The sequence below is a fragment of the Streptococcus sp. HMSC078H12 genome, from assembly GCF_001814615.1.
Taxonomy (GTDB): domain Bacteria; phylum Bacillota; class Bacilli; order Lactobacillales; family Streptococcaceae; genus Streptococcus; species Streptococcus salivarius_F.
The window spans coordinates 1-48,371 of record NZ_KV817339.1 but is presented as its reverse complement, the minus strand read 5'-3'; the positions used below and the strand labels follow the sequence as shown (position 1 = coordinate 48,371).

The window sequence follows — 48,371 nt, the reverse complement described above, 5'->3', positions numbered from 1 at the left end:
TTCCTTTCAGACAAATGTGGTGTTTATCTGAGACTAGCCTAGATGGCTTTTTCTGTCTAGCTTAATTTTACAAATTTGGTTATAATAAGATTAATTAAAAAGGGAAAGGAGTCATGCTATCAAAAACGAAGCTAAAATTGAACGTCTTTATGATAAGAGTCGTCGTGGCTTTCTTCGTGGAATCTTTAGTCGTGCTACGATTATCTTCTTAATCATCTTACTGCAGCTTGTTGTTGTGGCCCTGTCTTACCTCTGGTTGCATCAATATAGGATACACCTGCAAGTTACAGAAGTAGTCCTTCGTATTCTGGCCATTATTTATCTCTTTCAAAGTGATATGGAATCAACAGCCGTCAATACTTGGCTCCTGATTGTATTGCCTTTTCCAATTATCGGAACCTTGCTCTTGGCTTATACGAAACTTGATATAGGTTACACAGGGATGAAGCGTGCTATTCAGAGCAATATTGACCGCAGTTCTGGTATTTTAAAACAGGATGAGGAGGCTCTTGAAGAGCTTAAACAACGTCACACCAGCAACTATAACTTGGTCCAATATCTTGAAAATGTGAACGGTTCTTTTCCAGTTTATCGTCACACGAAGACGACCTATTTCCCAAGTGGTGAAGCCAAGTTTGAGGAAATGAAGAAACAGCTCCTTAAAGCAGAGAAGTACATTTTCTTGGAATATTTCATCATTGGTGAAGGTGAAATGTGGGGTGAAATCCTAGCAATCTTGAAACAAAAGGTTCAAGAAGGGGTGGAAGTTCGAGTCCTGTATGACGGTATGAATGAATTTTCAACCTTAAGTTTCGACTATAAGAAACGCTTGCAAAATATAGGCATTCAGTCTCGAGTTTTTGCCTCGGTAACACCCTTCTTGTCAACCTATTACAATTACCGTGACCATAGAAAAATCTTGCTGATTGATGGTAAGGTTGCTTTCACAGGTGGCGTTAATCTCGCTGACGAGTATATCAACAAGATTGAGCGTTTCGGTCATTGGAAAGACACTGCACTCATGGTGGAGGGGCCAGCGGTTGATACGTTTTTAGTCCTCTTTCTTCAGATGTGGACCTATTCTAACGAAACCTTAGATGTTACGCCGTACATGGTCGAGCATGAGGCCTTTGATACTCCTGGTTTTGTTGTCCCTTACGGGGATATTCCACTTGATAAGGATAAGGTTGGTGAGAATGTTTATATTGATATCCTAAACCATGCGCGTGATTTTGTTCATATCATGACACCTTATCTTATTTTAGATGGTGAGTTACTGCATGCTTTGAAGTTTGCGGCTGAGCGTGGGGTAGACGTCAGTATCATCATGCCAGGCATTCCTGATAAAAAGTCAGCTTACTACCTAGCTAAGACTTACTACCCAACACTTTTGGCATCCGGAGTTAAAATCTACGAGTACACACCTGGATTTGTTCATGCTAAGGTCTTTGTGAGTGACAATAGTAGGGCAGTTGTTGGAACGATTAATTTAGATTACCGTAGTCTTTATCACCACTTTGAGTGTGCGACCTATCTTTACAGGACGTCATCAGTGGTAGGTATTGAAGAAGATTTCCAAGCGACAATGGCCAAGTGTCATCGAGTCAGCATGGCTGATGTTAAAAATCGACCATTCCACCAGAAGTGCTTAGGCTTATTGACCAGATTAGTTGCGCCATTGATGTAGTGACAATTTCTTTTCGAAGAGGGTTGAGCCCTCTTTTTTTATAGTTTAAAATAAAGATAATGAAGTCGAAGGAGAAAATGATGTTAACCATTCGTCCAGCCAGCTTGTCAGATGCACAAGCTATTCAGGCCATCTACGCACCCTATGTCGAGAAGACAGCTATTACCTTTGAATATGAGGTTCCCAGTGTTCAAGAGTTTGAAAAACGCATTTGTAAGACGCTTGAAAAATACCCCTATTTAGTAGCGGAAGAGAATGGCCAAGTGCTAGGCTATGCTTATGCCTCAACCTATTATGCTCGTACAGCCTATGATTGGACCACTGAATTGTCTATTTATGTAGCCAAAGAGGCGCGTGGACAAGGGATTGGATCGGCCCTTTATACGGCCTTAGAAGAGGAGTTGCAAGCACGAGGCTACTTACGCTTTCTGGCTTGTATCGCTGTTCCGAACGAAGCGAGCATTTCCATGCATGAAAAGCGGGGTTATGTCCAAGTTGCTCATTTTCCAAAAGTTGGCTACAAGTTTGAGCAATGGCACGATATCGTCTGGATGCAAAAAATCTTGGATGGGCCTGTTAGAAAGATACAGTAGATGCCCCACCAATCTTAGATCGCAATGGCTAATTATCCCTGCCTTTTGCATATGCTAAAATGATACTAATAAAATCACTGGGAGAGACCGAAAAGTTTGTGGTGGTCTCCCATACATGAAAGGAACCTATATGGCTCAAGTAACCAGTGCTAGACTGTTACCCCCAAAGCCCTCCAGATGGGCTAAAAGTCTTCTTAATCGCAAGGTACCTATTTTCCTGTTCTTCTTACTGGAATTGGCTTTTCTCGTTTTCTCATATCTCAGTCTACAAGAGCATTTCCCATCCATTATCTTATGGGAACACTTGTTGAGTGTCTTTACCTTCTTTTACTTGCTCAATCGTTCCATGGATTCTCGTTCCAAACTGTCCTGGGTGATTATCATTGCCCTCTTTCCAATTTTTGGGACGGCTCTGCTTTACTTTTCACTGGCTGATTTGGGTGTGAGACGCTTGAAGAAACGGCTTGAGGATGCTACAGTGCAGGCATCCGACCATTTAAGCACCAATCCAGAAGTTGCTGATTATTTATCCCAAAGTGATCGCCAATTACAAAAGTTAGCCTATTTTTTGGAGCATAGTCCAGCACAGTTTCCTATCTACAGAGACACTGAGGTTACCTATTTCCCACTTGGAGATGACATGCTTCCAGCCTTGCTGGAGGATTTGAAAAAGGCAGAGCGTTATATCTTCATGGAATATTTCATTATTGACGAAGGGATCATGTGGGGTGAGATTTTAGCCATTTTAGAGGAGAAGGCCAAGGCAGGTCTGGACGTTCGTGTTATGTTTGATGGGATGAATGAGATGACTACCTTGTCCTACGATTATATTGAGCGACTACACAAGGTTGGCATTAAAGCTCAGGCCTTCTCACCAGTCAAGCCTATTCTATCAACCTATTACAATTACCGAGACCATCGAAAGATTACAGTGATTGATGGTCAAGTTGCTTATACTGGTGGCGTTAATATCGCTGATGAGTATGTCAATAAACGAGAACGCTTTGGTCATTGGAAGGACACGGCCCTTCGATTAGATGGTCCAGCAGTTCAAACACTGAAAGCTCTCTTTTTGACCATGTGGACAGTGACTGGAATAGAAGATAAAACGGATATGGAGCACTATCTACAAGAAAAACCTCAACAAAGGAAGAGTTCGGGCTTTGTACTCCCTTATGGCAATTCACCGCTGACCTACCACAAGGTTGCCGAAAATGTTTATTTACATCTTCTGAATACATCAACTAATTATGTCTATATCATGACGCCTTATCTGATTTTGGATGATGAATTGGTCAGAGCCATGACCTTTGCGGCCAGACGAGGTGTAGATGTTCGGATCATTATGCCAGGGATTCCAGATAAACAGTATGCCTTTGATATTGCGACGACATATTTTAAAGTGCTCTTGGATGCTGGCGTCCGTATTTTCCGCTATACTCCAGGTTTTGTCCATGCAAAAGTTTATGTTTCTGATGGCCAACAAGCTGTGGTAGGTACCATTAACACAGACTATCGAAGTCTCTATCAAAATTTTGAAGACGGGGTTTATCTCTACAAAAATCTGGAAGTGATTAAGATTGAACAAGATTTTGAGAAAACCCAGGCTCTCTCAGAGGAAGTCACTCTGGAAAGTTTGTCGAAAATGCCTATGGCTCATCGTCTATGTGGCTATCTCTTTTCTTTGATTGGACCTTTGATGTAATTTTCTTTATAATTTTCCCCGTTTTTTGTTCTATGGTATAATAAGACCATTAGATGAATAAGGGGATTTTTTAATGAAAAAAGCAATGGCTCTCTTAGGGGTGACCTTGGTGTCAGGACTAATTTTATCAACGGCACAAGAAATTAAAGCTCAAGAAACTTCTGAAAACATCATCGCTCTACGAAGTAGACGTGGTGGTTCGCGTTCTTCAAGTAGAGGTAGCAGAAGTGGATCAAAATCTGGTTTTGGCTCTAGCAAGGGGCATCATTCTGATGGTAATTCAGGAAAAGGGTATAAGTCTGATAGTGGGTCTAGTAAGAGTTACAAGTCAAGTAGTGATCATGACAGTTACGATGGATCTAGTAAAACTTATGGTTCGAGTAGCTCGCATAGTTCGGGTTCAGACGTTGATTCTAGCTCCAAATCAAGTAGCAGTCAGAGCCATTCAGACAGTCAGTCTTCTTCAAGTAACAGTTCCAGCAAGTCAAAATCAGATACAAATTCAGGATACACAAAGCCTCAGATGTCAGCTCCTGAGCTAAATGACTCTGAACGTTCGAACTTTCAATCGGGTGCAAAAGTTAGTGATGATGAGACACTCAAAAAGTATTCCAAACAAAATGATGATTTTTCAGATGACCAGGCTAAAAGTATTTTTGACAATAATGACGACTATCAAACCCGTGACCGTTATTACCGACAAGATGTCATCCGTAATCCCTGGTTCTGGATGTATATGAGTCGACGTTCTTATCATCGCTATGGGAATTCATACCATTCAAAAGTAAATAATAAGGCTTATACCAAGGGCTACCAGGATGGCTTTGCGGATGCCGAAAAAGGCATTGATAATTACGATTCATACTCAAAGGAATCAACTCTTTTTGGCAAATTTACAACAACTTCAGAAAAAACAGAATACCTACGTGGTTATAAAGATGGTCATGATGATGGAAAGTAAGCCAAATGGCTAAGATATTTCTATGGTATTCATGACTTGACTCTGTGGTCTATTATGCTAGAATAGGAGTATGCGATGAGTCGATTGGCTCTTTTGAGCCTTTTGCGCTGAGGAGGTCTACATTAGATTGTAACGCAGGAGCGGACCTTGAGTAGTTGTGTGAACCTGCTACTCTCATCGAAAGATGCCTCTTATCCCTTGCCGTTTGGTAGGGGATTTTTCTTTATTCTTGGCTTTTTTACCCTTTTCAACTGGACTTAAACGTAGTATAATAGATTCACTAAACTAAATTGATAGAAAATTCCGAAAGAGGTTTAACTATGGGATACACAGTTGCTGTTGTCGGTGCTACAGGTGCCGTCGGTGCTCAAATGATCAAAATGTTGGAAGAATCAACACTTCCAATCGATAAAATTCGCTACCTTGCGTCTGCACGTTCTGCAGGGAAAGTCTTGCAGTTTAAAGGTCAAGACGTGACCATCGAAGAAACGACTGAAGACGCATTTGAAGGTGTAGACATTGCACTTTTCTCAGCTGGTGGATCTACCTCTGCTAAATATGCACCATACGCTGTTAAAGCCGGTGCAGTAGTCGTTGATAACACATCTTACTTCCGTCAAAATCCAGATGTGCCATTGGTTGTACCTGAGGTCAATGCACATGCACTCGATGCTCACAACGGTATTATCGCTTGTCCTAACTGTTCAACTATCCAAATGATGGTTGCCCTTGAGCCGGTTCGTCAAAAATGGGGCTTGGACCGTATCATCGTGTCAACTTACCAAGCTGTATCAGGTGCTGGTATGGGAGCAATCCTTGAAACACAACGTGAGTTGAAAGAAGTTTTGAATGACGGCGTTAACCCACGTGATGTTAAAGCTGAAATCTTGCCATGTGGTGGTGATAAGAAACACTTCCCAATCGCCTTCAACGCCTTGGCTCAAATCGACGTCTTCACTGAAAATGACTATACTTACGAAGAAATGAAGATGACAAACGAAACTAAGAAAATCATGGAAGACGACAGCATTGCTGTATCAGCAACATGTGTACGTATTCCAGTTTTGTCAGCTCACTCAGAGTCAGTCTATATTGAAACAAAAGAAGTGGCACCAATTGACGAAGTGAAAGCTGCTATTGCAGAATTCCCTGGTGCAGTTCTTGAAGACGACGTTGCTAACCAAGTCTACCCACAAGCTGTTAACGCTGTAGGTTCACGTGATACATTCGTTGGACGTATCCGTAAAGATTTGGATGCTGAAAAAGGTATCCACATGTGGGTTGTTTCAGATAACCTCCTTAAAGGTGCCGCTTGGAACTCAGTCCAAATCGCAGAAACACTTCACGAACGTGGTTTGGTTCGCCCAACTTCAGAATTGAAATTTGAATTGAAATAGGGAGCGAAACAGAAATCAGTAAGGATTTAGTGTTGTATTTGAATACTAAAATCATACTGAATCCTATAAAGCAGAGAGACTTCTCTCTGTTTTTTTTGTTTATTGGCCATCAAATTGAAACAGTCAGTCCTCACGTTTTCAGAAAATTGTCAACTTATCTGTCTGTCTGGTCAAAATTATGGTAAAATGGAAAGGATTAGAAAACGGTTGAAGGAGAATATTATGTCAATTGATCAATTAAGAGATGTCAAACTGATCACAGCCCTTATTACACCTTTCCACGAAGATGGCTCAATCAATTATGATGCCCTTCCAGAATTGATTGAGCATCTTTTGGCTCACCATACAGAAGCTCTTCTTTTGGCGGGAACAACGGCTGAAAGTCCAACACTTACTCACGATGAGGAGTTGGAACTCTTTGCGGCTGTTCAGAAAATTGTTAATGGACGTGTGCCATTGATTGCTGGTGTCGGTACCAACGATACACGCGACTCTATCGAGTTTGCTAAGGAAGTTGCCAAATTTGGTGGTTTCGCAGCAGGTCTTGCTATCGTGCCTTACTACAACAAGCCATCACAAGAAGGTATGTACCAACACTTCAAAGCCATTGCGGATGCTTCTGATTTGCCAATTATCATCTACAATATTCCTGGTCGTGTGGTTGTTGAAATGGCTCCTGATACCATGCTTCGTTTGGCTGAACATCCAAATATCATTGGTGTTAAAGAATGTACCAGCCTTGCAAATATGGCCTACCTTATCGAACATAAACCTGAAGATTTCTTGGTTTATACAGGTGAAGATGGGGATGCCTTCCACGCTATGAATCTTGGAGCTAACGGTGTTATCTCAGTAGCCTCTCATACAAACGGTGATGAGATGCATGCCATGCTTGAAGCTATTGAAAATAGTGACCTCAAGACAGCAGCAGCTATCCAACGTAAATTCATTCCTAAAGTTAACGCTCTCTTCTCAGTACCAAGCCCTGCACCTGTCAAGGCTGTTCTTAACCATCTTGGTTTCGAAGTTGGACCACTTCGTTTGCCATTGGTTGCATGTACTTCAGAAGAAGCCAAACGTATCATCAAGGTTGTCCTTGAAGAAGATGTCGAAGCAACACGTGAGACAGTTACAGGTGTCGTTCGTCCAGATTATTAAGAAAATGAAGTTGAGCAGCTTGCTCAGCTTTTTTTAGTTGAATAGATTAAATCTCACAAAATAAGCTGATATAGGGTCTAAAAGCAGTTTTCTATCATGAAAATTGGCTTTTTTTGATATAATTATAGTTAGTGTGCTTAAAAAGAAAGGAAGTTTCATGAATCAACTTGAACAAAAACTTGAGCAGGATTTTGGTATTGTTTTTAGCCAAAAAGACCTCTTAGAAACAGCATTTACCCATACCTCATATGCCAATGAGCACCGCCTCCTAAACATTTCACATAATGAACGTTTGGAATTTTTAGGAGACGCGGCTCTGCAATTAGTCATTTCTGTTTATCTATACAAACGCTACCCTAATAAGCCAGAGGGGGAAATGTCTAAGATGCGCAGTACTATCGTTCGTGAAGAGAGTTTGGCAGGTTTTACAAAGGCTTGCGGTTTCGAACAATATATTCGTCTTGGTAAAGGGGAAGAAAAATCTGGTGGACGTGAACGTGCCACTATCCTTGGTGACCTCTGGGAGGCCTTCCTCGGTGCTCTTTATCTAGATCAAGGTTTGCCTGCTGTTGAGAAATTCTTGAATCAGGTCATGATTCCTCAGGTTGAAAAGGGGAACTTTGACCGCGTAACAGACTATAAGACAGCCTTGCAAGAGCGTCTTCAGGTCAATGGTACGGTTGATATTACTTATACCGTTATCGACGAGTCTGGACCAGCTCATGCCAAAGAATTTACTATGCAGGTAGCTGTTGATGGTAAGGAGCTCAGCACAGGTCTTGGAAAATCTAAGAAATTAGCTGAACAGGCAGCGGCTAAGGCTGCCCTTGAACAACTAGGAAATTAAGCATGTATTTGAAATCAATTGAAATGCAGGGCTTTAAATCCTTTGCGGACAAGACGCAAGTCGTCTTTGACAAGGGAGTAACAGCCGTTGTAGGTCCAAATGGATCGGGAAAATCAAATATTACAGAGAGTCTACGCTGGGCATTGGGTGAATCATCTGCCAAGAGTTTGCGTGGAGGCAAGATGCCTGACGTTATTTTTGCAGGAACAGAGGTTCGTAAGGCTCTCAACTATGCGGAAGTGGCAGTCACTCTTGATAACAGTGATGGTTTTATCGCGGGTGCTGGCGAAACCATTCGTGTGGAGCGTCACATTTATCGAAACGGTGACAATGATTACTTGATTGATGGTCGCAAAGTTCGTCTGCGTGATATTCATGACCTCTTCATGGATACCGGTCTGGGGCGTGATTCTTTTTCTATTATTTCCCAAGGTCGTGTTGAGGCTATTTTTAATGCCAAACCTGAAGAACGCCGCGCTATTTTCGAAGAAGCCGCAGGGGTTCTTAAATATAAGACACGTAAGAAAGAAACGGAAAGTAAGCTTAATCAAACCCAAGATAACCTTGATCGTTTGGAAGATATCATTTACGAGCTGGACGGTCAGGTTAAACCGCTTGAAAAGCAAGCAGCGACTGCTAAACGTTACTTGGAATTAGATGAGGAACGTAGACAGACTCAGCTTAATCTTTTGGTCCACGATATTGAAATTGGTAAGTCTGACTTGAGCCAGACCCAAGAGGATTTGTCAGAGGTCAAGGAAAAATTAACCAGCTATTATGAGGAACGCCATCGCCTAGAGACTGAGAACCAAGAACTCAAACAAAAACGACATCAAATTTCAGAACAAATTTCTTCTGACCAACAAACCTTGGTGGATGTCACACGACTTATTAGTGACTTTGAGCGTCAAATTGATCTTTATACCATGGAGAGTCAGCAGCGTTCAGAGAAAAAAGAAGAAACTGAAGCTCGTCTCAGTGAGTTAGAGCATTTGAAAGAAGAAGCTCAGGCATCACTTGATAAGGTTAATCAAGGCCAAGTTGAATTGAATGCTGAGTTGGATAGCCTTGCCCAAGAGCTAATCGCTATTCAAAAAGAACTGGAGCAATTTTCTGATGACCCAGATACGCTTATTGAACGTTTACGTGAGGACTATGTTGGTCTGATGCAGGAGGAAGCCAAGGTTTCCAACAGTTTGACTCAGGTCACTCACGACATGGACAGTCAGACACAAGCGCTTGAGGCACAAGCTGAAGAATTTAAACAAGCTCAGGCAGACTTACTTTCCGCTCAGGAAGTGGCTAGCGAAACCCAAAAAGCTTATCAAGCAGCCAAAGAGAGTCTTCAAAGCCTCTTAGCTAGCTACAAAGAAAAGGCCCAGGCTTATCAGGCTCTTGATAAGGACTATCAAGAGGCTCAAAAGCAGATGTTTGACCTCATGGATCACCTTAAGAGTAAAGATGCTCGTCGTCAAAGTTTAGAGTCTATCCAAAAAAATCATAGTAATTTCTATGCAGGGGTTAAGGCTGTCCTTCAAAATGCCCAATCCATTCAAGGAATTATTGGTGCAGTTAGTGAACACTTGACCTTTGATACACGTTATCAGACGGCTCTTGAAATCGCTATGGGGGCTAGCGGGCAAAATATTATTGTGGAGGATGAAGCGGCTGCTAAGCGTTCGATTGACTACTTGAAGCGCAATCGTCAGGGTCGTGCGACCTTCTTGCCGTTGACCACTATTAAACCGCGTCAACTTAATGGACAATTTGGTCAAAGTCTTGCCAATGCACCAGGCTTTATTGGTATGGCTTCCGATTTGGTTACCTATGAGGACCGCTTATCTAATATTTTCCAAAACCTCCTAGGGGTAACGGCAATCTTTGATACCATTGACAATGCTAATAAAGCAGCTCGAGCTGTTCGTTTCCAAGTACGTATGGTTACTCTTGACGGGTCTGAGATCCGTCCCGGTGGTGCCTTTGCTGGTGGTACCAACAAACAAAATAATAATCTCTTTATCAAGCCTGAACTGGATGCATTGACTTCTGAAATTAACCAGATTAAGGCTCAATTAAGTGATAGTGAAGCTAAAGTTGAAGCCCTCAAGATCAAACGTAAGGCTTTACAGAAAGAACTAGAAGACCTTAAGGTAGATGGTGAAAATGCTCGTCTGCAAGAGCAAAAACTAGACCTAGAACACCAACAAGCCTTGTCAGAGGTGGAGAAAAATCAAACCCTAGTGGATAGTTTCAAACAGGATTCTCAGGGAACTGATGGGGCAAATCTTCAAGATAAGGCTGAACAACTTAAAGCAGAGTTAGCACAAATTGCATCCAAGCGTGAGGCCATTAACGACCGTATTGAGGCTATTAAGGAAGACAAAGACGCTCTTGGACAACAAAAACAGGTTCTCTTAGACAAGCAATCTGAACTTCAGTTGAAGGAACGTGATTTGCAAGCAGAATTGCGTTTTGCTAAGACAGAGAGCAATCGTCTTCAAGCCGACTTGTCTGAGTTAATGAAGGAATCGGATAGTCTTAAAGCGCTCCTTAATAACCAGGTCCATGAAGACCAAACTGACCGCCTTCCGCATTTGCAAGCACAGCATAAAGAAGCTGTTCAACGTAAGGACGATTTGGAACAAGCTCTTGTCCGTGCCAAGATTCAGGTGCAAGATTACGAAGGTCAGTTGGAAGACTTGGAGGAGCGTTTGGCTAAAGCTGGCAATCGTAATGAGGACTTGATTCGTCAGCAGACTCGCTTGGAAGAACGTGAAAGTCAGATTAGTCAATCGCTTCGTAAGTTTGCGACTCAGTTGGCTGAAGATTACCAGATGACACTTGAAGTCGCCAAAGGTCAGGCTAGCCCTCTTGACAATGTCGAACAAACACGCCAGAACCTGCAAGGTCTTGAGCGTTCAATCAAAGCTTTAGGTCCGGTCAATGTAGATGCTATTGCCCAATTTGAAGAGGTTAAGCAACGTCTTGATTTCTTGAACGGACAAAAGGATGATTTGCTCGAAGCGAAGAGCCTCCTTCTGAATACCATAAATGACATGGATGATGAAGTGAAATCACGCTTTAAAGCAACCTTTGAGGCTATCCGAGAAAGCTTTAAACAGACCTTTACCCAGATGTTTGGTGGAGGTTCAGCAGACTTGATTTTGACCTCAGACAATCTCCTAGAGGCTGGGGTAGAAATTTCTGTGCAGCCACCAGGTAAGAAAATTCAATCGCTTAACCTTATGTCTGGTGGTGAGAAGGCCTTGTCAGCTTTGGCCCTTCTCTTTGCCATCATTCGTGTTAAGACCATTCCATTTGTTATCCTAGACGAAGTAGAAGCGGCTTTGGATGAAGCCAATGTTAAACGCTTCGGGGACTACCTTAATCGTTTTGACAAGTCCAGTCAATTTATTGTAGTTACCCATCGTAAGGGAACGATGTCTGCTGCAGACTCTATTTATGGGGTAACTATGCAGGAATCAGGTGTCTCGAAAATTGTTTCGGTCAAACTGAAAGACCTTGATTTAGACTAAAAATAGATTATATTTTCATGAAAGATAGTTGATAGCTTTATCACTATCTTTTTTCATAGTCTCAAAAAATTTGCAAGGACTTTCAGAAAATAATTAAGTTTGCGCTTTCAAAATTACGCAATCGATTGCGTAAAATGGCTTAACAAAGGCTATGATTAGGATTTTAGGGTTTATGAGAGAGAGGGTGACTTGTCATTTTGCACTGACATGTTACAATATTTAAGGAAATGTCATATGGGGATATGGTGTTTTTTGAAGTTAGTTATAGTGTATGTGTTAAGATACGATTTTCTGGACACATTTAGGCTTCGCGTATACAAGTCTAAGAAGTCTTCTTTCGAGCGAAAAATCCAGGCTGGGAAACCTGGATTTTTCTTTGTCTTTTTAGTTTATTGGTCACCTTTCTCAGCTTGAGATTTGGCTTGTTTGATACCAGCATTGACCAAGCCCTGCATGATAGCCCCAAAAAGGATAGCTTCAAAAATGCCTGATAGCATATTATGGATTGAGAATAATTCTGTCAAATAGTCTTTATTGTCAACTAAGAAGTGAACTAGGGGCATGCCTAAGAACATGCTAATCCCAAAGAATAAACCTGACTTAAGCCCCACGTGCTTAAGTTGTTTTTTCTCTTTCTCAGTCAGTTCTTCCTCGTCAAAAGCATTAACAGCACTTATCTTTAACTTATAAGTAAGGATGCTGCTAACTAACAGAATGATAATCAAGAGGAGGATAGGATAAATACGAGCTACAAGTTCGGGATACTTAAAGCCTATAAGAAAGGCAATACAATTACCACAAAGTAAGGTAAAGAAAAGAACTACGAAAGCTATGTTACCCATTCGATCAACCTGTTGGCGCTTTTGTTCATCTAAAGGACCAGTGATACCATAAAAACGTTTAATGAGTTTGTCAGTGAAAGTTTCTTTAATCATGATTTACCTCTTTCTATCTTATATCTCTATTCGGATTTTCATCCCAAAAGAGACTGTTAAGATCCGTATCTAGTGCTTTAGCTAGATTAAGACAGAGCTCAAGTGTTGGGTTATATTTGTTATTTTCGATCATATTAATGGTCTGTCGGGAAACACCAATAGATTTTGCGAGTTCTAATTGCGAAAGTCCCATATTCTTTCTAAATTCCCTGACATGATTCATAATGGACCTCCTTCTGAAAGACAAGCTAATGTGTTGCTGTAAGTCGCAATTTATTAATTATGTCAACTTTATCTGACATAATTGTAGCAAGTTTATATAGGTGTGTCAATTATCTTAGACATATTTTCCATTTTGGTATTAACTAAAGGATTCTTTGTCAGCTCTTGAAAGCTTTTTGTTTTTTTGGTAAAATTGATAGTAATTGAATAGAAGTCGTAGAGACTAGTAACCTTATGGAATTTGACAGGGATTGGGGGCCATGGACTGGAAGCCTCCTCAAGGGAAGTTTGGCGAATTCACTCATGAAGACGGCTGGCGAATCAAGGTCTGGGGAACCAGATAAAAAACGGATGGTACCGCGTGTCAACGCTCCGGGTTGGAGTTTTGGCATGTGGTTTTTTGTTTGCGATTCGAAATTGTTACATCAGAAAGGAATCTCATGGATTTACAAACACAATTGCAAGAGTTGAAAACATCAACGCAGGCTAAATTGGCTGAAATGCGTGGTGAACACTCTAAAGAATTACAAGAATTGCGTGTTGCAGTTTTGGGTAAAAAAGGCTCTTTGACAGATCTTTTGAAGGGGCTTAAAGACCTTCCTAATGAAGAACGTCCTAAAGTTGGTAAAATGGTCAACGAAGTTCGTGACGTTTTGACTGAAGCTTTTGACGAAGCAGCTAAAGTTGTTGAAGCGGCTAAAATTCAAGCACAACTTGACTCTGAAAGTCTTGACGTAACCCTTCCAGGACGCCAAGTCAAACTTGGAAACCGTCATATTCTTAGCCAAACAGCTGAAGAAATCGAAGACATTTTCTTGGGGATGGGCTTCCAAATCGTTGATGGTTTTGAAGTTGAGACTGACTACTATAACTTTGAACGTATGAACTTGCCTAAGGACCACCCAGCGCGTGACATGCAAGATACCTTCTACATTACGGAAGAAATTTTGCTTCGTACACACACAAGTCCTGTTCAAGCTCGTACACTTGATAAACACGATTTTTCTAAAGGTCCACTTAAGATGATCTCACCAGGACGTGTTTTCCGTCGTGATACAGATGATGCGACTCACAGTCACCAGTTCCACCAAATCGAAGGTTTGGTCGTTGGTAAAAACATCTCAATGGGTGATCTTAAGGGAACGCTTGAAATGATTATCCAAAAAATGTTTGGTGCAGAACGTCAAATCCGTTTGCGCCCATCTTACTTCCCATTCACTGAGCCTTCAGTTGAGGTTGACGTGTCATGCTTCAAGTGTGGTGGTAAAGGATGTAACGTATGTAAGAAGACAGGTTGGATTGAGATCCTCGGTGCTGGTATGGTTCACCCACAAGTGCTTGAAATGTCAGGCGTTGATTCTGAAGAATATTCAGGTTTCGCCTTCGGTCTTGGTCAAGAACGTATTGCCATGCTTCGTTATGGTATCAACGACATTCGTGGTTTCTACCAAGGGGATGTTCGCTTCTCAGAACAGTTTAAATAAGGTTTAGGAGGTTGTCATGACAGTAGCTATTCGTAAGGTTCTTCCAGAAGAAGTAGCAGAATTAAAAGTTATCTCAGAAGATACCTTTAGAGAGACTTTTGCTCATGATAATACCGAAGCCCAGTTGCAAGGTTACTTTGACACTGCACTTTCTGAGGAAGTTCTCTTAGATGAAATCACTCATGAAGAATCGCGTTACTTTTTCATTCTTGTTGATGGTGAAAAGGCAGGTTTTCTAAAGACTAATGTAGGTTCTGCTCAAACAGAGCAGCACTTGGATAATGCCTTTCAAATTCAACGTATTTATATCAGTCAGGCCTTCCAAGGCATGGGCTTGGGTAAGCAGCTCTTTGAGTTTGCCTTACAAGAAGCTCGTGATCTAGGTTGTGATTGGGCCTGGTTGGGTGTTTGGGAAAGGAATTTCAAAGCACAGATATTTTACGATAAATATGGCTTCGAAAAATTCGCCGAACACGATTTTCCAGTTGGTGATGGTAAAGTAGACCGAGACTGGTTGCTTAAATTAAAACTATAAACCGCTTATTAAGTTGATTGAGAGGAGTTTATAAGGCGGTTAAACGTGTTAGTTCGTCTTCCTCTTATATCAGATATACATATTCCTAAATTACGGAAAGGATTTGAACCCGCTTAAGTAGAGGTTTGAACTCTTCTCTCATTTATCAGTTGAACTGATAATTTTATAGAAAGGATTTGAATACGACCTCAAAGTTCGAGATTTAGATAAGTCGCTACTGAAATCAGGATTTCAGGCGACTTCCTAAAATCTTGTCACTTTGGTCCTTGCAAAGCAAGGACACGGTCTTAATATCATAATTATGCTAGTTAGTTATAAATGGTTAAAAGAGTTGGTTGATGTGGATGTTACCACTGCTGAACTCGCTGAAAAAATGTCGACGACAGGTATTGAAGTGGAAGGTGTTGAGACACCTGCTGAGGGCTTGTCAAAATTGGTTGTTGGTCATGTCTTGTCATGTGAAGATGTGCCTGACACACACTTGCACTTGTGTCAAGTAGATACAGGAGATGCTGAAGGTCCACGTCAAATTGTTTGTGGTGCTCCAAATGTCACTGCTGGTATCAAGGTAATTGTTGCTATTCCTGGTGCCCGTATTGCGGATAACTACAAGATCAAAAAAGGTAAGATTCGCGGCATGGAATCACTCGGTATGATCTGTTCTTTGGCAGAGCTTGGACTTCCAGATAGCATTATTCCTAAGGAATTTGCGGATGGTATCCAAATTTTGCCAGAAGATGCCGTTCCTGGCGATAGCATTTTCCCATATCTTGACCTTGATGATGAAATCATCGAATTGTCAATCACACCTAACCGTGCGGATGCTCTTTCTATGCGTGGTGTGGCACATGAAGTTGCTGCAATCTATGGCAAGTCTGTCCACTTCCCAGAAAAAACGGTTACTGAAGACAGCAAACCAGCTTCTGATAAGATTTCAGTAGCCATTGAAAGTGATAAAGTGGCTACTTATGCTAGTCGTGTGGTTGAGAATGTTACTGTTCAACCAAGTCCACAATGGTTGCAAAACCTTCTTATGAATGCTGGTATCCGTCCAATCAACAACGTGGTTGACGTGACAAACTATGTTCTTCTTTACTTTGGACAACCAATGCACGCCTTCGATTTGGATAAATTTGAAGATTCACACATTGTTGCGCGTGATGCACGTGATAGGGAAAAATTAGTCACTCTCGATGGTGAAGAACGTGAATTGACTGCTGAAGATATTGTTATTACAGTTGCTGACAAACCAGTTGCTCTCGCAGGTGTTATGGGTGGTGCTTCAACTGAAATTGACAACAATTCTAAAAATGTCGTTCTCGAAGCTGCTGTTTTTGATGGTAAATCAGTTCGTAAGACAAGTAGCCGTCTCAACCTTCGTTCAGAATCATCATCACGTTTTGAAAAAGGTATCAATAATGATACTGTCCTTGAAGCACTTGATTTTGCTGCAGCTATGTTGCAAGAATTGGCAAATGGAACGGTGCTTGCAGGCCGTGTTCAAGCGGGATCTGTTGACACAGAGCCAGTTCAAGTTTCTACAAGCCTTGACTACGTAAATGTTCGCCTTGGTACAGAATTGACTTTTGCGGATATTGAAGATGTGTTTGCAAAACTTGGTTTTGGATTGACTGGTGATGCTGATAAGTTCACAGTATCTGTACCACGTCGTCGTTGGGATATCAGTATCCAAGCAGACTTGGTTGAGGAAATTGCACGCATCTACGGCTATGAAAAATTGCCTACGACACTTCCAGAGGCAGCAGGAACAGCTGGTGAGTTGACTGAAACACAAGCGCTTCGTCGTAAGGTTCGTACCATTGCTGAAGGTGCTGGATTGACGGAAATCATCTCATATGCTTTGACTACACCTGAAAAAGCTGTTGAATTTGCTGTGACACCTACTAACTTGACTGAGTTGATGTGGCCAATGACTGTTGACCGTTCAGCCCTCCGTCAGAACATGGTCTCTGGTATGCTTGATACTGTTGCTTACAATGTTAACCGTAAGAATAGTAACGTTGCTATTTACGAAATCGGTAAGGTCTTTGAACAAAATGGCAATCCAAAAGAGGAATTGCCAAATGAAATCAATACCTTTGCCTTCGCTATTTCTGGTCTTGTAGCTGAAAAAGATTTCCAAACTAAAGCAACACCAGTTGATTTCTTCTATGCTAAAGGGATTGTTGAAGCTCTCTTTGATAAACTTGAAGTTTCAGTTGATTATGTACCGACAAAAGACCTAGCAAGTATGCACCCAGGTCGTACAGCTGCTATTGTCCTGGATGGTCAAACGATTGGATTCCTTGGTCAAGTTCACCCACAAACTGCTAAAAACTACGGTATTCCAGAAACTTATGTGGCTGAAATTAACCTTAGTGCTGTAGAAGCAGCCTTGCAACCGGCTCAACCATTTGTTGAAATCACAAAATTCCCTGCAGTATCACGTGATATCGCCCTTCTTCTCAAGGCAGAAATTACTCATCAAGAAGTTCTTGATGCTATCTACTCTGCAGGAGTGAAACGCTTGGTTGCCGTTAAACTCTTTGACGTTTACGCAGGTGAAAAACTTGGTGCTGGAATGAAATCAATGGCTTATAGCCTTACTTTCCAAAATCCAAATGACAACCTCACAGACGAAGAAGTTGCTAAATACATGGAAAAAATCACCAAAGCTCTTACTGAGAAAGTCGAAGCAGAGGTACGTTAATAGTTAAAAAATCCATCTGAGAAGATGGATTTTTAAGTGACTAGACTATATTACAAAAAGGAGTTAATTTGTTTTTAGAGTTTTTTGATGGGGTATTAGGACATTACACTTTTGAATCTGATAAAGTCAATGTTCTGATTGATGGTTTACCCAGTTTTGCTTATCCCTTGGGGCAAGTAATATTTGTATTATTAGTCTACAGGTTACTCGTTCATCAATATATTAAAAAGTTTTTAACTATGTCACCTCGGGATATTTGGGCTTGGCATAAAGAAACGTTCCGCAAAAGTAAATTATCTTTCATTGTCATCCCAATAGTTTATCTGTTCGTTTTCGGAATGACCTATGTTTTAGTTGATGATGTTTTGGCTACCGTCACTATTTACAAAGACTATAGAGGTCCTATAGCTAAAACCATTGATGGTCAAGTTGAACAAATAGATATTAGTCATGTTGGGACAAAAACGAGTAGTGCTAGGATTAATGCTCACTTTGTAAGCTCTGACGGGCAGACTTATGACATTCACCTGATAAACGGTGACAAGAGAATCGCTAATTATATGCGCCATCATAAGTCAGAGTCCTACACAGCAACCCTTTCCTTTGATAAACATGGCAAACCAGTTTACATTTCTAAATTCTGGGAATAAGCAGTCTGGATAGCTCTTTCAGGGATTTGCACTTGACAAATATGTAAATTCTCTGCATAATAAAAGAAAAAGCCATGAAAAGAGGGTAGCCATGCAAATTATTAAACGTAATGGTCAAGTTGCTGAATTTGATCCTGATAAAATTTACCAAGCCATCTTAAAAGCAGCACAGACTGTGTATGTTCTTGATGATACTTGGCGCCAAAACCTTGCTCAAGTGACGAAAAAAGTAGTGCTTGATCTTCAAGATGCTCAGGTAGAACGCCCAACCATTAACATGATTCAGTCATTGGTTGAAAATCGTCTCATGGAAGCAGGCTTTATCAATATTGCCGAGCATTATATTTCATACCGTTTGCAACGAGATTTGGAGCGTAACGGTTATGGTGACAAGGTCATTGTCCACCTACGCTTTGAGCAGACTAAATAAGAAAAGCCATCAAGCGATGGCTTTTTTTGTGTCTAATTGTCACTTTGTCTTTTTTAAAAGTTTTATAAAGGATTCCAGTTCCTGTCCATGACCTACTTGCAGATAAGTTTCAGAAGTTGGTCTAATAAAGGAGGATTCTAAAAAGCGAATCTGCTTGTGGGCTTTGAATTTTTCAAGTGAAAACTCCTTAGGAAGTTGCCAAGTCACATGCCTAGGGGAAATCTGATAAGGAATGCTAACCTTATATTTTTCAATGATTGCTTGGCTTTTAGCCATGTTTTGTTGAAAGAGGTCACCAAGTTTTTTAATGTTTTTTTGGAACATGCCATTTTCGAGATAAACGGAAAGTGCTTTTTGCATGATGAGATTGGTATCATAGTCAATAAGTCCCTTGTGGCTCAAAAAGGTAGACTTAAGATTAGGAGGTAAGACAAGGCTACCTAGACGCAAACCTGGAAAAAGAGCCATGGAAAAGGATTTGATGTAGATGGTCTGATTTTGGGTGTCATAGTAGTGAATCGGGAGATTTTTACTATCGCTAAAGTCTCCCATATAGTCATCCTCGACGATATAAACATTGTACTGATTGGCAAGTTGGGCTAGCTTTTCTTTTTCACTGGCAGAATAGCTTAATCCAAGAGGATTGGAGTAACGACTAATGGTATAGAAGAACTTAATCTGTCCAGACTTAAAGTACTCTTCCAAGCGGTCAAAATCTAAACCATCAAAACCACGGTTAATCGTCTCATAAGCTAGATTTTGACGGTTGACGAGCTGGTTCATACGATGATAGGTAGGTTGTTCTAAGAGAATTTTGTAGCCACCATTACCAAAGTCCATCTGTGAAAGAATGTAGAGGGCCTGTTGGCTTCCTGAGGTTATGACAATCTGATCCGAATTTACATAAATATCGTCAGCAATTAATCGACTCTTTAAGGCTTCAAGCAACTCTTTGAGTCCGGCTTGTTCATGATAATAGTTGAAGAGGTAGTCCTGGTGACCCGCCAAACTTTCATCTAAACAAAGCTTGAAATCCTCGTAGGCCAATTGATTGTAATCGTTAAGGTTAAGAAGCACCTTATTATCGACTTCATTGCGACCTTCAAGGACGTAATAGCCACTTTTGGGTACGGCGTAAATATAGTTTTGATACTTGAGTTCCAAGAGTGCCCTTTGGGCTGTATCCTTACTACAGGCATAAGTCTGGCTTAGTTGACGAATAGAGGGGAGCTTACTCCCTTTTTTCAAAGTCCCATTTTGGATATTTTTGATGATGGTCTCGACAATATCGTGATAAATACTCATAACTGACCCCTTACAGATTTTTCCTTATTTTACCCTACTTGACTTCTAAGGGCAAGAGGCCTAGAGATATTTGACAAGATTATTAGATTTTGACATAATAAAAAGGTTGTAAGGTAAAACTAAATTCCCCTTTCAAATAAGTTTAAGGAGATTATAAGAATGACTTTTAAGAAAATCTTAGGACTTCTGGCTCTTGCATGCTTAACCATTATCGGTTTGTCAGCTTGCACACCAGAGAAAGAGCCTACTTGGACCTACGATAAAAACAAAATGCTATTTACAGGACAAGATGCTAGTGTACAAGTTCTTTCTGCAACTAAAATCGAATCACCAGAAGGTCAAAAAGCTGTACGCGTTCACTATAAACTTACCAACTCAAGTAAAGAAACCATGAATGCCTACACTCTTTTGATGAAGGTAGTCCTTGATGTAAAACAAGAAAAGGAAGAAGTGAAGGTTGCTACATTGGTCTTTTCTAAAGATGATGACCGAGATAAGATTGCAAATAAGACCAAGATTGCTCCTAAGGAAGTTAAAGAAATCGTTGTTGACTATGCCGTTGCTGATTTTGATCATGATCTTAGCATTGATTTCTCTGATTACGGTACTGAGGCTAACGCGACTGCCAAGCTTTCACTACAAAATCTTGAAAAGGCACCTGTCAAATACTTTGATAAAAAAGCTCAATAAGTTTTATTACCACATGAATGTGTGGTGTTTTTTTATTGTCTTAAATCTGTACCCATACAGTATTGAAAATACTATCTTGTTTAATCGTCAGAATTTTCATAAACTTATACTATATTTATTGACTAAGGAGTTTTAGGTATGTCACCAAAACGTTTAACCATTTCTGCATTTTTCATGGCACTTGTCATTATTTTGAGCTCTAGTCTCTTATCCATTCCTGTGCCAGGAGGTCATTTCTATTTTAACGGGATTATTATTTTCCTAGTTGGTTTAATTTTCCCACCTACAGAAGCAGTTATTATTGCCGGAGTAGGTTCCTTTATTGGAGATTTTCTTTTCTACCCCCTTCCTATGTGGGTAACTCTAGTAACACATAGCCTTCAAGTTCTCACTATTGCACTCATTGTTGGAGGCCGCTTAGGAAAATTGAGTAAGTCTAGGGCAGTGTTAGGTCTCTTGATTGGGGCTATTATTGACTTAGTCGGTTATGGATTAGGAAGAGCCTTTATCTATGGTACGCCTGCCTATGCTATTATGAAGATTCCTTTTGACATTGTAGCTGCTATTCTTGGTTTAGGAGTGGCCTACTACATTTATTTCCACACAGGTTTTGTTAAACAGTTTAAAAAGACCTGGGAAGGAAAATAGATGACCAAAGTAATTGTTGCCAATGACCTGGTTGGTCTAGGTAAGGTTGCTTTGACTAGTAGCCTTCCTATCATGTCAGCCTGTCAAACTGAAGTCCTTCTCCTACCAACAGTTCTTTTATCTTCGCACACAGGGGAGTTTGAAAATATCTATGTACGGGATCTTACGGATGACCTAAAAGGATTTTGTAAGCAGTGGGAACACTTGGATTTTATAGTAGATGGCCTTGTGAGTGGTTATTTTAAGTCAGAAGAAGCATTAAAACGTGTAGGTCAATTGGCTCGTGATAAACAGATAGCTCTATTTGTTGACCCTATTATGGGTGACAATGGTCGTCTCTATCAAGGTTTTGATAGAAACTATGTAGAAGCCATGAAGGATTTCTGTCAACAGGCAGATGTCATCATTCCCAATCTGACAGAAGCTGCTTTGTTGACGGATACTACCTATCTTGAAGCAGGTTCCTATGATGAGGCCACTATTGAAAAGCTTCTGAGAGAATTGACCAAGCTTGGACCTCGAAAAGTTATTTTAACAGGTATCTCATTTGAGACAGATAAAATTGGGTTGGCTTATTTTGATAAAGAGACGAATGAAACGATTTATCGCATGCAAAAACGTTATGGTAATCATTTTTATGGAAGCGGCGATTTACTAACGGCAATCTTATCAGCAGGTTACTTTTATAATCTTGATTTACTAAAGGTTTGTGATTTGGCCTTGAATGTTATAGATAGGGTTCTTTCGTCAACACTGTCTGATGGTCGTCCTTTAAAATATGGTCTTTGCTATGAGCCCCATATCGGTTATTTATTCAGTGGTTTTAATGCCCTATTGGAGGAGAAAAATGAAAAATGATAAAACACGTGAATTAGTTGAATTAAGTTTGTATGCAGCTTTAATTATTGTGAGTGTACAGTTTATTCGTATTCCTTTTGGACCTCAATTTGTCCATCTGGGAAATGCCCTAGTTGTGATTGCTGTTTTGATTTTCGGTGCCAGAAAAGGTGCGCTAGTCGCAACAGTAGGGTTAGGGCTATTTGATATTTTCAATGGTTATGCTGCTGAGGTCTGGATTACTATTTTAGAATCTTTGATTGTTTGTTATGTTCTCTATCTTGTTTTTGAAAAGCTTCTAAAATCAAATGACAAAATGGCTAACATCATAATCATTGGAGTCATAGCGGCAGTGACCAAAATTATTTTGAATTTTATTAAGTATACGATTATTAATAGTGTTGTTGCGGCTTTACCACTCAATGCAGCCATGGTATTGGCACTTACTAAAATTGGTGGGACCTTTGGGACATCAGTAGTGACTATCATTGCTGTGCCTCTCCTCTATCCTGTCTTCAAACGTATTTTACAGAGAAACTAAAGATTTAGCAGGTTAGTCCTGCTTTTTCTTTTTAATTTTCCAGGAGCAGAGGTCCAAATTTTCACTAAAAAATGGTAAAATAGTAAAGTTAATGTCAAGAAAGGAAAGGGCTGAAGGCAGGTTCAGCCCAGATATGCTATGTCTATTTTAGAAGTCAAAAATCTTAGTCACGGATTTGGTGACCGTGCTATTTTTGAAAATGTTTCATTCCGTTTGCTCAAAGGTGAGCATATCGGTCTTGTCGGTGCTAACGGTGAAGGAAAGTCAACCTTCATGTCTATCGTTACTGGGAAATTGCAACCAGATGAAGGTAAGGTAGAGTGGTCTAAGTACGTTACAGCGGGTTACTTGGATCAGCATGTTGTTCTTGAAAAGGGAATGACCGTTCGTGATGTTCTTCGTACGGCTTTTGATGAGCTCTTTAAGACTGAAGAACGTATCAACGAGATTTACATGTCTATGGCTGATGAAGGAGCTGACGTTGATGCTCTGATGGAAGAAGTGGGTGAGCTTCAGGATCGCTTGGAAACGCGTGATTTCTATACACTAGATGCTAAGATTGACGAGGTTGCCCGTGCACTAGGTGTCATGGATTTTGGTATGGATACAGATGTAATGGACCTTTCAGGTGGTCAACGTACCAAGATTCTCTTGGCTAAGTTATTGCTTGAAAAACCAGATATCTTACTTCTCGATGAGCCAACCAACTATTTGGATGCTGAACACATTGCTTGGCTTAAACGCTATCTTCAAGAGTATGAAAATGCCTTTGTCCTCATTTCTCACGATATTCCATTCCTTAACGATGTGATTAACATTGTCTATCATGTTGAAAATCAAGACTTGGTTCGCTATGCAGGTGATTATGACAATTTCCAATCTGTCTATGCTATGAAAAAGGCACAATTGGAAGCTGCCTATGAACGTCAGCAAAAGGAAATTGCAGACCTTCAAGATTTCGTTAACCGAAACAAGGCACGTGTTGCTACTCGAAATATGGCCATGTCTCGTCAGAAGAAATTGGATAAGATGGAAATTATCGAGTTGCAGGCTGAGAAGCCAAAACCTGAATTCCATTTCAAGGAAAGTCGTACGCCTGGACGCTTTATTTTCCAAACCAAAGACCTCGTTATTGGTTACGACCGCCCTTTGACCAAGGCTCCTTTGAATCTTACCTTCGAACGTAATCAAAAAGTAGCTATCGTGGGTGCCAATGGTATCGGTAAGACTACTTTGCTTAAGAGCTTGCTTGGTATTATTCAACCACTCGAAGGAGAAGTTGAAACAGGTGACTTTATTGATCTAGGTTACTTTGAGCAAGAAGCAGAAGGGTCACGTCAGACGCCTCTTGAAGCGGTTTGGGATGCCTTCCCAGCCTTAAATCAAGCTGAGGTCCGTGCGGCTCTAGCCAAATGCGGATTAACCTCTAAGCATATTGAAAGCCAAATTCAAGTGCTTTCTGGTGGGGAACAGGCTAAAGTTCGCTTCTGTCTCCTTATGAATCGTGAAAATAATGTTCTTGTTCTGGATGAACCTACCAACCACTTGGATGTTGACGCCAAGGATGAATTGAAGCGTGCTCTTCAGGCCTTCAAGGGCAGTATCCTTATGGTATGTCACGAACCAGAATTTTATGAAGGTTGGACAGACGTTTGGGATTTTAATGAGTTAGTATAGAGATAAAAGAGTGTTGACATTCTCTAAAGAGAAAGTTACTCACTCTTTTTTTATATTTTAAAGCAAAGTAACTTTCTAGGATTTGGTAAGACAGTGATGGTGTTAAGAAAGGTAACCGTCATCATAAAGCGATTTTCTACCTATTTTGACATGTTCTACATGGGTTTTGAGCATAGAAACTTAATTTGTTCAAAAAGTAACAAAGTCTGAGCATAAAAGGTGTAACCGTTTTCTGATTATGGTAGAATAAAATGGTAAACTATTATCAAAAGAAAGTTGGATAAACTTATGTCAAAAATCGTAGTTGTTGGTGCTAACCACGCTGGTACTTTTAGTATTAATACTATTCTCGATAATTACGGAGACCAAAATGAAGTAGTTGTTTTCGACCAAAACTCTAACATTTCATTCTTGGGTTGTGGTATGGCTCTTTGGATCGGTAATCAAATCTCAGGTTCTGACGGTCTTTTCTATGCCAACAAAGAAGGACTTGAAAGCAAGGGTGCTAAAGTTTATATGAACTCACCAGTTGAGTCTATTGACTTTGATGGTAAAACTGTTACAGCCCTTGTAGATGGTAAAGAGCACGTTGAATCATATGACAAATTGATTTTGGCTACTGGGTCTCAACCAATCTTACCTCCAATCGAAGGTGCTGAAATTAAAGAAGGTAGCCGTACTTTCGAAGCTACACTTGAAAACCTTCAATTCGTTAAACTTTTCCAAAATGCTCAAGAAGTTATTGATAAGTTGAACGACAAATCTCAAGATATCAAACGTGTAGCGGTTGTAGGTGCTGGTTACATTGGTGTTGAATTGGCTGAAGCTTTCCAACGTCATGGTAAAGAAGTTATCCTTATCGACGTTGTTGATACATGTTTGGCAGGTTATTACGACCATGACTTGACTGAACTTATGGCTAAAAATATGGAAAGCCACGGTATTAAATTGGCATTTGGTGAAACTGTTAAGGCAGTTGAAGGTGATACTAAAGTTGAACGTATCGTCACTGATAAAAATGCTTACGATGTCGACATGGTTGTCCTTGCAGTAGGTTTCCGTCCTAACACAGCTCTTGGTGCTGGTAAATTGGAAACATTCCGTAATGGGGCTTATCTTGTTAATAAGAAACAAGAAACATCAATCAAAGACGTTTATGCAGTTGGTGACTGTGCTACCGTTTATGACAATGCCCTTGAAGATGTCAACTACATTGCCTTGGCTTCAAACGCTGTTCGTTCTGGTATTGTCGGTGGTCATAATGCCGGTGGTGGCGATGTTGAATCAAACGGTGTTCAAGGATCAAATGGTATCTCAATCTATGGTTTGAACATGGTATCTACTGGTTTGACAGAAGAAAAAGCAAAACGCTTTGGTTTCAATCCAGCAGTAGTAGAATCAACAGATCTTCAAAAAGCTGCCTTCATGGAAGATGAAAATGAAGACGTTACAATCAAGATCGTTTATGACAAAGATACACGCAAAGTTCTTGGTGCTCAAATGGTATCACGTATGGACATCTCTATGGGAATCCACATGTTCTCATTGGCTATCCAAGAAGGTGTAACTATTGACCGTCTTCAATTGCTTGATTTGTTCTTCTTGCCACACTTTAACCAACCGCTTAGCTATATTGCTAAAGCAGCTATCTCAGCTAAATAATTTTAAACAGCTAATTCAGTCGAATTAGCTGTTTTTTCTTTTTTTAATACGAAAAAAGCCTCCTACTGGAGACTTTTATTTAACTAATGTTAGATTAGTTTTTTGAAGCTTCTTGGAAATCAGGGTTTTTCCATGCTTCATCAATGATAGCTTGCAATTCGTCAGCAGAAGCTTTCATTTTTTGTTGTTCCGCATCGTTCAATGGGATGTTAACTGGACGTACGATACCGTGTGCACCTACGATAGCAGGTTGACCGATAAAGACGTTGCTTACACCATATTGACCTTCTTGGAATACAGACAATGGAAGTACTGCATTTTCATCGTCAAGAATAGCTTTAGTGATACGAGCAAGGGCAACGGCGATACCATAGTAAGTAGCACCTTTTTTGTTGATGATTGTGTAAGCGGCATCACGAACACCTTCGAACAATTCAACCAATTCAGCTTCTTGAACGTTTTGAGTATCTTTAAGGAATTCTTCAAGGTTTACACCGGCGATGTTAGCGTGTGACCAAACGGCAAATTCTGAGTCACCGTGTTCACCCATGATGTAGGCGTGAACTGAACGAGCGTCAACATCAAGTTTTTCAGCAAGTGCTTGACGGAAACGAGCTGAGTCAAGTGAAGTACCTGAACCGATAACGCGTTCTTTAGGGAATCCTGAGAATTTCCATGTTGAGTAAGTCAATACGTCAACTGGATTAGCTGCTACAAGGAAGATTCCTTTGAAGCCTGATTCAACAACTTGAGTAACGATAGATTTGTTGATAGCAAGGTTTTTACCAACAAGATCAAGACGAGTTTCACCTGGTTTTTGTGGAGCACCAGCAGTGATAACTACAAGGTCAGCATCCGCACAGTCTTCGTATTTAGCTGCGTAGATTTTTTTAGGTGAAGTGAAAGCAAGCGCGTGGCTAAGGTCAAGCGCATCACCAACAGCTTTTTCGAACAATTGTGGAATTTCGATGATACCAAGTTCTTGAGCGATACCTTGGTTTACAAGTGCGAAAGCGTAAGATGAACCTACGGCACCGTCACCAACGAGGATGACTTTTTTGTGTTGTTTAGTTGCAGTCATGGGTCTAAACATCTCCTTTTTTTTAATTGGGTTACCCCATACACTGCTTATTCTACCACTTTAAGTGATGGATGTCACGAAATATTAAGTAAATAATGGATGAAAGCGTTTTACACAACTGAAAAATAAAGCGTTTTATGGTATAATATTATAGAAATCTTCTATACTCTTTTATTAGAGTTTGGAATGATTTGAATGAAAGAAAAGAGGCATTTTTAGAGTGCAAGATAATAATTTAATTGACGTTAATTTGACGTCTGAGATGAAGACGAGCTTTATCGATTATGCCATGAGTGTTATCGTGTCTCGTGCTCTTCCAGATGTTCGTGACGGTTTAAAACCTGTACAACGTCGTATTCTTTATGGAATGAATGAGCTTGGGGTGACACCTGATAAGCCGCATAAAAAATCTGCCCGTATCACCGGGGATGTCATGGGTAAATATCACCCACACGGGGATTCATCTATCTATGAAGCCATGGTCCGTATGGCACAATGGTGGAGCTACCGTTACATGTTGGTTGATGGTCACGGGAACTTTGGTTCTATGGACGGAGATGGGGCTGCTGCTCAGCGTTATACTGAGGCGCGTATGTCTAAAATCGCCTTGGAAATGCTACGTGATCTTAACAAGAATACTGTAGATTTTCAAGATAACTATGATGGATCAGAACGTGAGCCAATTGTTCTTCCGTCACGTATTCCCAACCTTCTTGTCAATGGTGCGACAGGGATTGCCGTTGGTATGGCAACTAACATTCCACCACACAATTTGGCTGAAACGATTGATGCTGTCAAATTGATGATGGATAATCCTGAAGTCACAACACGTGAACTGATGGAAGTCCTTCCTGGACCCGACTTCCCAACTGGAGGTTTGGTCATGGGGAAATCTGGTATTCACCGTGCTTATGAGACTGGTAAGGGTTCTATTGTCCTTCGTTCGCGTACCGAAATTGAAACAACTAAATCAGGTCGTGAGCGTATTGTTGTCACTGAGTTTCCTTACATGGTCAATAAGACCAAGGTTCATGAACATATCGTTCGTTTAGCACAAGAAAAACGTATTGAGGGGATTACAGCAGTCCGTGACGAGTCTTCTCGTGAAGGGGTGCGCTTTGTCATCGAAGTGCGTCGTGATGCTTCGGCCAATGTTATCTTGAATAATTTGTTCAAATTAACGCAACTTCAGACTAATTTTAGCTTCAACATGTTGGCCATTGAAAAGGGTGTTCCTAAAATTCTTTCTTTGCGTCAAATCTTGGCTGACTATATTGCTCACCAACAAGAAGTTGTGGTCCGTCGTACACAGTTTGACAAGGATAAGGCTGAAGCACGTGCCCACATTTTAGAAGGTTTGCTGATTGCTCTTGATCATTTGGATGAAGTGATTACGATTATCCGTAACAGTCAAACTGATGCTGAGGCTCAAGCTGAGTTGATGGCTCGTTTTGAACTCACGGAACGTCAAAGTCAAGCTATTCTTGATATGCGTTTGCGTCGTTTGACAGGTTTGGAACGTGATAAGATTCAAAATGAGTATAATGATCTCCTTGCCTTGATTGCTGATTTAGCTGATATTTTGGCCAAACCAGAACGTGTCATTGCTATCATCAAGGAAGAATTGGACGAAAGCAAGCGTAAATTCGCAGATGCTCGTCGTACAGAACTTATGGTCGGAGAAGTCGTTTCTCTTGAAGATGAAGATCTCATCGAAGAAGAAGATGTTGTTATCACTCTTTCAAATAAGGGGTATATTAAACGTTTAGCCCAAGACGAGTTCCGTTCACAAAAACGTGGAGGACGTGGTGTCCAAGGTACTGGTGTTAACGATGATGACTTTGTTCGAGATATTGTCTCAACAAGTACTCATGATCACCTTTACTTCATGACTAATAAGGGGCGTGTATACCGTCTCAAGGGGTATGAAATCCCTGAGTATGGTCGTACAGCAAAAGGCTTACCTATTGTTAATCTCTTGAAGTTGGACGAAGGTGAGACCATTCAAACTGTCATTAACGCTAAGAGTGATGAAGCTTCTGAAAATAATCACCTTGTCTTTGTAACTCGTCAAGGTCTGGTTAAGCGTACCAAAGAAGCAGAATTTAAGAACATCCGTCAAAACGGTTTGATTGCTTTGAAACTTAGAGAAGGTGACGAGCTAATCAATGTCTTCTTGACTACTGGTAATGAAGAAATTGTCATTGGTACCAAATTTGGTTACAGTGTACGCTTCAAAGAGGACACTATTCGAAGCATGAGCCGTATGGCAGCCGGTGTTAAAGGGGTAACTCTTCGTGATGGTGACCAAGTTGTTGGTGCAGCTGCCATTACAGAAGACCAAGAAGTCTTGATTATCACTGAAAACGGTTACGGTAAGCGTACCTCAGCTACTGAATACCCAACGAAGGGACGTGGTGGTAAAGGTATCAAGACTGCTAATATCACAGAGAAGAATGGTAACCTAGCAGGTATTGTCACAGTTTCTGGTGATGAGGATATCATGGTCATCACAGATACAGGTGTTATCATCCGTACTGCCGTTGCTAATATCTCTCAAACTGGTCGTGCTACTCAAGGGGTTAAGGTCATGCGTTTGGATGACTCTGCTCGTATTGTAACCTTTGCTTTAGTTGAACCAGAAGAAGTTGAACAAGCTTCCGAAGACCAAGAAAGTGGTGACAACTAATGAGCAAAGATAAGAAAAATAAAGCAACAAAAAAACGCCGTAAGTGGCTGGATATTCTTCGCTGGGTGTTGATTGTTGTTCTCTTGGTTGTTGGTTTGGCCTTGATTTTTAATAAATCTATTCGAAATACAGTAATTGCTTGGAATACCAATAAGTATCAAGTGAGCAAGGTTTCTAAAAAGACTATTGAGAAAAACAAGGAAGCTAAGACGAGCTTTGACTTTGATACCGTTAAATCAATTAGTACAGAGTCTGTCTTGCAAGCACAGATGGATGCTCAAGAACTTCCAGTCGTTGGTGGCATTGCCATTCCAGAGGTGGGTATCAATCTTCCTATTTTCAAAGGACTTGGCAATACTGAGTTGACCTACGGTGCCGGAACTATGAAAGAAGACCAAGTCATGGGTGGTGAAAATAACTATTCACTAGCTAGTCACCACGTCTTTGGTATTGCTGGTGCATCTGACATGCTATTTTCACCGCTAGATAAGGCTAAGGAAGGCATGAAAATCTATCTTACGGATAAAAATAAGGTCTATACTTATGTCATTAGTGAGGTCAAGGTTGTCCAACCAACCGAAGTAGCAGTGGTTGATGATACACCAGGCAAGTCTGAAGTTACTTTGGTAACTTGTACGGATGCTGAAGCAACCCAACGTACAATAGTCAAAGGTGAATTGAAATCGCAGGTAGATTTTGACAAGGCAAGTTCAGACATCATTGAAGCCTTTAATAAATCATATAATCAATTTCAAAGTTAAGAAAGGGGCCCTCGGGCCTTTTTCTATGGAGGGAAATATGTTTTTAAATACAGTGCACCATGTTGCTATTATTGTTTCTGATTATGAGTTGTCTCGAGATTTTTATGTCAATAAACTTGGTTTTGAGATTATTCGGGAAAATCACCGTCCAGAACGTCATGATTATAAGTTAGACTTACGTTGTGGGGATATAGAACTTGAAATCTTTGGCAATAAGACCAGTGATCCGAACTATGTGGAGCCACCTAAACGTCCGTCTTATCCTGAGGCCTGTGGCTTACGTCATTTAGCTTTTAGAGTGACTAATATTGAAGAAGTTGTCAAGAGTTTAGAAGAAAAGGGTATTTCCTGCCAACCTATTCGTAAAGACACTTTTACCGGTGAAAAGATGACTTTCTTTGCTGATCCAGATGGTCTTCCCTTGGAATTGCACGAGTAGTTTTTTTGACCTTAATTTTTTAAGTCATGGTATAATAAATTCACGATTGGACTCATAGCCAGTCGTCCTTTAGGAGATTATGGAATAATATTCTATTTTCGAAAGGAAACACACATGAAATTGAAAAAACTTCTTGTTACTGGGATGGCTTTATTGGCTTCAGTAACAGCCTTCACTTCGGTTGCGCAAGCAGCAACCTCATCGCAAGTCCAAAAGGTTATTGATGAATCTTATGTTCAACCAGACTATGTGATGGGTTATTCATTGTCGGAAGAGCAGCGAAATGAAACCTTGAATTTGTTAGGGTATGACAGTAGTAAGGATACTAATGTCAAGACCTTGACGACATCTGCATATGCGAATATTATGAACGTTGCAGATGATTCTAGTCTTCAGCTATATTCTTCGGTTAAGATTGCTAAGCTTGGTGCTAAGGAAACCTTGAGTGTAGAGATTGTGACACCGCAAAATATCACGAAAATCACTCCAGATATGTACCGTAATGCTGCAACGACACTTGGTATCGAACATGCTAAGATTACCGTAGCAGCACCGATTGCAGTTACTGGAGAAAGTGCCTTGGCTGGTATTTACTATTCCCTTGAGCAAAATGGGGCTAAGGTCTCAGATGAAAGCAAAGAGCTTGCGCAAGAGGAACTTAAAACCCTTTCTCAAATTAATGAGGAAAATTCAGGCAAGAGTGACTATGATGCCGATAAGCTTAACGTAGCTATGACTGATATTAAATCAGCAGTTGCTGATAAAGGGGATAAGTTGACTGAAGACCAAGCTAAAACGATTGTTCAGCAAACAATCAATAATTACAACTTGGATCTTTCTGATACGCAAATTAACCTTCTAGTGAATTTTGCTATGAATTTATCTAAGTCTTCAATCATTGACAGTGCTAGCTTTAAGTCAACCTTGAGTTCACTTAAAGATTCTATCGTTTCGAAAGCTGGTAATACCTTCTCTGGAATCAACCTAAACTTTAATGCCAACAAAGCGGTTGAGAACAGCAAAAATATTTTTGCACAAATTTGGCAAGCTATCGTAGATTTCTTTACAGGACTGTCTAAATAGTAAAAGAGCTATCCGTTTGGATGGCTTTTTTCTATTTTTCAGAAAATATGTGAAATGCTATTGAAATTATTCCAACAATTGTGTACAATGGTAAACATCAATTCAGATTATTCTGAAAATTTGTTTTAGGAGATTTTCTTATGTCAGAAACAAGTGTATCTAGTCAGTCTACCTGGCGTAGTAAAATAAAAGCAATGGGACCCGGTATCCTAATGGCCTCAGCGGCCGTAGGTGGTTCCCACATCGTTTCATCAACCCAAGCGGGTGGTTCTTATGGATGGGCCTTGCTAGGCTTGGTTATTCTTGCCAACCTCTTTAAATACCCATTCTTCCGTTTTGGTGCCGAGTATACCGCAGATACGGGTAAAACCCTCGTTGAAGGTTATGCTGAGAAAGGTAAATTCTATCTTTGGGTATTCTTCATTTTGAATGTCTTCTCAGCTTTGGTTAATACTGCGGGAGTTTCTATTCTTTGTTCAGCCATCATTGCTAGTGCCTTTCCAATGCTTGGTTTGAGTATTACCACATGGTCAATTATTTTGGTTGCCATTATCTGGGGTATGTTACTCTTTGGTGGTTACAAACTTCTTGATGGTATGGCTAAATGGATCATGTCAGCTTTGACTATTGCAACAGTAGCAGCAGTTATTATTGCGGCAATCAAACACCCAGAGTACAGTGCTGACTTCGTTGAAAAAACACCATGGCAGCTCGCAGCCCTTCCATTTATCGTTTCACTTCTTGGATGGATGCCAGCACCAATTGAAATTTCAGCCATTAACTCACTTTGGTCAGCTGAGAAAAAGAAAACTGTTGATTTCAACACTGATGATGCCCTCTTTGACTTTAACGTTGGTTACATCGGAACAGCTATTCTTGCGGTATTCTTTGTAGCACTCGGGGCTCTTATTCAGTATCCAACTGGTAAGCCTGTAGAAGCAGCATCAGCTAAGTATATTGCACAGTTTGTTGGTATGTACGCATCAGTACTTGGTGAGTGGTCACGCTATTTGATTACCTTTATCGCTTTCTTGTGTATCTTTGGTACTGTAATTACCGTTATTGATGGTTACTCACGTGTTAACGAAATTTCTCTTCGTCTTTTGTTTAACCAAAAAGAAAAAAATCAAACACCTTTGAATGTTTGGATGACCTTGACAGCTATTCTTGGTCTCATCATTATTTTCTTCTTCCAAGGTCAAGTAGCAACCATGCTTCGTTTCGCCATGATTGGTTCATTCCTTACAACACCTTTCTTTGCGCTTTTGAATTACGTACTTGTTACAAAAGAGAAGAAAGACCTTCCAACTTGGTTGAAAGGACTTGCTATTGCAGGTTTGATCTTCTTGTTCGGATTTGCTCTCTTCTTTATCTGGGCTTTGGCTATTGGTAAAGCAGGCTAATAGGATTAAACGGTTTCCATATGGAAGCTGTTTTTTTATTTTATAAAGATGGGAGTAGGAGAGTTTATACTCAAGAGCATACAAAAAAGCCATTCCAATCGGAATGGCTTAACAACAAGATGTTGCTTATTTGAGACCGTATTTTTTGTTGAAACGATCCACGCGTCCGTCTGCTTGTGTGAATTTTTGACGGCCAGTGTAGAATGGGTGTGAATCTGATGAAATTTCTACACGGATAAGTGGGTAAGTTTCACCTTCGAATTCAACTGTTTCGTTTGAGTGTTTAGTTGAACCGCTAAGGAATTGGTAACCAGTAGTTGTGTCCATGAATACTACTTGACGGTAATCTGGATGGATATCTTTTTTCATGTTAAAATATTTCCTTTCTGCCATGGTACTTTCCGCACCATAGTTTTTTTAACTATTTTAGTTTATCAAAAGGTGGTCTTCTTGACAAGTCTTTTTTACTATTTTTTAGGAAATTCGCATTTTGTAAATGCCACCTGTCTGAAAGCAGTGATTGTCTTTATCAACGATGATTGCTTCAAGCTCAGCTTGTGAACTAACTTCCTGGAAAATGCGTTCGAGACTAGAGCCAAATAAACGAGTTGTCCAAATTTCACCATCCACTGAGAGGGATGAAATAATGGTAAGACTGGCTAGGTCACTGGAGACTGGATAACCAGTCTGGCTATCAAAAATATGATGGTAGGTTTTGCCATCTATCTCAAAAGTACGTTCATAGATTCCCGAAGTGACAACAGACTGGTCTCTTATAGCAAGCACCATAAGATTTGTGTTTCTAGTCTCCTTAGGATTTTGAATACCAATTCGCCATTTTTGGTCAGGATTATGGAGGGCTGGTCCAAAGGTTAGGACATTACCTCCGAGATTGATTAAGGCGCTGGTTACTTTTTCAGCTTTAAGAAAATCTGCAATACGATCTGCAATATACCCTTTTGCTAGGGCACCAAGATCAATTTTCATCCCTTTTTCTTTTAGAAAAACGCTTTGATTTTCCTCGGATAGAAGAATGGCATTGGGATTGATGATGTCCAGGAGTGGACGAATTTCTTCAGGAAGAGGCAGCTTAGCATCAGAAAAACCAATGCGCCAAGTCTGAATGAGAGGCCCAATAGCAATATTAAGGTGACTTCCAGGTTGGCAGCTATGCCATTTTCCAAGAGAAATAAGTTCAAAAAGCTCTGGGTGAACTGTCACCGGATGTAAGCCTGCTGCCTTGTTAATTTTCATGAGTTCGGAACTGTCGTCATTGGCTGAGAAGCGCTTATTGTAGGTATGTAGAAGTGCTTCAACTTGGTCTAGCAGGGGTTCTGGTTCTTCATGATAGATAGAGACGTCAATCACAGTTCCCATGAGATGTACACGACGATTAGTGAGTTGCATGGGCAACAGTATCCTTGATTTCTTGATAGATTTGTTCGTTTTCTTCTAAGCTGTAGGAATTGGCCCCACTAGCAAGTGGATGGCCGCCACCATCATGACGTTTGGCAATCTCGTTGATGACAATACTTTTACTGCGCAGACGGACACGGTAATGCCCTTCAGGCTGCTCTACGAAAATAGCCCAAGATTCGACGCAATCAATACGGCCTGGAGTGCCAACAATGGCAGAACTTTCAGCATCAGTGACATTGAATTCATCCAAAATCTTTCGTGTCAAGACAACTCGAGCTGCACCATTTTCATCAACTTCTAGATTATCGAAAACATAACCTTGTAGTTTAGCAATTTTGAAAGGGAAACTGTCCATACGACGAGCCATTGCTGCAAAATCAAAGTCGTATTCACGAAGTTTAGCCGCGATTTGAAGTGTTTTAGGAGTAGTAGATGGAAATAGGAAGCGGCCTGTATCGCCAACAATACCATTGTAGAGAACACGAGCAGCAACATCTGACAAGGAAAGTCCAAGGCTGAGGGCCCAGTCAGTCACAATTTCGCTGGCACTTGAAGCAGTCGTATCAACAAGTAGAAGATCACCGTAGGCATCATCATTAGGATGATGGTCAATTTTGATAAGGAAGTCACCTTTATCAAAACGGTCGTCGTCGATACGAGGGGTGTTGGCTGTATCGGTAACAATAACAAGCGCCCCTTCATAATCTTGGTCAGTTACCTCATCCATCTCAGCAATCCAAGATAAGGTAGGCTCATTGACACCTGCCGCAAGAACCTTTTTATCTGGAAAGTTTGTTTTTAAAATTTCCTTCAGTCCTACCTGACTACCAATGGCATCAGGGTCAGGTCTTTGGTGGCGGTGAATAATAATAGTGTCGTAGGCTTTGATTTTTTCTAAAATAGCTTGAAATACAGTCATGAATGTCTCCTTATAATTTTGCTTCTATTATATCATGAAACAATAGAAAAACGGTTGGCCTAGGCAAACCGTTATAAAAATTAGATCTCTTTATAGTCAACTTCAAGTCCACGTTTAACCGCTGGACGGTTGGCAATTTTTTCAGTCCAAGCTTGAAGATGCTTGTATTCTTTAACATCAAGGAAAATACCAGCCTTATCCCAAATCTTATCTTGAGCAAGACGACCATACCAAGACCAGATGGCGATATCAGCGATAGTGTACTCATCACCAGCAATATAAGGTTTGGTTGCTAATTCTTTATCAAGCAAGTCAAGTTGGCGTTTGGCTTCCATGGCAAAACGGTTGATGGCATATTCGATTTTTTCAGGTGCATAGTGGAAGAAGTGCCCAAAGCCACCACCTAGAAAAGGAGCAGCACCTGTTTGCCAAAAGAGCCAGTTGAGAACTTCCGTACGTTTTGCGTGATCAGTTGGAATGAGTTTGCCGAATTTTTCAGCCAAGTAAAGGAGGATGTTAGCTGATTCGAAGACACGAACCGGTTGGTCCTCAGAGTAATCCATCATTGCTGGAATCTTTGAGTTTGGATTGATTGAAACAAAGTCTGAGCCGAATTGGTCACCATCACCAATCTTAATACGATAAGCGTCATAACCTGCTTGAGTTACACCAAGTTCTTTCAATTCTTCCAGCATGATAGTTGCCTTGATACCATTTGGTGTTGGAAGAGTATAGAGTTGGAAAGGTTGGTCACCTTTAGGTAAAGTTTGTTCAAAACGTGCACCAGCTGTAGGTTGATTGAGGCCACCCCAGGCACCTCCCATAGAGGTTGGGTTTTCCCAAACTTCTGGTAAAATATAGTCAGACATAAAGTTTCTCCTTGTATTCTTGATAGTTACATCCTAACAAAATGCTAATGGCATTTCAAGAATCTACTACGTCCGATTAGGCGCGACACCTTGACTTTTTCTATAAGAATGATAAGATAGTAAAAATTAATTTTTATCTGATAAAAACATATTGTTTAGAGAGGAAGAAAAGAATGACTGCTATTGATTTTCATAAGTTGGCTAAAACAGAACTACACTGCCATTTGGATGGTTCATTATCGTTGGAAACCATTCGTCACCTAGCTGACTTGGCACAGATTGAGTTACCTGAGGACGATACGGAGCTCAAACACCATGTGACAGCACCGGCTACCTGTGAGAGTCTCCTAGATTATCTTGAGGCTTTTGATTATATTCGTCCTTTGCTTCAAACAAAGGAAGCTTTGACTATTGCGGCTTATGATGTCGCTAAACAGGCTGCTCTTGAAAATGTTATCTATATTGAAGTGCGTTTTGCTCCAGAATTGTCAATGGATAAGGGATTGACTGTCGCTGAGACCATCGATGCTGTTTGTCAAGGCTTACGTCAAGCTCAAGAAGAATTTGGTATTGTAGCCAAGGCCCTAGTTTGTGGTATGCGCCAATCAGATCAAGAATTAACGGCTCGTATTCTTGATGAAGCAAATGAAGTTGAAAATAGTGACTTTGTTGGTTTTGATTTTGCCGGAGATGAGCATCATTATGGACCTAAAGCGATTAAACCTTTGATTGAACAAGTCCAAAGTTACACCCGTCCGATGACTTTCCATGCTGGTGAGTGTGGATGCCCTGCCTTTTTGGCTGCGTCTATTGCCATGGGAATTAAGCGTAATGGCCATGCAACGATTTTGGCTCAAGAGCCTGAGCTTTTGGAAGAGTTTGTCAAAAATGGTGTCACAGGAGAGTTATGTTTAACAAGTAATCTCCAGACCAAGGCTGCCGTTACAGTTGCTGATTTTCCTTATCTAAAAATGAAAGCGGCAGGTGCTAATATTACTATTAATACGGACAATCGTACCGTTTCTGATACAAACCTGACCAAAGAGTACGAACTCTATCACAAGCATTTTGATAGCTCAGTTCAAGACTTCTATGCTCATAATAAGACGGCAATTGAAGCTTCATTTGCTAGCAATGAGGAGAAAGAAGAACTCCTTGAAAAATTGGCTAAAGCCTATTCATAAGAAGTAAATAGACTGGTAAAACTTTATAAAGGTGATAAAATTGAGCCATTTGGAACATCAGTTAAACCTATCATAAAATAGGGGAGAGAGGCGAACTTTTTTCAAAAATTGTTCAGTCTCCCTCCCTTTTACGCTTGGAATTATGATAAAATAAGTACAATACATATTTTAGAGGAGACTGGTTTGGCACAACTTTATTTTCGCTACGGCACCATGAATTCTGGGAAATCCATTGAGATTCTTAAGGTTGCCTATAATTACGAAGAACAAGGAAAACCAGTAGTATTGTTGACCAGTCGTTTGGATAATCGAGATGGGGTCGGCTATATCTCTAGTCGTATTGGCATGAAACGGAAGGCCTATCCTATTGGTGATGATACGGATATTTTTGGTTACATTGCTAATATGGATCCACGACCTTACTGTGTTTTAGTTGATGAGGCTCAGTTTTTGACCCGTGCGAATGTCTATGATTTGGCAAGAATTGTTGATGAGTTAGATATCCCAGTGATGGCTTTTGGTCTCAAAAATGATTTTCAGAACAATCTATTTGAAGGGTCTAAGTATCTCTTGCTTTTATCTGATAAGATTGATGAAATCAAGACCATTTGTCATTATTGCTCGAGAAAGGCAACCATGGTTCTTCGTATGGAAGATGGTAAGCCAGTTTATGAGGGAGCACAAGTTCAAATTGGAGGACACGAGAGTTATATCTCCGTTTGCCGAAAGCACTGGTTTAATCCACCTCAAGAAAACATAATCCCTTTGAATAAGTCCTAAAAACGACTATTAGTTATATAAGGAGTAAAGATAACAAATGAATATTTATGATCAGTTACAAGCAGTTGAAGACCGTTATGAGGAATTGGGTGAATTGCTTAGTGACCCTGAAGTCGTTTCAGACACTAAACGCTTCATGGAGTTGTCACGTGAAGAGGCAAATACTCGTGAAACTGTGACAGCTTACCGTGAGTACAAGCAAGTCATCCAAAGTATCTCAGACGCTGAAGAGATGATTAAGGAAGCAAGTGGTGATCCTGACTTGGAAGAAATGGCTAAGGAAGAACTCAAAGAATCCAAAGCCGCTAAAGAAGAGTATGAAGAACGCTTGAAAATTCTTCTCTTGCCAAAAGACCCTAATGATGACAAGAATATTATCCTTGAAATCCGTGGGGCTGCAGGTGGTGATGAAGCAGCCTTGTTTGCAGGTGACCTTTTAGCTATGTACCAAAAATACGCAGAAACACAAGGTTGGCGCTTCGAGGTCATGGAAGCTTCTTACAATGGTGTCGGTGGTATCAAAGAAGTGGTTGCCATGGTTTCAGGACAATCAGTCTACTCTAAACTCAAATATGAATCTGGAGCACACCGTGTGCAACGTGTGCCTGTGACTGAGAGTCAAGGTCGTGTTCATACCTCGACAGCAACTGTTTTGGTCATGCCAGAAGTTGAAGAAGTAGAGTACGAAATTGATCCTAAGGACCTTCGTGTCGATATCTATCACGCTTCTGGTGCCGGTGGTCAGAACGTCAATAAGGTTGCGACTGCGGTTCGTATGGTTCACATTCCTACTGGAATCAAAGTAGAGATGCAAGAAGAACGTACACAACAGAAGAACCGTGATAAAGCCATGAAGATTATCCGTGCGCGTGTTGCGGACCACTTTGCACAGATTGCTCAAGATGAACAAGATGCTGAGCGTAAGTCTACTGTTGGTACAGGGGACCGTTCAGAACGTATCCGTACTTACAACTTCCCACAAAACCGTGTAACGGATCACCGTATTGGTTTGACCCTTCAAAAATTAGATACGATTTTGGCTGGGAAAATGGATGAAGTCATTGATGCTCTTGTTCTTTATGATCAAACTCAAAAATTGGAAGAGCTTAACAAATGATTTTAGCGGATGTTCTGGCTGACTATGAAAAGCAGCTTGAGGCTGTTGGAGAAGAGCCAGAGGCCCTTTCCTTTGTTTATCGTGGTTTGAAACAATGGGACTTGACTCATTTTGTTCTTCAATTGCGTCAGGAAGTTTCAGAGGAGGACGCTGAGCTATTAGCTTATGCATTTAGCCAACTAAAGAATCACCAGCCTGCCCAGTATATCTTGGGCTATGAAGACTTTCATGGCTTACGTTTTCAGGTTGATGAGCGTGTCTTGATTCCACGTCCTGAAACTGAGAAACTAGTGGACTTGATCTTAGCGGAAAACCCAAGCACAGAGCTTAAGGTTCTTGATATTGGAACTGGGAGTGGTGCTATTTCGGTATCCCTGAAAAAGAGTTGCCCTCTTTGGCAAGTAACAGCTAGTGACTTATCAGTGGATGCGCTAGAGCTTGCCCAGGAGAATGCTAAGCTAAATCAGGTAGCCATCAGCTTTGTTCAATCGGATGTTTTCGAAAATATTTCTGGCAGTTTTGATATCATTGTGTCAAATCCTCCCTATATTTCTGAAAATGATAAGAACGAAGTTGGTATCAATGTCTTGGCTAGCGAGCCAAAGATGGCCTTGTTTGCTGATGAAGAGGGACTTGTCATTTATAGACAGATTATTGAGGAGGCAGATAAGTATTTGACTCCTAGTGGAAAGCTCTACTTTGAAATTGGCTATAAGCAGGGCCAGGATTTGAAGAAACTCTTGTCTCTACATTTTCCTGATAAGCGAGTGCGTGTCCTTAAGGACCAATTTGGACAAGATAGAATGGTCGTGATGGATGATGAAAAATAAGAAAGTGTTAAGAGAAATCTTGTCTGACGGTGGCGCAGTCGTTCTTCCTACAGAGACTGTCTATGGTCTATTTGCTAAGGCTTTGGATGAGAGTGCTGTGAACCTTGTTTATGAGCTAAAAAATCGTCCTAGGGATAAAGCCATGAATTTGAATGTCGCTTCTTATGAAGATATCCTGGCTTATTCAAAAGAGCAGCCCAAGTATTTAAAACAATTGTATGATGCTTTTTTGCCTGGACCTTTGACTATCATTTTAAAAGCTAATGATAAAGTCCCCAGATGGATTAATTCAGGCTTGGCGACAGTTGGCTTCCGTTTACCAGACCATCCTGTTACTAGAGAGTTGATCCAAGCGGAAGGTCCTTTAATTGGTCCCTCAGCCAATAAGTCTGGGAAGGCTAGTGGTCGTTATTTTGACCAAATAAGAGACCAATTTGATTTTCAGGTGACTGGCTATCAAGATGATGATGCCTTGTTAGGTGTAGATTCGACGATTTTGGATTTATCTGGCAACAAGGTGAAAATTTTACGGCAAGGTTCTATCACTCAAGAAGACATTCTTGCTAAGCTACCAAAAATCCCTTTCGAGGAGGTATAACATGCTACGTGATTTAATAGCGACAGATGTTGAAGCAATTTGTGAGATTAACAAAGAGGCTTTAGGTTATGCCTTTAGTTCAGAGGAAACGGCTAGTCAACTAGCTAGATTATCCAAAGACCCACATCATTTTCTACTAGGTTATAAAGATGATGCTAGTCATGAACTCCTTGGCTACGTTCATGCAGAGGTTTATGAATGTCTCTATTCCAATGCAGGATTTAATATCTTGGCTTTAGCAGTTTTACCTCAAAGACAAGGGATGGGGATCGGTAAAATTTTACTTGAAGGGTTGGAGCAAGAAACAAAAAGACGCGGTTATGAGTTTATTCGCTTAAATTCTGCTGACCATCGTCTGGGTGCGCATGCATTTTATGAAAAAGTAGGTTATACTTGTGATAAGATGCAGAAACGGTTTATTAAATTGATAAAAGGATAAGACCTATTGGCGGCTCTACCCGAGTTGACCATAGAATAAATGACTAACAGAGACATATGGAAGTGTGAGATAATTTCCGACTGTATGTGGGTGAGTTGATTGAAACCCATTAGACCTCAAAGGAGACCTCTATGATTTTTGATAAAGAAGATTACAAAGCATTTGACCCTGAACTATGGAACGCCATCGATGCTGAGGCAGAACGTCAGCAAAACAATATTGAGTTGATTGCCTCTGAGAACGTGGTATCTAAAGCTGTAATGGCTGCTCAAGGAACACTCTTGACTAACAAGTATGCAGAAGGCTATCCAGGTAAACGTTACTATGGTGGTACAGACGTGATTGATGTGGTCGAGTCTCTTGCTATTGAGCGTGCCAAAGAACTTTTTGGAGCTAAATTTGCCAATGTGCAACCTCACTCAGGTAGCCAAGCTAATGCAGCAGTTTACATGTCTTTGATTCAACCAGGTGATACGGTTATGGGAATGGATTTGTCAGCGGGTGGTCACTTGACACATGGTGCACCAGTTAGCTTCTCTGGTAAGACCTATAACTTTGTGGCTTACAACGTTGATAAAGAAACTGAACTCCTTGATTACGATGCTATTCTTGCTCAAGCTAAAGAAGTACAACCAAAACTCATCGTGGCTGGAGCTTCAGCTTACTCACGTATCATTGATTTTGCTAAATTCCGTGAAATTGCTGATGCTGTAGGAGCTTACCTTATGGTAGATATGGCGCACATTGCCGGTCTTGTAGCCTCTGGTCATCATCCAAGTCCAGTTCCTCATGCACATGTGACAACTACAACAACTCATAAGACGCTTCGTGGCCCACGTGGTGGTTTGATTTTGACTGATGATGAAGATATCGCTAAGAAATTGAATTCTGCGGTCTTCCCTGGTTTGCAAGGTGGTCCTTTGGAACACGTTATTGCTGCTAAGGCTGTTGCTCTTAAAGAAGCACTTGATCCTGCCTTTAAAGAATATGGGGAAAATGTCATCAAGAATGCTGCTGCCATGGCTGACGTTTTCAATCAACATCCAGATTTCCGTGTTATCTCAGGTGGAACTAACAATCACCTCTTCTTGGTTGATGTTACTAAAGTTGTTGAAAATGGTAAAGTTGCACAAAACGTTCTTGAAGAAGTTAATATTACTTTGAACAAGAATGGTATTCCTTACGAGCAATTGTCTCCATTCAAGACATCTGGTATCCGTGTTGGTAGTCCAGCCATTACAAGTCGTGGTATGGGTGAAGCTGAGAGCCGTAAAATTGCTGAATTGATGGTTGAAGCTTTGGAAAATCACGATAAACCTGAAGTTTTGGAGCGCATTCAAGGAGAAGTTAAAGCTCTTACAGATGCCTTCCCACTCTATTAAAAACTATGTTAGATTTATATATTAAACGCATTATCATTCACCAGTTTTCGCCAAATGATACGGAGCTGGTTTTAGCAGAAGGGCCTCTTGAAATAACGCCACGCTTAGATGAGTATTTTCGAAAGAAACTCTCTAAAGTTTTCTCTGATGAGGCTAAACGTGGTTATTTCGATGCAGAGAATGTTTTCATCAGTCATCTAGGAGATGATTTGATGGAAAGCTCAGTTAAGATTGCCCAACTTTGGAAGGAAGAATTTGTCATTTCTGAAGATCAAAAGACCAATGATTTGGTCTTTATTCAGTTTGACAAAGAAGGGCAAGAGTATTTTGCTTTCTTGCGTATTGCTCTCAAGGATAGTTTGATTCATTCTTTGGGAGATAGCCAACATCCTATTCAATTGTCACAGAATAATTTGCCTTCTGCAGCCCAGACACCTGATGAAGCTTTGGTAATCAATCGTAGTAGTAAGCAGTATTATTTGATTGAAAAGCGAATCAAACATAATGGAAGCTTTGCCAATTATTTCTCTGAAAATCTGTTGCAGGTCCAGCCTGAACAATCTGTCAAGAAATCGATTAAGATGGTTGAAGATACTGCTCAGAAGATTGCCGAGAATTTTAATCAGGATGATTTTAACTTTCAAGGAAAAATGAAATCTGCTATTTTCAATAATTTGGAAGAAGACCAAGAGTTATCACCTGAAAAATTGGCAGACCAACTCTTTGATAATAATTTGACAGCACGTTTGACCTTCGTTGATGAGCTCAAAGAGGCCATACCTGAGCCTATCTCGGTATCAGATATTGACCATTCGCGTCAAATTAAGAAATTGGAGAATCAAAAATTATCGTTATCGAACGGAATTGAGTTAATTGTGCCTAATAATGTGTATCAGGATGCTGATAGTGTTGAGTTTATTCAAAATCCTGATGGCACCTACTCTATTCTCATCAAAAATATCGAGGATATCATCAATAAATAATATGTTTAAATGGATAAGACGTCTGGCGGTTTTTGTCGTAGTCCTCATCATAGGTATCCAATGCTATCGAATCCATGCCAATATTCAACATGTCTTAACCTATGAATCCATGGTTAAGGAGGTTTTGGCAGAGGACGACATTGATAATACAACCAATGTCGATTTGGTTCTGGCTATGATCTACACAGAAACCAAGGGGAAGACAGATGACGTGATGCAGTCCAGTGAAAGTTCTACAGGGGTGACCAACTCCATAACAGATCGAAAAGAAAGTATTCGTCAAGGGGTGACGGTGCTGTCGGAAAATCTGGAAGAAGCTGCCCACCATAAGGTGGATCCTTGGACAGCAGTACAAGCCTATAATTTTGGTAAGGCCTATATCGATTATGTGGCTGATAATGGTGGAGTGAACACCGTCGAACTCGCAAAGGCTTACTCTAAAAATGTCGTTGCTCCGAGTCTAGGAAACACTAGCGGGCAAACATACACCTATTACCAACCAGTTGCCATGTATTATGGTGGCGGAAAACTTTATACAAATGGCGGAAATATTTACTACGCTAAGGAAGTACAGTTTAATCTCTTTTTGATGCGTATGTTCTCACGCCTCTAAGAGTGAGGACGTTAAACTTAGGAAAGACAAATGAAAGCATTATTAGTTTATTTTAGAGGATACGTCAAAGACAGTATCCTGGGACCCGTTTTTAAATTAATCGAAGCCAGTTTCGAACTCTTGGTCCCTCTAGTAATTGCTGGAATTGTCGACACAACTATTCCAAATAAAGACCAAAATCATCTGTTTATGATGATTTTTCTCTTGTTCGGACTTGCCGTTATTGGGGTTGTTGTTGCTATTTCAGCACAGTATTTTTCATCCAGAGCAGCAGTTGGCTATGCCCGAGGTTTAACCAATAATTTGTATGCGAAGATCATGCGTTTATCAAAGGAAAAGCGGGATGAGATTGGAACGTCAAGTTTGGTGACACGTTTGACTGGTGATACCTTTCAAATCCAAACGGGCATCAATCAATTTTTGAGGCTCTTTTTGAGGGCACCAATTATCGTGACAGGAGCCATTATTATGGCATTCCGAATCAGTCCGCGCTTGACCCTTTGGTTTCTTGGCATGGTCTTGGTATTGACCCTTATTATTGTACTAGCTAGTCGCATCGTCAATCCTTTATACGCCAAGATTCGAGTAATTAATGAATCAATTGTTACCAATACGCGTCAACAACTTGAAGGTATGAGGGTTATTAGGGCTTTTGATCAGAGTGAGCGTGAATTAGATAACTTTACTACTGTCAATAAAGACTTGAAGAAGTGGCAGCTCAAAACAGGAGTAATAGCAAGTCTCATTAGTCCTTTGACTTTCTTGGTTGTTAATATGACCTTGATTGCTATCCTTTGGCAAGGAAATCTGCAAATTCAAGCTGGCCTTTTGTCTCAAGGGATGCTGATTGCTCTGGTCAATTATCTCTTGCAAATTTTGACGGAGCTTCTTAAATTAGCCATGATGTTGACCAATCTGAATCAAAGCTTTATTTCAGCAAAACGGGTACAAGCTATTTTTGAACTCCAAGATGAGGATATTGAAGCACCATTAGAAGTCCGAACTTCTAGTCAGGCTTCTACTGTGCTAGCTATTGATCAGATGACCTTTACCTATCCTACGGCTAGTTCGCCATCACTCCAAGAGATTCATGTCAGTCTTACTCAAGGTCAGTCACTAGGTATTATTGGTGGTACAGGTTCGGGTAAATCGACATTGGTGAACTTAATCATGAACTTATATCAGCCTCAGATTGGTTCTTTAGCTATTTTCAAAGATCAAAAATCACCAAAAAACCTTAAAGAGTGGCGTTCTTGGGTTGCCTATGTCCCGCAAAAAGCCGAGTTATTTAGGGGAACCATTCGTTCAAACTTGTCATTAGGGCTTGATCACGAACCTAGTGAGCAAGAACTGTGGCATGCTCTTGACATGGCTCAGGCTGCTGATTTTGTAAGGGATAAGGACCTTGGTTTAGATGAGCCAGTTGAGTCATTTGGCCGTAATTTTTCGGGGGGTCAACGTCAACGTTTGACTATTGCGCGTGCGTTGATGAGACCAGCACCATTCTTGATTTTGGATGACTCCACCTCAGCCCTAGATTACTTGACTGAAAGTCGCCTACTAGCGGCTATCAGAGACAATCTTAAATCAACGAGTTTGATTATTATTTCGCAAAGAACGAATAGTCTAAAAGCTGTTGATCAAATTTTGGTGCTTGATAAGGGACATCAAGTTGGCTTAGGTAATCATGAAGAATTGCTTGCCACAAATAAACTCTATCAAGACATTCATTATTCTCAACATCAAAAGGAGGTCGCTGATGAAGGCTAGAAATAATAAATCAACGCTTAAACGTTTAAGTAGAGATATCTTAAGTCAGCGTTACCTCTTTGCCTTAGCAACTGTTGGGACCATTATTCAAGTTGCCTTAACGGTTTACTTACCTATCTTAATTGGTGATGCAGTGGACGCTGTTCTTAAGATGAACGCCGTTCTATTGATGTCACGTTTAATTTGGCAGATGCTTGTAGTTATCTTAGCTAATAGTGCAATCCAGTGGCTTAACCCTCTGATTTATAATCGATTGATTTATTCATATAGCGAAAGTTTACGTGAACGAGTCATGATGAAAATTCATGCTATGCCTCTTAGTTACCTTGATCGTCAAGGAACTGGAGACATGGTTAGCCGTGTGACTACAGATAGTGATCAGTTAAACAACGGACTTCTCATGGTCTTTAACCAATTTTTCGTTGGGCTTTTGACTATCTTTGTCATAATCATTACCATGGCTCGCTTAGACTGGTTCATGATGCTCTTAGTTCTAGTGATGACGCCTTTGTCAATGCTTGTGGCACGTTTTATCGCAAAGAAGAGCTACCAACTCTATCGCAATCAAACCAAATGGCGAGGCATGCAGACTCAGTTGATTGAAGAAAGTTTGACTCAAGAAGCTTTAGTACAGAGTTTAAATGCTCAAGACCAGATGGTTAGGAGTTTTAAAGACGTCAATGGTAAGTATGCTGATTATTCACAGGGTGCTATCTTTTATTCGTCAGCGGTTAACCCAGCTACACGTTTTGTTAATAGTCTGATCTATGCTCTCATTGCTGGTGTTGGTGCCTATCGAATCATGTCAGGTGGTGCTTTCACAGTGGGACAATTGACTACCTTCCTAAATTATGTGACTCAGTATACGAAACCTTTTAATGATATCTCATCTGTTCTATCTGAACTTCAAAGTGCTTTGGCCTGTGCTGATCGCCTTTATATGATATTGGATGAAGAGGAAATAACAGAAACAGGTAAGGTGGTCTTGGAAGAAGCAGATGTGCAGGGACGTTTTCAATTTGACCATGTCCAATTTGGTTATTTGCCTAATAAACCTCTTATCAAGGATTTGAGCATTGATATCCCTGCCGCAAGTACTGTTGCCATTGTTGGTCCAACAGGAGCGGGAAAATCTACCTTGATTAACCTGCTCATGCGTTTCTATGATTTGGACAAGGGGAACATTCTACTGGACGGTAGACCTATTACAGATTATACCCGTGAGAGTCTTCGGAAACAGATTGGGATGGTTTTGCAGGAAACTTGGCTTGAGGTCGGCACTATTCATGATAATATTGCCTATAGTAATCCAGAAGCCAGTCGTGAAGAAGTCATAGCAGCAGCCAAGGCTGCCAATGCAGATTTCTTTATTCAGCAGTTGCCTCAAGGTTATGACACCTACTTGAATGATGCGGGACAATCCCTTTCTCAGGGACAACGTCAGCTTTTGACCATTGCTCGCATATTTGTCAATGTGCCTAAAATCTTAATCTTGGATGAAGCCACTTCTAGCATCGATACCCGTACAGAGCTCCTCATTCAAGAGGCCTTCGCTAAATTAATGAAGGGTCGAACTAGTTTCATCATTGCCCATCGATTGTCTACCATCGAAAATGCGGACCTTATTTTGGTCATGAATAATGGGGATATCGTTGAACACGGAACCCATGAACAACTGATGCAAGCTAAGGGAATGTACTATCGTATGCAGACGGCCCAAAAGACACAAAATAGTTAAATCCGACAGAGCTTTTAAGCTCTGTTTTTTTATTTTGTGACTTTAAGTCCGTTTCGCTCCGAAG

At 40.6% G+C, this 48,371-nt stretch carries 43 protein-coding genes; 35 read left to right on the top strand and 8 right to left on the bottom strand.

The genetic code is table 11. The features are described from left to right. Positions 1 to 136 precede the first annotated feature (136 nt). The 8 genes from cls (HMPREF2979_RS06920) to smc all read left to right on the top strand — a co-directional run bounded on the left by cls (HMPREF2979_RS06920) (position 137) and on the right by smc (position 11,884). On the top strand, positions 137 to 1,687 hold the full coding sequence (gene cls / locus HMPREF2979_RS06920; RefSeq protein WP_315968255.1) for a cardiolipin synthase: 1,551 nt from the start codon (positions 137 to 139) through the stop codon (positions 1,685 to 1,687). A gap of 80 nt (positions 1,688 to 1,767) precedes the next feature. Continuing rightward, entirely contained in the window at positions 1,768 to 2,280 is a 513-nt protein-coding gene (locus HMPREF2979_RS06915) for a GNAT family N-acetyltransferase (protein WP_070655811.1), read from the top strand. A 130-nt stretch (positions 2,281 to 2,410) separates the two neighbouring features. Next, entirely contained in the window at positions 2,411 to 3,985 is a 1,575-nt protein-coding gene (gene cls, locus HMPREF2979_RS06910) for a cardiolipin synthase (RefSeq protein WP_070655809.1), read from the top strand. 73 nt (positions 3,986 to 4,058) lie between these two features. Beyond that, positions 4,059 to 4,946 carry a LisH domain-containing protein gene (locus HMPREF2979_RS06905; protein ID WP_070655807.1) on the top strand — a complete coding sequence of 296 codons (888 nt, stop codon included), beginning with the start codon at positions 4,059 to 4,061 and terminating at the stop codon, positions 4,944 to 4,946. A 320-nt stretch (positions 4,947 to 5,266) separates the two neighbouring features. Next, positions 5,267 to 6,343 (top strand): aspartate-semialdehyde dehydrogenase, encoded by a 1,077-nt coding sequence (locus tag HMPREF2979_RS06900; RefSeq protein WP_003096845.1) that lies wholly within the window; start codon positions 5,267 to 5,269, stop codon positions 6,341 to 6,343. A 222-nt stretch (positions 6,344 to 6,565) separates the two neighbouring features. Next, entirely contained in the window at positions 6,566 to 7,501 is a 936-nt protein-coding gene (gene dapA / locus HMPREF2979_RS06895; RefSeq protein ID WP_013990425.1) for a 4-hydroxy-tetrahydrodipicolinate synthase, read from the top strand. 157 nt (positions 7,502 to 7,658) lie between these two features. Further along, on the top strand, positions 7,659 to 8,348 hold the full coding sequence (gene rnc / locus HMPREF2979_RS06890) for a ribonuclease III (RefSeq protein WP_002885331.1): 690 nt from the start codon (positions 7,659 to 7,661) through the stop codon (positions 8,346 to 8,348). Positions 8,349 to 8,350: 2 nt separating this feature from the next. Beyond that, positions 8,351 to 11,884 carry a chromosome segregation protein SMC gene (smc, locus tag HMPREF2979_RS06885; protein WP_070655805.1) on the top strand — a complete coding sequence of 1,178 codons (3,534 nt, stop codon included), beginning with the start codon at positions 8,351 to 8,353 and terminating at the stop codon, positions 11,882 to 11,884. 389 nt (positions 11,885 to 12,273) lie between these two features. Here smc and HMPREF2979_RS06880 read toward each other — a convergent pair whose 3' ends face one another. Next, positions 12,274 to 12,819, bottom strand: coding sequence for a DUF3278 domain-containing protein (locus tag HMPREF2979_RS06880; protein WP_070655804.1), 546 nt, complete (start codon positions 12,817 to 12,819; stop codon positions 12,274 to 12,276). Between the two features lie 13 nt (positions 12,820 to 12,832). Continuing rightward, the gene (locus HMPREF2979_RS06875) at positions 12,833 to 13,042 is read right to left on the bottom strand and encodes a helix-turn-helix transcriptional regulator (protein ID WP_064525094.1); all 210 of its coding nucleotides are present in this window, start codon (positions 13,040 to 13,042) and stop codon (positions 12,833 to 12,835) included. A gap of 439 nt (positions 13,043 to 13,481) precedes the next feature. On the opposite strand from HMPREF2979_RS06875, the gene pheS reads away from it, so the two are divergent. From pheS to HMPREF2979_RS06845, 5 genes are all read left to right on the top strand, one after another. Then, a complete protein-coding gene (gene pheS, locus HMPREF2979_RS06865; protein WP_004182138.1) occupies positions 13,482 to 14,525 on the top strand; it encodes a phenylalanine--tRNA ligase subunit alpha in 1,044 nt (347 codons plus the stop codon). 16 nt (positions 14,526 to 14,541) lie between these two features. Continuing rightward, the gene (locus HMPREF2979_RS06860; protein WP_070655800.1) at positions 14,542 to 15,060 is read left to right on the top strand and encodes a GNAT family N-acetyltransferase; all 519 of its coding nucleotides are present in this window, start codon (positions 14,542 to 14,544) and stop codon (positions 15,058 to 15,060) included. A 259-nt stretch (positions 15,061 to 15,319) separates the two neighbouring features. Further along, a complete protein-coding gene (gene pheT, locus HMPREF2979_RS06855; protein WP_398584220.1) occupies positions 15,320 to 17,770 on the top strand; it encodes a phenylalanine--tRNA ligase subunit beta in 2,451 nt (816 codons plus the stop codon). 68 nt (positions 17,771 to 17,838) lie between these two features. Further along, positions 17,839 to 18,420, top strand: a complete 582-nt coding sequence (locus HMPREF2979_RS06850) for a hypothetical protein (RefSeq protein WP_070655796.1) — start codon at positions 17,839 to 17,841, stop codon at positions 18,418 to 18,420. 91 nt (positions 18,421 to 18,511) lie between these two features. Next, positions 18,512 to 18,850, top strand: a complete 339-nt coding sequence (locus HMPREF2979_RS06845) for an ATP cone domain-containing protein (RefSeq protein ID WP_002891184.1) — start codon at positions 18,512 to 18,514, stop codon at positions 18,848 to 18,850. Positions 18,851 to 18,889: 39 nt separating this feature from the next. On the opposite strand, the gene HMPREF2979_RS06840 is transcribed toward HMPREF2979_RS06845, so the two are convergent. Next, positions 18,890 to 20,155 carry an aminotransferase-like domain-containing protein gene (locus tag HMPREF2979_RS06840; protein ID WP_070655794.1) on the bottom strand — a complete coding sequence of 422 codons (1,266 nt, stop codon included), beginning with the start codon at positions 20,153 to 20,155 and terminating at the stop codon, positions 18,890 to 18,892. A 159-nt stretch (positions 20,156 to 20,314) separates the two neighbouring features. Between HMPREF2979_RS06840 and HMPREF2979_RS06835 the strand changes: the two genes are divergently transcribed. From HMPREF2979_RS06835 to nox, 6 genes are all read left to right on the top strand, one after another. Beyond that, positions 20,315 to 20,845, top strand: a complete 531-nt coding sequence (locus HMPREF2979_RS06835; RefSeq protein WP_060973261.1) for a DUF5067 domain-containing protein — start codon at positions 20,315 to 20,317, stop codon at positions 20,843 to 20,845. Between the two features lie 138 nt (positions 20,846 to 20,983). Beyond that, positions 20,984 to 21,493 (top strand): ECF transporter S component, encoded by a 510-nt coding sequence (locus HMPREF2979_RS06830; protein WP_070655792.1) that lies wholly within the window; start codon positions 20,984 to 20,986, stop codon positions 21,491 to 21,493. Then, complete coding sequence (locus HMPREF2979_RS06825) at positions 21,494 to 22,351, top strand: pyridoxamine kinase (RefSeq protein ID WP_070655791.1); 858 nt, start codon at positions 21,494 to 21,496, stop codon at positions 22,349 to 22,351. Continuing rightward, on the top strand, positions 22,341 to 22,871 hold the full coding sequence (locus HMPREF2979_RS06820) for an ECF transporter S component (protein WP_070655789.1): 531 nt from the start codon (positions 22,341 to 22,343) through the stop codon (positions 22,869 to 22,871). The genes HMPREF2979_RS06825 and HMPREF2979_RS06820 overlap by 11 nt, the downstream gene beginning before the upstream one ends. A gap of 138 nt (positions 22,872 to 23,009) precedes the next feature. After that, positions 23,010 to 24,548, top strand: coding sequence for an ABC-F family ATP-binding cassette domain-containing protein (locus HMPREF2979_RS06815; RefSeq protein ID WP_070655787.1), 1,539 nt, complete (start codon positions 23,010 to 23,012; stop codon positions 24,546 to 24,548). A 288-nt stretch (positions 24,549 to 24,836) separates the two neighbouring features. Beyond that, positions 24,837 to 26,210, top strand: a complete 1,374-nt coding sequence (gene nox, locus HMPREF2979_RS06810; RefSeq protein ID WP_004182358.1) for a H2O-forming NADH oxidase — start codon at positions 24,837 to 24,839, stop codon at positions 26,208 to 26,210. A gap of 94 nt (positions 26,211 to 26,304) precedes the next feature. On the opposite strand, the gene HMPREF2979_RS06805 is transcribed toward nox, so the two are convergent. After that, positions 26,305 to 27,291 (bottom strand): L-lactate dehydrogenase, encoded by a 987-nt coding sequence (locus tag HMPREF2979_RS06805; protein ID WP_070655785.1) that lies wholly within the window; start codon positions 27,289 to 27,291, stop codon positions 26,305 to 26,307. A gap of 220 nt (positions 27,292 to 27,511) precedes the next feature. Here HMPREF2979_RS06805 and gyrA point away from each other — a divergent pair, with 220 nt between their 5' ends. The 5 genes from gyrA to HMPREF2979_RS06780 all read left to right on the top strand — a co-directional run bounded on the left by gyrA (position 27,512) and on the right by HMPREF2979_RS06780 (position 33,666). Then, positions 27,512 to 29,980 carry a DNA gyrase subunit A gene (gyrA, locus tag HMPREF2979_RS06800; protein WP_070655783.1) on the top strand — a complete coding sequence of 823 codons (2,469 nt, stop codon included), beginning with the start codon at positions 27,512 to 27,514 and terminating at the stop codon, positions 29,978 to 29,980. Then, positions 29,980 to 30,741: a class A sortase gene (locus HMPREF2979_RS06795; protein WP_004182361.1), complete on the top strand. Its 762-nt coding sequence runs from the start codon at positions 29,980 to 29,982 to the stop codon at positions 30,739 to 30,741. The genes gyrA and HMPREF2979_RS06795 overlap by 1 nt, the downstream gene beginning before the upstream one ends. Positions 30,742 to 30,778: 37 nt before the next feature. Then, on the top strand, positions 30,779 to 31,180 hold the full coding sequence (locus HMPREF2979_RS06790) for an SMU1112c/YaeR family gloxylase I-like metalloprotein (protein WP_070655781.1): 402 nt from the start codon (positions 30,779 to 30,781) through the stop codon (positions 31,178 to 31,180). A 114-nt stretch (positions 31,181 to 31,294) separates the two neighbouring features. Then, the gene (locus HMPREF2979_RS06785; RefSeq protein ID WP_013990439.1) at positions 31,295 to 32,263 is read left to right on the top strand and encodes a DUF1002 domain-containing protein; all 969 of its coding nucleotides are present in this window, start codon (positions 31,295 to 31,297) and stop codon (positions 32,261 to 32,263) included. Between the two features lie 140 nt (positions 32,264 to 32,403). Beyond that, entirely contained in the window at positions 32,404 to 33,666 is a 1,263-nt protein-coding gene (locus tag HMPREF2979_RS06780) for an NRAMP family divalent metal transporter (protein ID WP_014634623.1), read from the top strand. Between the two features lie 126 nt (positions 33,667 to 33,792). On the opposite strand, the gene HMPREF2979_RS06775 is transcribed toward HMPREF2979_RS06780, so the two are convergent. From HMPREF2979_RS06775 to yghU, 4 genes are all read right to left on the bottom strand, one after another. Next, entirely contained in the window at positions 33,793 to 34,035 is a 243-nt protein-coding gene (locus HMPREF2979_RS06775; protein WP_003093591.1) for a type B 50S ribosomal protein L31, read from the bottom strand. A 105-nt stretch (positions 34,036 to 34,140) separates the two neighbouring features. Continuing rightward, positions 34,141 to 35,073 carry an FAD:protein FMN transferase gene (locus tag HMPREF2979_RS06770; protein ID WP_070655779.1) on the bottom strand — a complete coding sequence of 311 codons (933 nt, stop codon included), beginning with the start codon at positions 35,071 to 35,073 and terminating at the stop codon, positions 34,141 to 34,143. Continuing rightward, positions 35,060 to 36,004 (bottom strand): DHH family phosphoesterase, encoded by a 945-nt coding sequence (locus tag HMPREF2979_RS06765; protein ID WP_060972466.1) that lies wholly within the window; start codon positions 36,002 to 36,004, stop codon positions 35,060 to 35,062. Before HMPREF2979_RS06765 ends, HMPREF2979_RS06770 begins: the two co-directional genes overlap by 14 nt. An 80-nt stretch (positions 36,005 to 36,084) precedes the next feature. Further along, positions 36,085 to 36,873, bottom strand: a complete 789-nt coding sequence (gene yghU, locus HMPREF2979_RS06760) for a glutathione-dependent disulfide-bond oxidoreductase (protein WP_070655777.1) — start codon at positions 36,871 to 36,873, stop codon at positions 36,085 to 36,087. A 173-nt stretch (positions 36,874 to 37,046) separates the two neighbouring features. Here yghU and add point away from each other — a divergent pair, with 173 nt between their 5' ends. From add to HMPREF2979_RS06705, 11 genes are all read left to right on the top strand, one after another. Further along, positions 37,047 to 38,057 (top strand): adenosine deaminase, encoded by a 1,011-nt coding sequence (gene add, locus HMPREF2979_RS06755; RefSeq protein WP_070655775.1) that lies wholly within the window; start codon positions 37,047 to 37,049, stop codon positions 38,055 to 38,057. A 183-nt stretch (positions 38,058 to 38,240) separates the two neighbouring features. Next, positions 38,241 to 38,837, top strand: coding sequence for a thymidine kinase (locus tag HMPREF2979_RS06750; protein ID WP_070655773.1), 597 nt, complete (start codon positions 38,241 to 38,243; stop codon positions 38,835 to 38,837). Positions 38,838 to 38,874: 37 nt separating this feature from the next. Beyond that, entirely contained in the window at positions 38,875 to 39,954 is a 1,080-nt protein-coding gene (gene prfA / locus HMPREF2979_RS06745; protein WP_004182370.1) for a peptide chain release factor 1, read from the top strand. Continuing rightward, entirely contained in the window at positions 39,951 to 40,784 is an 834-nt protein-coding gene (gene prmC, locus HMPREF2979_RS06740; protein WP_070655771.1) for a peptide chain release factor N(5)-glutamine methyltransferase, read from the top strand. Before prfA ends, prmC begins: the two co-directional genes overlap by 4 nt. Then, positions 40,771 to 41,382 carry an L-threonylcarbamoyladenylate synthase gene (locus tag HMPREF2979_RS06735; RefSeq protein ID WP_070655768.1) on the top strand — a complete coding sequence of 204 codons (612 nt, stop codon included), beginning with the start codon at positions 40,771 to 40,773 and terminating at the stop codon, positions 41,380 to 41,382. Before prmC ends, HMPREF2979_RS06735 begins: the two co-directional genes overlap by 14 nt. Before the next feature lies 1 nt (position 41,383). Next, positions 41,384 to 41,821, top strand: coding sequence for a GNAT family N-acetyltransferase (locus HMPREF2979_RS06730; RefSeq protein ID WP_070655766.1), 438 nt, complete (start codon positions 41,384 to 41,386; stop codon positions 41,819 to 41,821). Positions 41,822 to 41,952: 131 nt separating this feature from the next. Beyond that, the gene (gene glyA / locus HMPREF2979_RS06725) at positions 41,953 to 43,203 is read left to right on the top strand and encodes a serine hydroxymethyltransferase (RefSeq protein ID WP_070655764.1); all 1,251 of its coding nucleotides are present in this window, start codon (positions 41,953 to 41,955) and stop codon (positions 43,201 to 43,203) included. Between the two features lie 5 nt (positions 43,204 to 43,208). Continuing rightward, positions 43,209 to 44,186, top strand: coding sequence for a nucleoid-associated protein (locus tag HMPREF2979_RS06720; protein ID WP_004182031.1), 978 nt, complete (start codon positions 43,209 to 43,211; stop codon positions 44,184 to 44,186). A 1-nt stretch (position 44,187) separates the two neighbouring features. Next, positions 44,188 to 44,799, top strand: coding sequence for a lysozyme family protein (locus HMPREF2979_RS06715; RefSeq protein ID WP_037597899.1), 612 nt, complete (start codon positions 44,188 to 44,190; stop codon positions 44,797 to 44,799). Between the two features lie 30 nt (positions 44,800 to 44,829). After that, on the top strand, positions 44,830 to 46,569 hold the full coding sequence (locus HMPREF2979_RS06710) for an ABC transporter ATP-binding protein (protein ID WP_070655762.1): 1,740 nt from the start codon (positions 44,830 to 44,832) through the stop codon (positions 46,567 to 46,569). After that, on the top strand, positions 46,559 to 48,307 hold the full coding sequence (locus HMPREF2979_RS06705; protein ID WP_070655760.1) for an ABC transporter ATP-binding protein: 1,749 nt from the start codon (positions 46,559 to 46,561) through the stop codon (positions 48,305 to 48,307). The genes HMPREF2979_RS06710 and HMPREF2979_RS06705 overlap by 11 nt, the downstream gene beginning before the upstream one ends. Positions 48,308 to 48,371: the final 64 nt, after the last annotated feature.

Excerpts from the sequence above, each read along its gene's own strand:
- HMPREF2979_RS06915 (WP_070655811.1), top strand. The coding sequence starts at position 1,768 with ATGTTAACCATTCGTCCAGCCAGCTTGTCAGATGCACAAGCTATTCAG.
- cls (WP_070655809.1), top strand. The coding sequence starts at position 2,411 with ATGGCTCAAGTAACCAGTGCTAGACTGTTACCCCCAAAGCCCTCCAGA.
- HMPREF2979_RS06905 (WP_070655807.1), top strand. The coding sequence starts at position 4,059 with ATGAAAAAAGCAATGGCTCTCTTAGGGGTGACCTTGGTGTCAGGACTA.
- HMPREF2979_RS06900 (WP_003096845.1), top strand. The coding sequence starts at position 5,267 with ATGGGATACACAGTTGCTGTTGTCGGTGCTACAGGTGCCGTCGGTGCT.
- dapA (WP_013990425.1), top strand. The coding sequence starts at position 6,566 with ATGTCAATTGATCAATTAAGAGATGTCAAACTGATCACAGCCCTTATT.
- rnc (WP_002885331.1), top strand. The coding sequence starts at position 7,659 with ATGAATCAACTTGAACAAAAACTTGAGCAGGATTTTGGTATTGTTTTT.
- smc (WP_070655805.1), top strand. The coding sequence starts at position 8,351 with ATGTATTTGAAATCAATTGAAATGCAGGGCTTTAAATCCTTTGCGGAC.
- HMPREF2979_RS06880 (WP_070655804.1), bottom strand. The coding sequence starts at position 12,819 with ATGATTAAAGAAACTTTCACTGACAAACTCATTAAACGTTTTTATGGT.
- HMPREF2979_RS06875 (WP_064525094.1), bottom strand. The coding sequence starts at position 13,042 with ATGAATCATGTCAGGGAATTTAGAAAGAATATGGGACTTTCGCAATTA.
- pheS (WP_004182138.1), top strand. The coding sequence starts at position 13,482 with ATGGATTTACAAACACAATTGCAAGAGTTGAAAACATCAACGCAGGCT.
- HMPREF2979_RS06860 (WP_070655800.1), top strand. The coding sequence starts at position 14,542 with ATGACAGTAGCTATTCGTAAGGTTCTTCCAGAAGAAGTAGCAGAATTA.
- HMPREF2979_RS06845 (WP_002891184.1), top strand. The coding sequence starts at position 18,512 with ATGCAAATTATTAAACGTAATGGTCAAGTTGCTGAATTTGATCCTGAT.
- HMPREF2979_RS06840 (WP_070655794.1), bottom strand. The coding sequence starts at position 20,155 with ATGAGTATTTATCACGATATTGTCGAGACCATCATCAAAAATATCCAA.
- HMPREF2979_RS06835 (WP_060973261.1), top strand. The coding sequence starts at position 20,315 with ATGACTTTTAAGAAAATCTTAGGACTTCTGGCTCTTGCATGCTTAACC.
- HMPREF2979_RS06830 (WP_070655792.1), top strand. The coding sequence starts at position 20,984 with ATGTCACCAAAACGTTTAACCATTTCTGCATTTTTCATGGCACTTGTC.
- HMPREF2979_RS06825 (WP_070655791.1), top strand. The coding sequence starts at position 21,494 with ATGACCAAAGTAATTGTTGCCAATGACCTGGTTGGTCTAGGTAAGGTT.
- HMPREF2979_RS06820 (WP_070655789.1), top strand. The coding sequence starts at position 22,341 with ATGAAAAATGATAAAACACGTGAATTAGTTGAATTAAGTTTGTATGCA.
- HMPREF2979_RS06815 (WP_070655787.1), top strand. The coding sequence starts at position 23,010 with ATGTCTATTTTAGAAGTCAAAAATCTTAGTCACGGATTTGGTGACCGT.
- nox (WP_004182358.1), top strand. The coding sequence starts at position 24,837 with ATGTCAAAAATCGTAGTTGTTGGTGCTAACCACGCTGGTACTTTTAGT.
- HMPREF2979_RS06805 (WP_070655785.1), bottom strand. The coding sequence starts at position 27,291 with ATGACTGCAACTAAACAACACAAAAAAGTCATCCTCGTTGGTGACGGT.
- HMPREF2979_RS06795 (WP_004182361.1), top strand. The coding sequence starts at position 29,980 with ATGAGCAAAGATAAGAAAAATAAAGCAACAAAAAAACGCCGTAAGTGG.
- HMPREF2979_RS06790 (WP_070655781.1), top strand. The coding sequence starts at position 30,779 with ATGTTTTTAAATACAGTGCACCATGTTGCTATTATTGTTTCTGATTAT.
- HMPREF2979_RS06785 (WP_013990439.1), top strand. The coding sequence starts at position 31,295 with ATGAAATTGAAAAAACTTCTTGTTACTGGGATGGCTTTATTGGCTTCA.
- HMPREF2979_RS06780 (WP_014634623.1), top strand. The coding sequence starts at position 32,404 with ATGTCAGAAACAAGTGTATCTAGTCAGTCTACCTGGCGTAGTAAAATA.
- HMPREF2979_RS06775 (WP_003093591.1), bottom strand. The coding sequence starts at position 34,035 with ATGAAAAAAGATATCCATCCAGATTACCGTCAAGTAGTATTCATGGAC.
- HMPREF2979_RS06770 (WP_070655779.1), bottom strand. The coding sequence starts at position 35,073 with ATGCAACTCACTAATCGTCGTGTACATCTCATGGGAACTGTGATTGAC.
- HMPREF2979_RS06765 (WP_060972466.1), bottom strand. The coding sequence starts at position 36,004 with ATGACTGTATTTCAAGCTATTTTAGAAAAAATCAAAGCCTACGACACT.
- yghU (WP_070655777.1), bottom strand. The coding sequence starts at position 36,873 with ATGTCTGACTATATTTTACCAGAAGTTTGGGAAAACCCAACCTCTATG.
- add (WP_070655775.1), top strand. The coding sequence starts at position 37,047 with ATGACTGCTATTGATTTTCATAAGTTGGCTAAAACAGAACTACACTGC.
- prfA (WP_004182370.1), top strand. The coding sequence starts at position 38,875 with ATGAATATTTATGATCAGTTACAAGCAGTTGAAGACCGTTATGAGGAA.
- prmC (WP_070655771.1), top strand. The coding sequence starts at position 39,951 with ATGATTTTAGCGGATGTTCTGGCTGACTATGAAAAGCAGCTTGAGGCT.
- HMPREF2979_RS06735 (WP_070655768.1), top strand. The coding sequence starts at position 40,771 with ATGATGAAAAATAAGAAAGTGTTAAGAGAAATCTTGTCTGACGGTGGC.
- HMPREF2979_RS06730 (WP_070655766.1), top strand. The coding sequence starts at position 41,384 with ATGCTACGTGATTTAATAGCGACAGATGTTGAAGCAATTTGTGAGATT.
- glyA (WP_070655764.1), top strand. The coding sequence starts at position 41,953 with ATGATTTTTGATAAAGAAGATTACAAAGCATTTGACCCTGAACTATGG.
- HMPREF2979_RS06720 (WP_004182031.1), top strand. The coding sequence starts at position 43,209 with ATGTTAGATTTATATATTAAACGCATTATCATTCACCAGTTTTCGCCA.
- HMPREF2979_RS06715 (WP_037597899.1), top strand. The coding sequence starts at position 44,188 with ATGTTTAAATGGATAAGACGTCTGGCGGTTTTTGTCGTAGTCCTCATC.
- HMPREF2979_RS06710 (WP_070655762.1), top strand. The coding sequence starts at position 44,830 with ATGAAAGCATTATTAGTTTATTTTAGAGGATACGTCAAAGACAGTATC.
- HMPREF2979_RS06705 (WP_070655760.1), top strand. The coding sequence starts at position 46,559 with ATGAAGGCTAGAAATAATAAATCAACGCTTAAACGTTTAAGTAGAGAT.